Genomic DNA, 57,671 nt, shown 5'->3' on the forward strand with positions numbered 1-57,671 from the left:
AGTGGTATCCGCCTCTCATTGGGGCATTTTGCCACCTTGTGGCAAAATGCCCCAGCAAAACTGGCTTGCACGACGTAAAAACAGCAAGCTTGGCTGGCATAATGTTTGCTGCACAAAAATCATTTGCAGATGGGACGCAAAATAGTCCATTTTAAAGAAAGGCCCCCTATCTCTTTTAAGGGGATCTGTTTCTTGCTTTTAAAAGTTGAACCCTGACGTCGATTTTTTCTTTCAAATCGCTTAACGAATCATTGCTATGAAGATCCTTGTTCATTACATATTCTGGGGGATTCTCGGGCTGACACTCCTCACTCCGATCACCGTTGGACAACTCCAGCAACAGACCTCTCCCTTGTCTGATTCAACAAATAATGTTATCACCCGTCAAAGAATTGTTGCAGCGGTATTGGATGTTTCATCGGAGCCATTGGAATCTGAGAACCCAACCCGTTTCATCGCCGCTAAAATTCAAAACCCGCTTCTGCCTGCAGCACTGACGCTGGCCGTGCGACACAGCCCTGAAAAACTGAATCAATCTGCGGAAGCTGTAGGTCGTCAGGGTTTCTCACGCCCTCCCCCGATCCTGTTCCAACTGTCAATTATACCGACCAGCGTCATTGGTCGCTTCCCATGGGCAACACAGGATCATAGTCATCGCATCATAATGGCTTGATTTAAGAGCTTCAATTTCAACCTATTGTTAGAGGACTTCAGATTATGGAAACTGTACAACAACGCTTCCTGACCCTGGCCGAACGTCTTGGTCAGCAGGTGATCGGACAACCACAACTGATTGAGCGCCTACTGATCGCGTTATTAGCGGATGGTCACCTGTTGGTCGAAGGGGCCCCTGGATTGGCCAAGACCCGAGCAATTCGGCAGCTTGGCGATCACCTCCAAGGGAGTTTTCACCGCGTTCAATTTACCCCCGACCTCCTTCCAGCCGACCTCACCGGAACCGAAGTGTTCCGTCCTCAGGATGGCAGTTTCGTTTTTCATCAGGGCCCGCTGTTCCATAATCTGATTCTTGCAGATGAAATCAATCGAGCCCCAGCCAAGGTCCAATCAGCATTGTTGGAAGCGATGGCAGAGCGACAAATTACGGTGGGACAGACCAGCTACCAACTGAACGACCCTTTTCTGGTGATGGCGACCCAGAATCCGATCGAGCAGGAAGGCACCTATCCATTGCCCGAAGCTCAGCTTGATCGGTTTCTGTTGCATGTATATATCGATTATCCAGACGTTGATGTTGAACGCCAGATCCTGAAATTGGCCCGCGATGAAGCACGGATGGACACCAATCATGGCAAACAGGAGTCTCCGTCTTTTCCCCCCATTCGCAGTGACGAATTGCGTCAGGCACGAAGTCAAGTGCTTGACCTCTATCTGGCGGAGAACCTGCAGGAATACTTGCTACAACTGGTTCTGGCAACCCGTAACCCGGCCCCCTGGGGCGAAGACCTGGTTGGCTGGCTCAACTATGGTGCCAGCCCCCGGGCTACCATCGCCCTTGATCGCTGCGCTCGGGCTCGCGCTTGGTTAGTCGGCCGCGACTATGTCACTCCAGAAGACATCCAGCAGGTTGCTTTCGACGTGTTACGCCACCGACTCCTGCTTAGCTATACAGCGGAAGCCGAAGGGGTGACGACCAACAGAGTGATCAGCGAATTGATATCAAGGGTTCCAGTCCCCTAGAAAACCGACTTTAAATGCTGATTTCTGTCATTTATTTTTGCCCTTGCGGAGAGATTCGCCAACAACCATGGAGAAAGAACCAGCAGCATGAACATTCCAACTCCGTCACCTGTACAAATTAACCTACAGCGTCTCGTCGCCCTGAGAGCCGCCCCAGGACAAGGACTGCCTTCGCAGCGTCAAGTTCTGGCGGTGCAATCTGGCGGTCATCTCTCCCGCTTCCATGGTCGTGGGATGGAGTTTGCTGAAGTCCGTGCTTATCAACCGGGAGACGATGTCCGCAGCATTGACTGGCGAGTTACAGCACGCCGTGGCAAAGTCCACACCAAACTCTTTCACGAAGAACGGGAACGACCAGTGCTGCTGGCTCTCGATTATCGGCGGCCGATGTTTTTTGCCACCCGCGGCCGCTTCAAGTCCGTCCTCGCCTCCGAATTGACCGCTTTGCTTGCCTGGCGAGCTCAGGCACAGGGCGATCGGGTCGGCGGCTTTATTTTTTCTGATGAAGGGCAGATCGAGTCTCGTCCGGCGGGTGGCCGGCGTGGGGTTTTACGGCTGTTACAGCAGATGGTGACCAACCCTGCCTGGCAGCGCCCTCCCCATCTCCCTTTTGAACCCCAACAACGGCTTGCAAAAACGATTCAAGGGCTACGGCGTGTGACCCGTCCCGGCAGCTTGGTGTTGCTCCTCAGTGACTTTAATCAGTGGGATGACGAAGTCGAAAAACAGTTGGCACAGTTAGCCCGGCAAGCCCAGCTGGCGCTCTATTTCGTTTACGACTCCCTCGAAGCTGAACTGCCCCGTGCTGGCAGCTATCGCCTCAGCGATGGAGATACTGACCTGGCTATCGCCACCGACCAGGAATCACTCCGCAACAACTACCGAGCTCACTTTGCTGCCCATCAAGAGAGAATTGAATCTTTCTGTAAGCGTTATCGGTGCCAATTTTATGCCATATCCACAGTTCAGGACCCGCAACAGATGTTGCAAGCGGCAATGACGACCAGGGGGCAGCAGCATGCAACCCATTGAATCCGCACAGACGGCCCAAAAGTTGCCGCTGCGAGATATCCACCTGCCGCCAACTCCAAGCTGGTGGCCGTTAGCTCCGGGCTGGTATCTACTGATTGTCTTGCTGTTGCTGATATTGCTGCTACTGTGGTTTCTCTGGCAGCGGGCACAGCGGCTGCGTTATCGGCGCCAAGTCCTTCAGCAACTGGACCAACTCGCGAAGATGGATTCAGATCACACTTTGATCGCAGAGCTGTCGGTATTGCTGCGGCGCTCCGCCCTGCACGCCTTTCCCGATGAAAATTGTGCCGCTTTAAACGGTGAGGAGTGGCTCCAGTTTCTCGATCGCCACGCAGCAGAACCGTCCTTTACAACAGGTATCGGTCGTTGTCTGGCAGCGGGTCCCTATCAACCGACGAGCGAGGTTGACCGCGACGCCCTGCTCGCCCTCTGTCGCTGTTGGCTGAAGCGCTTGCCACCGACACTCCGAAGCAGGAGGAAGGGATGATTCATTTTGCCTGGCCCTGGGCGTTTGCCCTGCTACCACTCCCTTACCTGATTTATCGACTGGCACCACCAGCTCTGGCCGCCGAAGAGGCCGCCCTTTGGGTCCCACAGCTCGCCCCCTTTAGTGTCGCCCAGCATCAGCATGAGCAGAGGAAACACTCGCGCTTTGAATTATTCTTGGCGTTGTTCTGCTGGTTACTCCTGGTGATTGCCTGTGCCCGACCACAGTGGCTCGGAGAGCCGCTGGAGCTACCGGTCTCCGGCCGTGACCTACAACTGGCAGTTGACCTTTCCGGCAGTATGCAGACTGAAGATTTCGACCTGCACGGCTCTCAGGTCGACCGCTTGACAGCGCTCAAGGCCGTTGCTGAACCATTTATTGAGGCACGAGTCGGTGATCGTATCGGCCTAATTCTATTTGGCGAGCAAGCTTATGTCCAAGCACCATTGAGCTTTGACCGGGAGACGATCAAGAGCCTGCTCAATGAGGCAGCCATCGGTCTGGCCGGAGATCGGACTGCCATCGGTGACGCTATAGGTCTGGCTCTGAAACGGGCAACAGCAGATGAAGCTAAACATCAGGTCCTGATTCTGCTCACCGATGGGGTCAATAATGCCGGTCAGCTCTCCCCCCTTAAAGCCGCAGAGCTTGCAGCTCAACAAGGTCTAAAAATTTACACGATTGGTCTTGGGGCCGACACGATGAAGGTGCGCTCTTTCATCTTTTCTCAGACCATCAATCCATCGAGAGATCTGGACGAAAAGACCCTGCAAGCGATCGCTGAGACCACGGGAGGGCTTTATTTTCGCGCCCATGATAGCGCTGAGCTCAAAAAGATTTACTCTCTCCTCGACCAACTCGAACCAGTAGAACGGGAACAGGAGGTCTACCGACCTATCACCGCCCTCTTCCCTTGGCCGCTGGGGGCAGCACTATGCGGCGTTCTGTTGCTGGCAGGATTGCAGCTGCTGCCAACCTTACGGAGGAGTCGATGAATGATTTTCATTTTTTACGCGGGGAGTGGTTTCTGGTCCTCCCGGTGGCTCTTATCCTGCTCTGGCAACTGTGGAACCGAAGGTTGCGTAGCCGCAGCTGGCAAGAAATCTGTGACCCGGACTTGTTGCCGCACCTGTTGCTCAACCGCTCACAGCGCCGTGCAAACTGGCCACTGTGGCTGTTGTTCACCGGCCTGTTGCTGACCCTGATTGCCCTCGCCGGCCCCACTTGGAAAAAACAACCCCAACCGCTATTGCGTCAACAATCAGCCTTAATCGTTCTCCTGGATCTTTCCCGCTCGATGCATGCTGCAGATTTGCAGCCAAATCGACTGCAGCGGGCACGGCTAAAGGTGAAAGATATTCTCCGCCAGAGACGCGAAGGCCAGACCGCACTCATCGTCTTTGCTGGAGACGCTTTTGTGGTTACCCCGTTGACCGATGACACCCACACCATTGAATTGCTCCTCAATAGCCTCGACCCGGAACTGATGCCGGTACAAGGGAGCAATCCGGTACGGGCGATGGAGTTGGGAGCAGAACTACTCCAACGTGCCGGGCTAGATCAGGGAGTCCTGCTGCTGGTGACTGATGAGGATCATCCTGAAAAAAGCGAAGCCACAGCAGCTAAACTTAAGCAGCAGGGGTTAGAACTGGACGTTCTCGGCGTAGGAACCCCGGAGGGGGCACCCATCCCCATGGCCGATGGCGGATTTTACAAAAACTCACAGGGGGACATGGTCCTACCACAATTGAATCAGCCCGGACTGCGTCAGCTCGCCACTGCAGGGGGAGGTCAATATCGGCAACTCCAGACCGACGACAGTGATTTTCGGCAACTTTTAAGCACCATCGACAATCACCGTCTTGATCTCAACAAACAGGAAACGACGCGACAAGGAGACCGTTGGCAGGAGGCAGGCATCTGGTTACTCTGGCCTCTGGCTCTATTATCAGCGTGCGCTTTCCGGCGCGGCTGGTTAGCCGTATTCACCTTGTTGCTGTTGTTACCACCGACAGCCGAGGCTGCAAGTTGGCAAGATCTCTGGCAGCGCCCAGATCAACAGGCATTCAATGAGTTTAAAAGTAAAAATTACGATGCCGCCGCCAGTCGCTTTGAAGATCCACGTTGGAAAGCCAGCGCCCTCTATCGCTCCGATCATTACGAAGAGGCTCTTAAAGCCCTCCCTAAACCTAAGAATGCAGATGACTGGTACAATCGGGGAAATATTCAGGCGCAATCAGGGCGTCTCCCTGAAGCGCTAAAATCTTATGATCAAGCTCTGCAATTGAATTCCAACCATGAGGACGCCAAAATCAACCGAAAACTGGTCGAGGAGACCCTTCAGCAACAACAGCAACAACAGCAACAGCAACAGCAACAGCAGAATCAAAACCAACAAGACAAAAATCAACAAGGTCAGAATCAGCAGGACCAGAATGAACAACAATCACAAGATCAATCGGCGCAACAACAATCTTCAACTGCGCAACCACAGGGGCAACCGGACCCGTCTCCAGCAACAGACAAAGAGACTGAAAAGGGGCAACAACAGCCTCAGCAGAACGTCGCTGAACCGATCAAAGAAATCACAAGCGACAATCAAGAGAACCAAGAAGGACAACAACAACCTGCTGCGACAGCGACTGGCGATAAAACTGCTGAGCAGCGGGAATTACAGCAGTGGTTGCGTCGCATACCTGATGATCCCGGGGAGCTGATGCGGCGTAAATTTCTATATCAATACCGCCAACGCGGTCAACAATTGGAGAGTGATCGACCATGGTAAAACGGACTTTTTGCATTATTCTAATCCTGTTGTTGTCCCCACTGAGTCTGCTGGCGGCTCAGGTCTCAGCCGTTGCTGATCGTGACCGGATCGGCGCAGGAGAGAGCTTGCAACTTGAATTGCGCGTTCAAGGGAGCGCCGAAGACGATCCCGACCTGCGCCCCTTGGATGAAAACTGGGACATTCTCAACCGCTCCCAGAGCAAACAGATGCAAATTATCAACGGCAAGATCAGCCACTCACTGGTCATTAGTCTCGCCTTGATGCCCCGCCATACTGGAGAGTTGGAGATTCCTTCTATTTGTTTTGGCAGTGACTGCACCATCCCATTGCCGATTCAGGTCAGTGATGCTACGGCAACGCCAGAAACCGAAGCAGGAAAACTCCTGCTGGAAGCTGAGGTCACACCTCGTCAAGCCCTAGCTGGCTCCCAGCTGTTATTAACCGTTCGCGTTCTACACCGGGTCGACCTGGCACAAGCGAGTTTGAGCGACCCTCAACCGCAGGGAGTCGATGCGGAAATACAAAAACTCGGTGAAGACCATACTTATGAAACCCGCCGTAATGGCTACCGCTACCAAGCTGTCGAGCGTCGTTACGCACTCTTTGCCCACCAAGCTGGAACCCTTCAGATCCCGGCGTTGCAGCTCGATGCCAAGGTTGCGACAACTCGTTCCAGCTTCGACCCTTTCAGCAGATCAATCCAATCACTCCGGCGCTCGACTCAACCGATCGATATCGAGATCAGCCCGATTCCCGGAGATCTGGGCAGCCGTGAGTGGCTACCGACAAGCAATCTAACCCTGGAGGATGATTGGCAAACGCACCCACCGCAATTACGCGTTGGTGAACCCGCCACCAGAACATTAACGTTAAGCGCAGCGGGATTGCTATCCGCCCATTTACCAGAACTCAACATCGCCGTACCAACGGACTGGAAGAGCTATCCAGACCAACCGAATCGCAGCGATGCTGTCGATACAGATGGTGTGATTGGCACACTACAACAAAAAATCGCCCTGGTGCCGACGCAACCCGGAGAGGTCGAGCTGCCAGCGATCGACCTTGACTGGTACGATACCCGGGCTCAGCAGTGGCGACGCGCCCACATCGAACCGTTGCGAGTATCAGTCGCTCCTGCCGCTGCGGGAACGGCCCCGGTAAACCTTGCGCCGCAAACGGCTTCCTCGCCCGTCGCCCCAGATCCCCTCAAAAGTCATAATCTCCCCGCTTCACAACAACCACACTTGGAGACCACACAGACAACATCCTCAGCGCAATTCTGGCCTTGGTTGAGTCTGATACTTGCCCTTGGTTGGCTTCTCAGCCTGATATTTTTCTGGTGGCAGAGACGGCAGTTGCAGCCCCGAAAGATGTCAAAAAAACAAAATAATCAGTTAAAAATCACCCAAGAGAAGGATGCTTATAATGCAATTTTGACCGCTGCCAACCAGAATAATCCTAAGGCCGCTCGTGACGCTCTGTCTGCTTGGAGCCGTTTGCACTGGCCAGGGTCCGAACCCTGGGATCTGGATCTGATGGCCAAAAACTGCGGTGATCCCCTTGCCAGCGAATTAAGAAAGTTGGGGCAGGCGTTATACGCGAAAAATGCTCCTAGCTGGCGGGGAGAAGGATTAACGGAGGCACTACGTCACTCTCTGCAGTCGAGAACAAATCCGTCACAACAGGAGGATCTCCCCTCACTCTATCCGGCAACAAAGGGATCGACACCAAAATAAAAACAAAGCCCAGCAGTTGGTGCAACCGTTGGGCTTTCTTGCTTCAGTTTCGGCGACGCTTTGCTACTTAAAAAAGCAACAGCAAGAGACGATCTATACTTTGGGGGAAGTAATCACCAGTTCAATCTCTTCAATCCGCCGATCTTCCATCCGCCGCACCCGAAACTTGAGATTTCCCTCCTCGCAGGTATCACCTTCGACGGGGATTTTTCCCATAATCTGCAATAAGTGGCCAGCCAGGGTGGTTACATGTTCTTCCGGTAGATGTAAATTAAAGCGCCGGTTGACCTCGCGCAGAGGGAGAACGGCATCAAGCAGATAATGCCCTGGTCCCAGCTCCCTGAAACCAACTTCGGCAATATCGTATTCATCGTGAATTTCACCGACAATCTCCTCGACCACATCTTCGAGGGTGACAATCCCCTCCATCCCACCGTACTCATCAACAACAATGGCTAGATGCTCACGCTTCTTACGAAAACTTTGCAGTAACACGCCAATCCGCTTCGATTCCGGGACATAATAGGGACTACGACATAACTCTTTGAGAGAGAATTTTTCCACCGGGCCGACATAACCAAGGATATCTTTGGAATGGATGACTCCGATAATTGTATCGAGATTATCATTGAACACCGGAAAACGTGAATGGCGGGCGTCTCGGGCAATAGCGAGAACCTCTTTATATTGTGCGGAGATGTCGACACCGGTAACCTCAGTCCTCGGGATCATGATGTCGCGCACACGTGTTTCTGACAGATCAAAAATGCCGTACAACATCTTCCGTTGTTCCGCCGCGACAACACCGGATTCCTCTCCGACTTCAATCATCGCCCGGATCTCATCTTCAGAAACAGAAAAGCTTTCCGCATTTTTTTTGCGGATCATACTTGTCATCAACCGAGAAATTGAAGAGACCACAAAGATGAGCGGAGCGAGAACCCAGACCACAAAACGGATGGGATTCAGCACCAGAAAAGACATTTTCTCCGGATATTGCGCTGCATACGTCTTGGGACAGACTTCAGCAAATATCAGCACGATAGGGGTCAGGATCAACACTGTGAACAATTCACCTTGCTCACCAAAGTAGCTGACAAAAAGTCCGGTAGCAATAACCGATGCAGCAATATTCACCAGATTGTTGCCAATCAGGATTCCACTTAAGAGGCGGTCAGGGTTATCCAACAGTTTGGCGAGCTTGTCAGCATTGCGATGTTGTTTCTGTTGCAGAAAAAGCACTCTCAATTTATCGAGAGACAGTAGCGCAGTCTCCGAACCGGAAAAAAAACCAGAAAAGACCAGCAGTAGCAGCAAGACCAGCAAGCGCCACGTTATTTCGTCAGTCATTTATCCCCATGCTCCAAAGAGAATCTGATAGCTCAATTATTCAGCATAAAAGCCTTAAGCCGTGAATCTTAGCGCAAACTCTCCGAAAGGGAAAGGACTTGCTTTCCCTAAGGTGGCAATAAACCCGTCACTGTTACACAACATACAGGGTCGGTTTAGAAGGAGAGGAATTTCCAAGGACTTATACGCCAGACCGCTGCGGCTGAGAACCGGCGGCTGCATCTTCAATCCGTTACCTCCGGCGGCCACGTGATGCTGGTTTTGAACTTTTTGAGCGATCTTTCTTTTGCCAGTCACCTTCTTGTGGTTGTCCCCGTTTGGCTTTTATTTTTTTCGGCTTTTTCGGCTTTAGCTTGGTCGGACGTGTCAACGGCACTTTATGCGTCGGCACAAACCCTGCTTCAACCTCCCGGGTCAAAGTTCGGTTAAGCAATGATTCAATCACCGCGAGCTGATTAACCTCATCGGCACTCACCAATGAAATGCCCTGCCCTGTCAACCCAGCTCGACCAGTACGACCGACGCGATGAATATAATCCTCAGCAACCTTGGGCAGGTCAAAGTTGACGACCAAAGGAAGCCCATTGATATCTAATCCACGTGCAGCAATATCGGTCGCGACTAAGATACGCACCTTATTCTGTTTAAAAGCTGAAAGGACACGGGCACGGACCCCTTGACTTTTATCTCCATGAATAGCTGCCGCAGAAAGATTATCATTTTTAAGGTGATGAACTAACGCATCGGCACCCTTCTTGGTCTTGGTAAACACCAGGATTGAAGACCAGTCGTTACGAGAGATTAGATAGCTTAAAAGCTGGGCTTTCTTCTTCTTATCAACTTCGTAAACCCATTGTTGAACACCTATCGCCGTGGAATTCTTCGGGCTGACATCAATCAACTGTGGCTGGTTGAAAAATGTTTGCCCTAACGCCCTGATCTCAGCAGAAAAGGTCGCGGAAAAAAGGAGGTTCTGGCGCTGGTTCGGCAATAATTTCAGGATCGCCTTAAGCTGGTCACGAAACCCCATATCGAGCATACGATCCGCTTCATCTAAAACCAGCGTTTCGACAGCAGTCAAACGGAGCGCATTCTGGGCATGGAGATCGAGTAACCTTCCGGGCGTGGCCACCAACAGATCGACCCCTTTGCACATTCTCATCATTTGTGGATTGATCTTCACCCCGCCATAAACCACAGCGGTCTTAAGTGACATGAAGCAACTGTAAGCGGCAACATTATCTGCAACCTGTTGTGCCAGTTCTCGTGTCGGCGTCAGCACCAGCACCCGGACATGATTCGCTTTGGCTTTAGGCCCAGTGCTCAAACGTTGCAGCAGAGGAAGAATAAAGCCAGCGGTTTTACCGGTACCAGTGGAAGCCGTGGCCATCAAATCCCGCCCATGAAGAATAGTAGGTATTACTTTTTTTTGGATCGGAGTCGGCTCGACATAACCCTGTGCAGCAATAGCTTTAAGGATCGATTCGGAAAAACCAAAAGTAGAAAACATCTTAAACCCAAACTTGGAAAATTAAATCAAAGGAAAAGAAAACCATATCCGCCTGAGAGGGGATCGATCAACAATAACGGTCAGATCTGAAACAGGATACGCATCTTGGTACTGGAATGGAGCAACACCTTGTGCCATAATTGTTTCACCTCGTTGGCGATGGTTGCATTGTTCGCGCAAGCATTCTATCTCCCCAGCCTTGCTGGAATCAACGAGGTTGTTTATTTTTTGCCTGTTAGATTCAGGTTGCATTCTATTGATCAACCTGTCGCGACGACAATCTCAGAGAAAGACTAAAATCATGACCTCCGCTTCATTCAAATTAATCCGTCAGCAACACCAGAAATTATCCCAACAACTGCACCACCATAGCTATCGCTACCACACCCTTGACCAACCTGAGATTACCGATTCTGAGTACGATCAGTTATTAAAAAAACTTCTCGATATTGAAGCACAGCATCCAGAGCTGATCACCCCCGACTCTCCGTCACAACGGGTCGGCAGCACTCCATTGAGCGGGTTTAGCCCGGCAAAACACGTCACCCCCATGCTGTCGCTTGAGAATGCTTTCAATGGCTCGGATTTGCGCGATTTCGACACGCGGGTCAAACGCTTCCTCTCGCGCACGGAGGATCTGCAATACCTGTGCGAACCCAAGTTGGACGGGGTTGCGGTCGCCTTGACCTATCAGCAAGGAAAATTGATCCGCGGAGCAACCCGGGGAAACGGCTTAACCGGAGAAGATATTACTCAGAATGTCCGCACCATTGGTGCCATCCCGCTCCAGCTGCAAAATGATTATCCAGAGCAACTGGAAGTCCGTGGCGAAATATATATGGAACTGGAAGCCTTCCGGAAATTAAACTTGCAACGCCGTGAAGAGGGTGAAGCAACATTCGCAAATCCACGCAACTTGACAGCAGGGAGCCTACGGCAACTAGACCCGAAGTTGACTGCCAGCCGGACCTTGACAATCAGTTGCTATGGCATCGGTGCAATTTCCGGAGAAATGCCCGCAACCCACCAACAACTCCTCGAAGCGCTGAGTCACTGGGGTTTTAAAGTGAACCTTTCAATTATTCAAACCGCTGACAATATTGAAGCCGTTATCGACCGTTACGCAGAGCTGCAAGCCATCAGGGAAACACTCCCTTACGAGATTGACGGCATGGTCATCAAAGTCAACAGCATCGCCCTGCAACAAGAGCTGGGGGAAAAGAGCCGCACTCCACGCTGGGCCATCGCCGCCAAGTTTCCAGCTCGGCAGGAGCAGACCGTGCTCGAATCGGTGCGTTTACAAGTTGGCCGCACCGGAGCTGTTACCCCAGTCGCGAATCTGCGTCCGGTCAATGTCAGCGGGGTGACGGTCTCCAGCGCCAGCCTCCATAATTGGGACGAAATCTCCCGTCTTGATGTCCGCATCGGCGATACTATCGTCGTCGAAAGGGCTGGCGATGTCATTCCCGACATCGTCCGAGTGGTTCTGGAAAAACGTTCTGGAAATGAGACTTTAATCTCTGAACCTTCCCATTGCCCGAGTTGTGGTTCCAAATTGATTCGGGAACTGGACGAAGTTGTCCCACGTTGTCAGAACCTCGACTGTCCCGCGCGACTCAAGGAATCACTCAAACACTTCTGTTCCCGTGAAGCCATGGATATTGAGGGTCTGGGTGATCGGCAGATTGATCAACTCCTACGCCTGAAACTGGTCAACAGTATTGCTGACCTGTATCGACTGCGACGAGAAGACCTGTTTCAGTTTGAACGCATGGGCGATAAACTCGCAGATAAGTTGTTAAAGGCAATCGCTGCCAGCAAACAACGGCCGTTAGAAAATTTCATTTTTGCCCTAGGGATTCGCCACGTTGGCAAACACCTCGCCAAACTGATTGTTCATCATTTCGACAGTTTGGAAAAGCTGGCGGCCACGACCACCGAAGAACTTCTCGCATTACACGAAATAGGACCGCAGGTCAGCGCCAGTATTGTCCACTTCTTTAATGCTGAAACCAATCAAAAATTACTTCAGGATCTTCAGGAACTCGGAGTCAACCCGCACAAAGAAGAACGGATCAGCGGTGACCGATTTCAAGGAAAAACATTCGTCTTCACCGGAAGTCTTGAGCGCTTCAGCAGAAAAGAAGGAACTGCATTGGTTGAGGCCCAGGGGGGTCGCGTCAGTGGATCGGTGAGTAAAAAAACCGATTATGTCGTTGCCGGCGCAGAAGCCGGAAGCAAACTAACCAAAGCAGAGCAGTTGGGAATCCAAATCCTCAGTGAGGACGATTTCCTTCAGCTGATTGAGCAGGATATTGAAAAATGAGACACGTAAGAGCTGATGTCCGGGTAACCGGCAAGGTGCAGGGAGTCTGGTTCCGGCAAAGCACAAAAAACATGGCTGAACGATATGAAATCACCGGCTGGTGTCGCAACAACTCTGATGGCACTGTTACAGCTGTTTTTGAAGGGGAAAAGCCTGCCGTCGAAGCCGTGATTGAATGGTGTAAAAGTGGACCGGAGTTGGCACGGGTTGATGATTTAGAAGTTCAGTGGCGAGAAGCGACAGGAGATTTTAAGCAGTTTTTTATCCGCTGAGATCAGGACAAGACCATTCCCCGTTCAATTTAAGAGCCATGCTCTGATTGGGTCTGATACAACGGGTCTAATGTTTTCACTAACAATGCTTGGTTGAATGCCTTGGATGTTGTGAGCTCCTGTCGAAAACAGCACCAGGGACAAACCAACCCGATTTATTTAAAAATACCCTGTCAGTGCATCGTTCTTGACGCCAATGCTCCGGCAAAAATCGGAGGAAGTTCTTTGGGGGGCGCGGTGTCAACTTCGAGCATCTCAATGACAAAGGTCAGCTCTTTTCCTGCCAAAGGATGATTGGAATTTAGAGTAACGGCCTCGTCAGTGACTTTATCAATCATAAGCAGCAAGATACTGCCATCAGCCTGAGTAACCTCCAGTTGTCCACCTTCGATCAGTTCGAGGTTTTCAGGCAGATCCGCGCGGCAAATCTCTTCGATCAGGGCGGGGTTGGTCTCTCCGTACGCCTGCTCAGGGGCGATAACGACAGTTTTTGTCTCTCCCTGGAACATGCCAAGAACCGCCGTTTCAAACCCTTTAATCACCTCACCCCGACCAATAATGAATGACAGAGGGCTGTCTTCAGGAGACGCATCGAAAATTGTTCCATCAGCGAGTTTGCCGGTATATTTAACCGTCACAGTGTTGTTGTGAGCTGCACGAATCATGATGACCTCTTTCAATGGAGTATGTTGATTTTCCGGGGAGACACGGCCCAACCGGTTCATCCCGAAGCCGCTCTATGCATAACAAGCCAGGCTTAAGGGGTCAATGGTTTTTAACAATTCAACAGAATTCAGGACCGGATCATTCCCTGATCTGAGGATATGGAGAGCTATTGCAACAACGTTAAAATCCATAGGAGCGCCAAAACACAGGCGCTCCTATAAACTCAATGTGATCGCTAATTAAAGGAAATCTGAGGGGTATTTGTTGCGGTGATCCGTGATTCTTTGGCGCATCTGTGACTGGACCCATTGCTCTCAAGAATAAATTTATTCAGCATCTCCCGCAACTGAGACGCCTGGGAGGAGAGTTCTTCAGCCGCTGCTGCACTTTCTTCAGCGGTGGCAGTATTCTGCTGTGTCACCTGATCTATTTGGGCAAGGCCGGTTGTCACTTCACTAATCCCTTGAGCCTGTTCATTGGCAGCGGTTGAGATCTCTTTGAGAAGATCAGCGACCTTGGTGGTTCCATTGACAATCTCGTCCAACCCTGCGGCTGTCTGTTGTGCTGTCTGAGCACCACGATCGGTTAAGGCCACAGAACCTTCAATCAGCTCAGCTGTTTCCTCTGCCGCTTTAGCGCTCCGTGCCGCCAAGTTACGCACTTCTTCAGCAACGACAGCAAAGCCTTTACCATGCTGTCCGGCACGGGCGGCCTCAACCGCGGCATTCAATGCCAGGAGATTGGTCTGAAAAGCGATCTCATCGATGACTTTAATGATTTTAGATATATTCTGCCCGGCAGCATTAATTTCATCCATGGCATTCACCATCTCTGACATCTGTTGATTGCCTTTTTCTGCTGCCTGTTTCGATTCATTGGCCAACTGGTTCGCCACGGTTGCATTTTCTGCACTGGAACGAACTTGTCCCGTCATCTCATTCATTGAAGCCGAGACTTGTTCCAATGATGAAGCTGACTCAGTCGCCCCCTGTGAGAGAGCTTGACTGGCATCTGCGACCTGTCCTGATCCAGAGGCAATCTGCTCACCGGCAATCTGAATGCCACCAACCATTTCCCGTAATCCTGCCAACATGGTTTTCAACGCGTTACCAAGTTGATCCCGAGGTGATGCGACCCGAATCTCCTGTGACAGATCGCCTTCCGCAATAGCTTCAGCAACACATGCGGACTGGCTGAGACTATCGGCCATAGTGTCTAGAGCTCGACCTAGTTGACCAATTTCATCTTTCTGCTGCAGATTAAGTCGGTGGCTTAAATCACCCTGAGCAATCTCTTCAGTCAACCATAGACCTTTGCGGATCGGAATGGTAATGGCTCTGGTGATAAAAATAGCCACAGTAATACCAAGCAGCAGTGCCATCACTCCTATAGTGATAATCGCCGTTCTGGTTGACTCCGCAGAGGAGATCATTTGCTGATCCGACATGATATTTGCTTCTGTTGTCTTCGTCAGTTGATGCATCAATCCTTGCACCTGATGAAGAGCTTGTTGGGTCTCGGCTGAAAAAATCTTATTAGCTTCCCGCTGCCCCACCAACGCAGCTTTAGCTTCTGCTTGAGCCTGTTGAAACAAGACACTGATTTTAGTTAAAGTCGGCAACATTTCCTGTTTAAAGTAAACTGAAGCTGCGGGACCATCTCCCGCCGCTAAGAGTTGCCCGATATGTTCGCCCTGTTGGTGAAGATCTTCATGCGGTTTCTTTATCTGTTCCAGAATGCTTGCGATGACAGGGTTACCCGAAGCGGCATTTTTGCCACCTTCACCATAGAGAAATTTACCAAAACCGCAAAGTGTGTGGTCAAACTGGACATTCAAACTTTTATCATTATCAATAATGGCGCTCTGTACCGCACTCACCCAAGCAACATGATCGAGCTCTTTCTCGGTCAAGAATTGGGGTAAATGTGGATCAGCAGCGCGATAGACCGCTTTGATTTTACGGGCGGATTCATGCAGTTCCTTATGCGGATGTTCCAGCGCTTTGAGATCTCCAGCCAACGCCGGGACCAGAAGCTCTGCTTCCTTACGCCCCTCGCCATAAAGCCATTTTCCCAGGGCACATTGTGTGTGGTCCATCTGCACATCAAGCTTCGTGACATTGTCATCCGTCAAAAAAGCGGAAACATGCTTGACCCAATTGAGGTGATCAACTTCACGCGCGAGCAGTTCTCCACGCAGAACATTCCCAGCAGCCATTTCTTCACCATTATGGACAGTCCTTGTCAGCCCACTAATCCCCCACAACAGAATAACAAACATAAGAATCAGTATAGAGCCGGCCAAAACAGCCATCTTTGCGCCAATTTTTAAATTCTTCAACATATGTGGTCCTTGTGTACTGGGGAGTCACCCATCAAAAAGTTGACAGGAGACGGATGGGTTAAAAGATATATATGCGAGGTAATATTTACCATATGCCATTAATAAAAATTAACGGCAATTTAACGATTCTTCTCCTAGGTGTAAAGGATTTTATTGCTAAGCATATAAATAATTTAAGTTTTTGCTTTTAGCCCGCCAATACTTACATGACGATCAGATTGAACCGGTTCGAAGACAGGAGGGATGACAATGATAAACCCGATGGCAAACGTCTTGTGTCACATCTTCGGGGAGATAAATACAGGCGAGCGGGTTCTCTGAAAATTAAACCATAGATTGAATTGCGGCGTTGCGACAACAACGGCAGCACTGTCAAGCAGGATGACAATGCTGCCCCGAAGATCCGATCAAGTTTTTGCATCAGCAATTTAAACTTTCATTGCTAACACTGGCTGTTACAGAATACAAGATCTAGAAGAAGTGCGACAGGCCAAGATGAAAAGAGACATCTGGTGAACTATTGACAGCTAGGTCTTCTTCAACAGCCAAATCAAGAAATGTCTTTTGGGTGAGTGCAATGGTCCCTCCGATGGTCAGGATAAGTGCTGGGTCACCAAGCTCCTCCAGATCACTCTCATAGAGTGCCGTCTGGCCATCCATCTGCAGCTTCAAAGCCAACCAGTTATTCGGGCTCCAGCCGGCACCGAGCCAGGCATTGGCGGCCCAGTTCTCCGCTTGTTCTGCCAGGACGTCACCGTCCTCCAGCCAGCTCCCCCCGAGCCCTCCCCAGAAAGAGGCGCTAGCACCATCATCAAGAGTGATTCTGTAATCATGCGCCAGAGACAGGTTCACTCCCCAACCTTCATTACCAGTCATTTTATCGGCTGCACCTGTCGGCACTTTGACGGTAAGATGCAGGGCGCTCGCCATTGGCTGACTGGTTGCCAGTTGCCAGGAGAGCTGCAAACGCAGATCACCAAGACCATTGGCCGAATGGTCAATGTTAAAGAGTTCTTCACCGTTGCGCTGGTAGCGGTAAGAGAGGTCATCATCCGGCAGCTCGTCGCGATCACCTGCTGGCAGGCCGAAAAAGTCATGCCAGTCTTCAATAAATCCATCCAGAGAGCCTTTTTTATGGTTGACCCATGAGAGGTCAAAACCGATCTGGATATTTTCATTCATGCCATAGCGCATTCCGAGGGTTTCCTGCAAAGTTTCGCCATCAAGGTGAATCTGTGCAGCTGCGCTATTATTTGTTGTGGCAAGATTAGCCAGATCCAGATCAAAAGAAACTTTATATTCGCCGACAGCGACCAGACGCGCAGGATCAGCACTAGCTACGCTTCGCACCAAATCAGTCGGAAGCAGATTACGCACCCGATACGGGGCAAAATCAAAAGCGGTCGCATGAAGTGTCGATAACTGGAGAAGACAGGCCAGAAAAAGAATAACTTTCAACATCATGATATCTCCTGTAATTGTTTATGAGGGCACTGCCTTGAGCTAAAAATACATTCCGTATGAACCGCACCTCTTTATCCCTGCTCCCTGCAGGAGGATCTAAACCTTAATCAAACCCTCATTGGCCTTAGGACTGCAAATATTATTTTCTGTATCAATGTATTCTGGATATTGTTTTTTCAAACAGTCCGGGCAAATGCCATGACTAAAGGACGCGTCAGAATGATCTGAGATATACTGTTCCAGCTGGTTCCAGGTCTCTTTTTCATCTCTGATATTTTTGCAGTACATGCATATCGGGATGACACCTTCTAAGGTTTTTATCTGTTCGTTTGCTTTTTTTAGGTCAATAATCGTGGAATGAAGTTTTGACTCGGACTGGATATAATCTGCCGCAGAGCGCTGACTATTCATCATTAAAAAAATGACATTTTGACCTATTTCGCTAACCAGTCCAAACTCCAACTGAATTGTGGACCCGATCCCCGCACTAAAGACAGTCTGAAGGTTTTCTGGCTGCCAGGCAAAGGCTCGAGACAAGATAATTGCACCACGTAATGCAATAAAAATAGCAGCTGAATAGTAAAGCATTTTATTTTCAGGGGTCGAATGTTGAATCAGAACCCACGAAATTGAGATAGATAAGAGAAAGAGGACGGCGCTGACAATGCTCGTCCGAATGTCGATACGGTCAAAAACAAAATAGAAAATTGAGGAGGCCAGAACAACGAAGACGGGAATGGCATACAACGATTTATTTAGACTTTTCCCCTGAAGAAAGCGCTTAATAGCATCCAAACGGATCACGGCCGCCAGAGTAAAAAAACCACTTACAATAAAAATACTCAATTCTAATGGAATCGTTCCACGAGCGACGATGGCTAAAAAACCCAATGTCATGGTCAAAATACTAAAAGTCCACAATCTAAAACCGTTATAAGTTTTTTGCTCAAGGTCGTATACAAAAAATGCACTACAAAAAAAAGTACTAACAAAGATACTTGATAATATTAATATATTTACGTCGATCATTGGGCCCTTTAAAATAATTCGGAACACATGAAATTATGCGATTTTTTGGCGTATCGTTTCCTGTCACCCATCTTTGAAATGAGTATTTCCGATTAATCATCAGATTAGAGATCTGAAGTATTTATGATCATTCCAGGCCCAACGTCGAAGAAATCCCATCACTGCCTTCAATTCGAGCCTCAAAAACGTTAACCCTCAATATTTTTCTACACCTTGGTCAAAATTTCAGCACCCTCAGCGGTCACCAGCACAGTGTGTTCAAACTGTGCGCTGACGCTACCATCCGTTGTCGTAACCGTCCAGCCATCAACTTCGGAAGTTTCGACAGCAAAACTTTTCCCCAGATTGATCATCGGCTCAACCGTGAAGATCATCCCCTCTTGCAGTCGGATTCTGTTTTCAGGGCTGTAATGGTGCAGAACATGGGGATCTTCGTGGAATTTTTTGCCGATTCCATGACCACCGTAAGCTCTGACAATAGAATAATTGAATTTATCGATATACTTCTCGATAGCCTTCCCTACTTCGTATAGATATTTCCCCGGTTTAATCGCAGCAATTCCCCGATACATGGCTTTTTCGGTTCGATACACCAATTTTTGTATCTGCTCATCAACACCACCGATCTGAAACGTATAAGAAGTATCTCCATGATAACCATCGACGATAAGGGTAATATCGACATTGACAATATCGCCACTTTTGAGGATCTCTGTTTCTGACGGGATGCCGTGACAGACGACATTATTGATCGAGGTACAGATACTTTTTGGAAAGCCGTGATAATTCAACGGCGCGGAAATTGCCCCGTGTTTCTGGGTAAACTCTTCACAAAGATCGTTCAAATATTGGGTCGAAACGCCCTCCTTAACAAAGGGACCAATATAGGCCAATAATTCGGCAGCGAGTTTTCCCGCCCTGCGCATTTTCTCTATCTCTTCCTGAGTTTTAATAACAACCATCATTCTCTCCAGTCTTGTTGAAAAATTTACTCAATCCTCAAACATCGACAACTTGAATCGCCATCGATCTTTGCATGGTCTGAAATACCTGTCGCAATTGTCTATACTTCAGTCGAAATGAAGCACAGTGGTCTTTTTTACCTAATCGACAGGCATCATAATATTGTTTCCAGTAAAAATACAATTGATCGCCCCGTTGATATTTTTTTATTTCTCGACAGCGCTATTTCGAAACGGTCGATAGAGCGGATCACCAATCAAAATCATTTGCCATGACAAATAAGGGAGGCTTAAAAAATAGCTTTCAGCCAAAGTATAGTAACCATCGAGCAAAAAACCAAAAAATAATTCCGGTGGCGGGAACCCCTGGACATAGGGTTCCGCAACAGGGCCGATCGTTGCAGCAACACCATCCTCTATCATCCGCTTGCACCAGACCTGGCTCCCCGGTTTTTTCAAGGTTGTACATTCACTGCTGGCTATATGATAACCAACCGCCCCTGGTTGCCAGTCAAAAGCATCAACATATTTCCCCAAACTGTACCAACCACAATAAAGGGCTGCCTGAGAAGCCTCACCTGCTTGCAAGAGAGCCTCCTCCTGATTCAAATGGACAGGCAAAGAACTTAATTCTCTACTCACCTGTGCCGCGTTATGAATAGAGGCGTCATACCGGGCATATCCCTGCAAATTCTTCTTGTCGGGGAATGGCCACCGCGCATCAAAATAAGCATGCCCCGACAAGCCCTGTTTCTCCACTTCCAAGCTGTCATCTATTATCCTGCGGACCATTTCAGGGGTTGGCGCATCAAGCCGCGAGACAAACAAAACCTGATCCTTTTTGAAGGGGAGCTGATCGCGCTGTTTTTGAAAACCGACAAAAAAAGGGTTGGGCAACCAACCTTCCAATGGGTAGCTTCGATTGAGAGACAGGGCTATTTCCGAGTCAACCGCTGCACCCTGCTTTTGTCGTTGCGAATCAAGTTGCGTTTGAGGTTGCTGTAAATCCTGTCGCTCTCGCCATTGCTGCGAAGTCAACTCTGGAGCAGAAACACGTAAAGGAATCCCATAAAACAGCAATAAAGTACGGATCTTCGCCCCTTGCTGGTGAGCTAAAAACTTACGCAGAGGGACCAGTAAGTTGTGTTGATACTCTTCACGACTACATTCTTCCTGATCAGGCAGGTGGACAACAAGAAGGTTCGCCGTGGGAATCTGGCGTTTTTGACTGTAGTAGCGGGCAAGCTCAATGCTGGCAGGGACATTCTGATTCACAATCAGCAGGATCTCTTCCGGCTGCAGTGCCTGAACCGCTTCAGGCCTCCCCAGACAAAGAAAAAAAAAGAGGATAATCAGGGCAGATTTCACGACAGCTACCGCAACCCTAATGATTCTTTATAGACATCACTACCGGGAACCCCAAACTCTTTTGCAACCTGCTTGACAATCTCTTTCCAGCTCAGGTCGCTCTCTTGTCGTAAACGCGTCAAAGCGTCGATGACAGTCCCCTCTGGTGGACGTTCTGGAGCAGCACCAAGGAGCAGAACAATTTCACCTTTAACCGGGTTCTGAGAAAAGTAGTTCTGAGCTTCGCCAATGGTTCCGCTGAATAATTCTTCATGCCGCTTGGTCAGCTCTCGGGCAACCGCAATAGGTCGGTCAACACCACAGATCGTAGCCATATCGGCAAGACAGACGATGAGACGATGGGGGGCCTCATAACAAACGATGGTCTGTGGCTCCGCTTTGATCTGCTCGAGAAATTGGCAACGCCCGTGAGTTTTTGTCGGCAGAAAACCGACAAAACGGAAAGCATCAGTCGGTAATCCAGAAATTGAGAGGGCAGTAATCACCGCCGAAGGACCAGGGACCGCAGCGACCACAACCCCTTCCATCCTGCACCTGGACACCAGACGATAGCCGGGATCGGCAATACAGGGAGTTCCGGCATCACTGATCAATGCGACAGATTCACCGGCTTTAAGTTTCACAAGCAACTGGGTCGAACGAGATTCCTCATTATGTTCATGATAAGAGATAAGCGGAGTATTGATCCCATAATGGTTGAGTAGTTTCCGGCTATGACGAGTGTCTTCTGCCGCAACAAGGGAGACCTCCTCTAAAATTCGCACCGCCCGATAGGTTATATCTTCAAGATTACCGATCGGCGTCGCCACCACGTAGAGAGTTCCGCTCACTCTAACCCCTCCAGTTGTTCCAGCCAGAGGGTCACAGCGGCATCACTTGGCATACGCCAGTCACCTCGCGGCGACAGTGCCACGGTACCCACTTTGGGACCATCGGGAAGACAGGAACGCTTGAATTGTTGACTAAAAAAGCGGCGATAAAATTGACTTAACCATTTGCGCAGCTCAGGACGAGAATATTGATCAGCAAAAGCCTGCGCAGCCAACATCAACACCTTCTTCGGCGGAAAATGCATCCGCACCACTTGGAAGAGGAAGAAATCGTGTAACTCATAAGGGCCAACAACCTGCTCAGTCAATTGATCAATATTCCCATCAACGTCAGGGGGTAACAGTTCTGGTGAGACCGGAGTTGCACAGACATCTTCTAAAATCGTGGAGATACGACCACTGAACTCTTCCTTGGAGCACCAATCGACGAGATAGCGGACCAAAGTTTTTGGCACTCCACAATTGACGGCATACATCGACATGTGATCACCGTTATAGGTGCACCAGCCAAGGGCCAGCTCAGATAAATCTCCCGTACCGATAACTAAACCGCCAGCCTGATTCGCGACATCCATTAGAATCTGTGTCCGTTCTCGCGCCTGACTATTTTCATAGGTAATATCATGAACATTGGGGTCATGCTCAATGTCACGGAAGTGTTGCAGTACTGCTTGATCAATCGAAACAACCTTGAGGGTAACCGCCAGCTGCTGTGCCAACTCTTCAGCATTACCACGGGTGCGCTCTGTCGTCCCGAACCCCGGCATGGTCAACGCGATGATCCCCTTGCGGTCAAGCCCAAGACGATCAAAGGCCTTAACAGACACCAGCAATGCTAACGTGGAATCAAGGCCGCCGGACAGACCGATCACCACTTTCTGAGATCCGGTATGACGTAACCGTTTCATCAACCCACTCGTCTGCAACAGGAAGATCTCCTGACAACGAGCGGCCCTCTCAACATCATTGGGCGGGACAAAAGGGGTTCGGACAATTGGGCGACACAATCCAATCACCGCCAGAGGATGAATCTGAAACGGTTGCACCCGAAAGGACAGTTCGGGGTCTCCAGCAGCGAACGTATTATTACGCTGCCGTTCCCCCAGCAGACGATCAAGATCAATATCTGCCCAAGCGATCTGACTATCAAACTGGAAGCGTTCTGTCTCAGTCAGAATCTGTCCGTTTTCAGCAATAAGAGAATGGCCAGAGAAGACCAAATCCGTGCTGGACTCATTGGGTCCTGCAGAGGAGTATGCGTAAGCCGCGAGGCAACGGGCCGACTGCGATGCAACCAGGGTGCGGCGATAAGCGTGCTTACCGAGGATTTCAGGGCTAGCAGAAAGGTTCAATAACAACGTCGCCCCTGCCAAAGCCTGAGAACTGCTGGGGGGGACAACCGACCAAGCATCTTCACAAATCTCTATGCCGATCATTGCCGCAGGAAAATCATCGGCCTGAAACAGCAGATCCGGACCAAAAGGAACCGCTTCGGAATTAATCAGGATAGAATCAACGGACCTTTCACTGGCAGAAGAAAACCATCGTTGTTCATAAAATTCACCGCTGTTGGGTAAAAATGATTTCGGCACCAAGCCACAAATTTTTCCACCAGAAATGAACGCGGCACAGTTAAACAGACGCCCGGAAACAGAAACTGGAGCCCCAACCACCAGCGTTATCTGTTCACGCGCCGAAAATTGAGCTAATTGCGATAAGGATTCGACAACTTTGTGTTGCAACTGTTGCTGAAAAAAGAGATCCGCACAGGTATAACCCGTCAGGCACAATTCCGGGAACAGGACTATCTGACACTGCTGCTGCTGAGCTTGGCGGGCAACTTTAACAATTTCAGCGAGATTGAAGGCGACATCGGCAACCTTCATCTCTGGGGTCGCAACAGCGACCCGTAATAATCCATAATCGACGAGATTAATAGTCGCCTCTATACTTTGATCGAGCATGCTCACTCCCGTTCAATGACTTTGGTGATTTCAAGTAGATAACGAAAAGGCATCATCCAAATGGGTAATCTGCACATTACCGTTGCCCGCAGACAAAACCGCAACGACATCAAATCGTGGTTGTAACTTGCCACATTTATGCTCTTGCAGGTACCATTGGCAGGTCCGAATAATCTGCCGTTGTTTGCGGATGCCAACAGCTTCCTGAGGAGAGCCAAAAGTAACTCCACGGCGCGTTTTCACTTCAACAAAAAGGAGATATTTTTTATTCTGGGCAATAATATCAATTTCACCGACTGGCGTACGATAATTGCGCTTCAGAATTTTCATCCCCTGCAAGCGCAAATACTCTGCAGCCCGATCTTCCCCCCATGCGCCTAAAGCCAGTCGTGCTTGACTCACAAATCCCCCCACCCAAACAGGGTAAAATTTAAAAACTGCGGTTTCAAATCATTGCTTATAGTAGCATTGTTTAAATCCAATTTATATGTATTTTCAGGTCAAGAACTCGTGGATTATCGACAGCATTTTACGTATGATCCTGCATCAATCAAAGTGATAGCAAAACAAAACAGGAGTTGCTGATGAGACAGAAGTTGATTTGTGGGGTCGATGAGGTTGGCCGTGGGGCCGGCGCTGGTGAAATTTATTGTGCCGCAGTCATTCTGAATGGAGAAAACCCGATTTCGGGCATCACCGATTCGAAGAAACTCTCGGCAAAAAAAAGGACAACCCTCGCGCAGGAAATCAGGGCTAAGGCCACCGCATGGTGTATTGCAACCGCAAGCTTAGAAGAAATTGTTGAGCTTAATGTTCTGTATGCGACAATGCTGGCAATGCAAAGAGCCGTTAACGGACTACCGGTTAAACCAGATAAAACCTATATTGATGGCAACCGGGCACCGCAACTTGAAGGCGAGGTAGAAACTGTTATCAAGGGAGACCTTAAAATCATTGAGATAGGAGCGGCATCCATTATTGCCAAAGTTGCCCGGGATGAAAAGATGATTGAATTACATCAGAGCTACCCAGAATACGGTTTTGACCAACACAAAGGTTATCTGACTAAACAGCACCTAGATGCGTTACAAAAACACGGCCCTTGTGCAATCCACAGAGTGACCTATGCACCGATAAAAAGAGTTCTTAACAACCATTGAATGAAGTCAGGAGAGAGGTCCCAAGATATGGACACGTTAGACAAGGCAAGATGACTTAATGCAGTAAACGATAAAAAGGAAAAAAGTGAAGCATTCAATCAATTAAAACGACAAAACCCCGCCTGAGATGATCAGGCGGGGTTTCATTTTGCAAAAATCGAGATCAAACCATACGTTTTTCAGAAATCCGCGCAGCCTTACCACGAAGATTACGCAGGTAATATAATTTAGCCCGGCGTACTTGACCGACACGAACAACTTCGATCTTGTCAATACTTGGTGAATGTAGAGGGAAGATCCGCTCCACGCCAATAGCGCCAGACATTTTACGAACAGTGTAGGATGAACCAAGACCACGATTAACACGCTTGATACAAACACCTTGAAAAATCTGAATCCGTTGTTTTTCACCTTCAGTAATTTTTACATGGACCTTAAGGGTATCACCAGCTTTAAATTGTGGGATATCCTTTTTAATCTGTTCCATTTCCAGCATATCAATAATATTCATTGGTAATCCTCCTGAGTTTATCTCTCAAACCGTTTTATCTGTCTGTTAATTATGTGAAAATACGTTTTTAAATAATATTGTTACTCATCAGTTTTCAATTTATGACGCAACAAATCCAGAACCTTCTCATCCTGTTCCGTCAACAAAACCTTTTCCAAAAGTTCAGGTCGGCGTTGCAAAGTACGTAACAACTGTTGCTCTCTGCGCCAATTAGCAATCCTGCCATGGTCCCCAGAAAGGAGGACATCCGGAACTGCCATCCCGTTAAAAACGGCTGGACGGGTATATTGCGGATACTCCAAGAGACCATCAACAAACGAATCTGTCTCCGCGCTGCTGCTGCTACCAAGAACTCCCGGTAAATGACGGCAGATCGCATCGATCATGACCATTGCTGGAAGTTCACCACCAGTCAAGACAAAATCTCCAATTGAAAATTCTGCGTCGACCAGAGTCTGCCTGACCCTCTCATCAAACCCTTCATAACGGCCACAAAGAAAAATCAAGTTCTCTTCGTGGGCCAACTCACGCGCATGCTGCTGTCGAAAAGGAACCCCCTGAGGAGTCATCAACAACACCTTCGCTGTCGGAGCTTGCTGCTTTAATTCTGTAATTGCCTTTGCTATGGGCTCAGGCTTCATCACCATCCCATCGCCACCACCATAGGGGGTGTCATCGGTGGTCAGGTGTTTCCCTTCAGCCCAAGAACGTAAATTGTGCGCTCGGACTTCAAATAATCCCTGTTTGATCGCCCGCGCCAAAATACTTTCCTGCAATGGCGAAACAAACATCTCAGGAAAGAGGGTCAATACATCAAAGATCATAGTTGCTCTGGGAGCAACCCATCAGGAAGATCAACCTGCATAATTCCCGTTTCCAAATCGACAGCTAATACAAACTGACGAACAGCAGGGATTAAAATTTCTCCCAAATGGCCTCTGACAACATAAGTGTCATGAGCAGCGGTGCTAAGGAGGTCCCTAAGAGTACCAATCTCACCGCGGGTCTGGTCGACAACCTGCAAACCGTCTAACTGTCCCCAGTAATATTCACAGTCACCTAAACGAGGAAGGGAATCCTCTGCTAGCAAGACCTGGCTTCCCACAATCGGTTCAGCTAAATCAATCGACTCGTATCCTTGCAAACGCAAGAGAACCCGGCCCTTGTGTAAAACCTGCCGAGTGATGGCGACCCTCTGCAGATCCCCAGAGGGTAAACGCAAGAAAACCTGTTTCAATGTCATCAGGAGATCAGGATCTCCTGAGTTCAAATGAATCTTGAGATCTCCACGTAAACCATGAGTTCCAACAACGGCTCCAATTTCGAGCAGAGGTTCAGTCATTATATTCAAACCAGCCTAAAACAAAGTTGAACTGCACTTATTCCATAATCTGCAACAGGGCATGACGATTCTCACGCGTTGCCTTGGCATTCAACAATGTTCTCATTGCCTTAGCATTACGCCCTTGCTTACCGATAATCCGGCCCATGTCATCTGGTGCGGCGGCAAGTTTAATGAGAATATTACCGTCATCTGCAATTTCTTCAGAAACGACAATCTCATCAGGCTGCTCTACCAGTGACTTGGCAATATGCTCAATCATGTCTTTCATGGGTCATCCTCCGGGTTGCTATATTAAATTGGCACCGGATAGAGACCACGAACAAGCGATCAGGCTTCAGCAGTCGCCTTAGTCTTGAACTTGGCCCAGACTCCGGCATGCCGCAAGAGGCGTCGCACGGTATCAGTAGGTTGAGCTCCCTTATTCAGCCACTCAAGGGCACGTTCCTCTTTGAAGTTCAGGAGAAAATTTTCCTCACGTGGATTATATTGCCCCAAATCTTCAATAAAACGACCATCCCGAGGGAAACGCTCGTCGGCTACAACGACTTTATAGACCGGCTTCTTCTTTGCGCCACCACGGGCGAGTCTAATTTTTACTGACATACTGTCTTTCCTCCTGGTGTTTCTTTTTATTGCCTGTTTATCGAACAGGATATTTCAATGTATCACTATCCGCCGTTTTAGAATGGAAGCTGACCACCTTGGCCAAACATCCCCTTGAGCCCTTTTGGACCCATTTTCTGCATCTTCTTCATCATTTTTTGCGCTTCAACGAAACGCTTCAACAACTGATTCACATCTTGAACGCGCGTCCCGCTACCCTTGGCAATCCGTAACCGTCTGGAACCATTCAAGATTTTATGATTTAAGCGTTCACGAGGCGTCATTGAACGGATGATCGCCTCGATTTTTTTCATTTCATTTTCAGGAAGCTGCGCCCCTTGAGCTTTTTTAAGTGCTTTACCGGCCCCAGGAATCATTTTTAACAGCGAATCCATTGAGCCCATTTTCTTGACCATCTGCATCTGCTCAAGGAAGGTCTCAAGGGTAAAACCATCCTTGCGCAGTTGTTGCTCCATCGCAGCAGCATCATCAGCATTAACAGCGTCCTGAGCCTTTTCAATCAGACTAAGGACATCCCCCATACCGAGGATGCGTTGCGCCATCCGGTCAGGATAAAACTGCTCCAGAGCATCAAGCTTTTCCCCCATACCAACCAGCTTGATGGGTTTACCTGTCACTTCGCGAATGGATAAAGCTGCACCACCACGAGCATCACCATCAAGTTTGGTCAGGATTACTCCGGTCAGCGGTAACTGCTCATCAAAGCTAGCAGCAACGGTAACAGCATCCTGACCTGTCATCGCATCAGCGACGAACAAGATCTCTTGAGGTTGAACTTTATTGACGATCCGTTGAAGCTCGCCCATCAACTCGGTATCAACATGGAGTCGACCCGCAGTATCCAGAATGATCGTATCAAAGCCGTTGAGTTCTGCGTACCTTAATGCCTGATCACAAATATCAACCGGATCTTGCCCTGCCTGCGAGTCAAAGACTTCAACATCTAGCTGACGTCCTAAAGTTTTAAGCTGTGCAATGGCCGCGGGACGATAGACATCCGCTGGAACCAGCATTGGATTACGTTTTTCACGCCGTAGTTTCAGCGCCAACTTGCCACAGGTTGTCGTTTTACCAGCACCCTGTAACCCACAAAGCATTATTGGCACAGGAGGCTTCACCGACAAGTTAAGGGTGTTATCTTCCCCCTCACCCATCAACCGGGACAGCTCTTCACGAACAACTTTAATCACCTGCTGTGCAGGGGTCAAGCTCTTCAGAATCTCCTGGCTGGCAGCTCGCTCACTCACTTTAGCGATAAAGCTCTTAACCACACGAAAGTTGACATCAGCCTCAAGAAGCACCAAGCGGATCTCCCGCATTGTCTCCTTAATATGCTGTTCGGTCAGACGCCCATGTCCACGCAGTTTCTTAAAAACTGAGTCGAGTTTATCAGAAAGTGTATCAAACATACCGCTCTATCGTAGAATCCAAAAAAGAGTAAATATAAAAAACAGTGGTCCCTATTGTCAAGCAAAAAGCCCGACAATACAGGTTGTTCCACCCTAAAAATATGGCTGTTCACACTAGATCTGGCGCAAATATTTGCCATCCTGCCGCAACCAGACTTCTATTACATCAATCTTTGCCTCGGCCAAGGTTCGCAACACATCCGTTTGAATCTGACGAGGATACCTGACAACCATACCACAATCAGCGCTCAAAGACCGTGGCACGGGGACGAGCAAAACATCCAAATGTTGATCCTTAAGAACTTTCTCCGCCTTCATCACCCTATGTATTGAGTGAAATATTGCGACGCAATCCCCTTCATCAATCACCAGCCACCACCCCAGTCTAAGAGTCCAGCCGCGCATAATGACACGTTTACCAAGACCATGCAACCCCAATCACCTTGAATGGGAAATTGACAGAGATCCCCTCAAAGAGTAGAGTATCGGCTCTTTTCAACACTCCGCATAAAAGGACAAGACACTTGCTTCCAGATCAAACTTTGGCACTTGCCATCCTCCTGTTTTTTTCTTTTGGTAGCAACCTACTGCTAGGCTACTTTCGTGAAGTGAGTCGCAAATTCTCAATCCAGTGGTTCATCCTTGTGCATGCGTCGATTCCCTTCATTATTCTTTTGCGGGTGACCCTCGGGTTCAGTTGGCTCTGGATCCCTTTCACGCTTGGATGTGCTGTTGCAGGCCAAATCCTCGGCGGCCGATTTCGCAAAAAGGCACTGGAATGAAACGCAGCGATCGCCCCCCTATGAAGCATGCCGAAAAGGTGAGCTTCTTACTGAAGCGGATATTAGGGCAACCCGGTTTCGGTGAGCAACTTAACCGCCATCAAGCCTGGCTAGTGTGGGATCAACTGGTTGGCGAACAGATAGCTGCTCGGGCCAGGCCCTTCAAGCTGCGCCAAGGGGTCCTTGAGGTGCAGGTTGACCACCCAGTCTGGATGCAACAATTACAGATGATGAAACCACAAATTCTGGAAAAAATTGCCGCCAAAATCCCAAACGCCGGAATTACCGATATCTACCTACGGCAAACGCGAAAACCGCAGACATACTCCCCCAAAAAGCAAAAAACAACACCAGAGCCACAGCCTTGGGAAGGCATGGAATTGACGGAAGCCGAAAAGGACTCCATCGAAGAGAAAGTTTCCCCGATTGCCAACATGGAACTACGGCATGAACTGCGCAAACTTTTCACCCGGCAGAAACAATTGGATAAATGTCGGAAGGATTAATCAGAGGGCGAGCCGTACATCTGTAAAATTTCGGTTGAATAATTCCGGCCACTCCCACTAGCGGCGTAAACATACAGAGGTTCTTCAACTCGCAAGCCGGATCGTCCCCCCTTACACCCCTCGACCAAAACCATCCTGGCATCTTTTCCTTGCCGTGGATGCACCATCCTCAGGCGCTTTGGCTCCAGTCCGGCGGAGGTCATCTCAAACAGCAGCTCAGATAGACGTTCTGCGAGATAAATCACCGCAAAGCGGCCGCCATTCCTCAACAACCAACTCGCAGCAGCAATAAAATCCACGAGACCTCCGAAGACCTCGTGTCGCGCGGCAGTCCGTTCTTCTTTTGTTGAAACCCTGCCAGAACCTGGATGACGATAAGGGGGATTACTAACGACTAAATCTGCACCGCCCCCCGCAATCGTGCCCTTCAGATCCCTGATATCATGATGGAGAATGGTGATCCGTCCTTGATAACCATTAAGCTCGACATTCCTTACGGCACGCTCCGCCAAAGAAGTCTGTATTTCTATACCCACGAATTCTCGGGCCTCGCTCCGACATGCCAAGAGCAGTGGCAACACTCCCGAACCGGTGCCAAGATCAAAAACTGTTGCGCCCTTTTGAACAGATGCAAAAAATGTCAGAAGTACGGGATCAAGGGAATAACGGTAACCATCTTTGGCCTGTAGCAGCTGTAAATGACCAATTGACAGGGTATCCAGAGTCTCTCTCATAGCAACTCATCCACAAAAAAAAGGCCGGCCTGATATAAGTCAGGTCGGCCCTTCAACGAGATATCAAAGAAACTACTTAACGTGACACTCTTTACACTTGGTCGGACCTTTTTTCATCTCTTTATGACAGCCCTTACAGTTGTTATGAATGGCTGATTTATACTTGAGCTTTGCGCCATCATCTTTAGCACCATGACAGCTATCACAAGCTTCATAAGTACCAGTGTGATGACAGGCGGCACAATCAGAAGCAGTTTGATGCTTGGCATGATCAAAAGTAACAACACCAGTTTTTGCTTTGTCCATTTTGATGACAGCAGGACCTTTGTCAGCAGCAATGGCAGTGAATGCTGTGCAAACAAAAGCAACAATAGCCAGAAGTACGAGTAACTTTTTCATTGATAATTCCTCCCTTTTATTTAAATGTTAAGAAACCGTTAGCAAATTAAATCAAACATATCGCAGCTGTCAATTGAAAAGCGTATATTGTATACAATTTATAGCTGACTAAATCAGTCCATCTTCAGCCATCTTTTTTTGCACCAGAGCCGACTTTTTAATCACTCCGGCAGCCATATCTTTCTTGAATTGCAGCAGTTTTTTCTCCAGCTCGGGGTCTTCTGTTGCCAGCATTCTGGCAGCAAAGATTCCGGCGTTACGTGATCCGGCTAAACCAATGGCCATAGTCGCGACGGGAATCCCAGCGGGCATCTGGACCATGGCCAAAAGGGCATCGAGGCCACGCATTGAGGTTGCATCAATAGGCACTGCAATCACCGGCAACACAGTCTCTGCCGCGACGACTCCAGCAAGGTGGGCTGCGGCGCCAGCACCAGCAATCAGCACCTTAATCCCTTTATCTCGAGCGCCACGAACATACTCAATCGTCCGTTCTGGGGTACGGTGCGCACTGGAAACAATCATTTCGAAGGGGATATCGAACTGTTTTAAAACCTTGGCGGCCTCGACCATGATGTCATAATCGCTGTCACTTCCCATCAAGATACCCACCACAGCTGTCTGTTTACCCATGACTAAAACTCCTTTAATTAGCGGTTCAGTGCCTTGGCACCAATATCTCGGCGATAGTGTACCTGATCCCAAGAGATGAGAGCGACTCCAGCGTAGGCTGTTTTAATTGCATCGCTGACACTATCTCCCAGTCCGGTCACACCGAGGACCCGCCCCCCCTGATTGACAATTTTTCCTTGTTTCAACGTGGTCCCAGCATGAAATACCATCAAATCTTTGATTTCAGCCGCCTTGTCCAAACCACTTATAGGCAAGTCCTTTGCGTATGCTGCGGGATAGCCACCGCTGGCCATCACGACACACACCGCGGCCTTGTCATACCACTCGATACGATCTTGCGTTAACTCACCACGGGCGCAAGCAAGCAAGACGGGGACGATATCTGACTTCATCCGCATCAGCAGAGGTTGTGCTTCGGGATCACCAAAGCGGGCATTATATTCAACCACCCGTGGTTTCCCATCCTTGATCATCAAACCGACATAAAGAATCCCGCTGTATGGGCAGCCATCTTGCGCCATCCCCTGAATCGTCGGCTTGACAATCGTTTCAACAATAACCTGATAGAGAGCATCGGTGACGACTGGAGCGGGGGAATAGGCCCCCATGCCACCGGTATTAGGTCCTTCATCATTGTCATTGACACGCTTATGATCCTGCGATGAGGCCAGCGGAAGAATATTTTTGCCATCGGTGAAGGCAAAGAATGAGGCCTCTTCGCCATCCATAAATTCTTCAATGACAACGCTACTGCCAGCCGCGCCAAAAACCTGATCGAGCATGATATCATCAACAGCAGCAATCGCCTGTTCTGCTGTCTGGGCGACAACAACCCCCTTACCGGCGGCTAAACCGTCGGCCTTGACAACAATCGGAGCCCCCTGCTCCAGAATATATGAAACTGCAGCCGCATGATCAGTAAAACTCTGATACTTCGCTGTTGGAATATTATAGCGAGCCATAAGATCCTTGGAAAAGCCCTTGCTTCCTTCAATTTGAGCGGCGGCTTTATTGGGCCCGAAAACCAGCAAGCCAGCGGCCTGAAAAATGTCGACAATACCCATCGTCAACGGAACTTCAGGACCAACCACCGTCAGATCAATCTGCTCCGCCAAAGCAAAGTCACGCAAAACTTCTATCTCTTCAACACCGATATGAACACATTCTGCTAACTCAGCGATCCCCGGATTTCCAGGGGCACAATAAATATGTTCCACTAATGGCGACTGGGCAATTTTCCAGACCAAAGTGTGCTCACGACCACCCCCGCCGACAACCAGAACCTTCATAATTTCTTCCTTTGACATCCATAGGGGCGCCACTTTACGCCCGTAATAATCAGGGAGTGCAGAAAGCAACCCCCGTCAGCAGGCTAATTAATGCCGGAAATGACGCATCCCGGTAAATACCATGGCAATATTATGTTCATTTGCAGCAGCGATCACCTCTTCATCACGAATAGAGCCCCCCGGTTGAATAACCGCAGTAATACCAACAGCCGCAGCATTGTCAATCCCATCACGGAAAGGGAAAAACGCGTCTGAAGCCATCGCGGCACCAGTAACATCCAACCCGGCTTGCTCAGCCTTGATGGCAGCAATCCGGGCAGAATTAACCCGACTCATCTGACCGGCACCGACGCCAATTGTCATCCCATCCTTACAGTAGACGATAGCATTTGATTTAACAAACTTGGCGACTCGCCAGGCAAAGTCGAGGTCCTGACGTTCTTTGTCCGTCGGTGCCCGCTTGGTAACGACCTGCAAGTCCGCGCTCAGGAGCAAATCGGCTTCCTGGACCAGCAATCCGCCATTAACCCGCTTGTAATCAAAGCGTGGAGAAGGTTCAGCCGGCCACTCACCACATTCAAGGAGGCGGACATTCTTTTTCTTGGCGATAATATCGGCCACCGTAGCAGCAACTTTGGGGGCAATAATCACCTCAACAAATTGCCGATCGACAATTGCCTGAGCCGTTGCCGCATCCAGTTCCCGGTTAAAAGCGATAATCCCGCCAAAAGAGGATTCAGGGTCCGTTGAAAAGGCACGCTGATAAGCATCAAGAAGATTGCTCCCGGTAGCAACACCACAGGGATTGGCATGCTTGACGATGACGCAAGCCGGTGCCTCATTAAATTGCTTAATGCATTCAAGAGCAGCATCAGTATCTCCGATATTATTATAGGAAAGCTCCTTCCCTTGCAGTTGCTTTGCTGTAGCAATAGAAGCATCTTTAATATCTTTTTCAACGTAAAAAGCAGCCTTCTGATGTGGATTTTCGCCGTAACGCATCCCCTGGGATTTTTGAAATTGCAGGGTCAATGTTGGAGCAAAATCAGCGGTCTCTGCGTCGATCCGTTTTCCCAGCCAATTGGAAATGGCCCCATCATATGCAGCAGTATGCTGATAAACCTTAACCCCAAGCTTGAAATTGGTCGCCGTTGAAACCTCACCGCTACCCTGTTTCATTTCGGCAATGATGGGCTCATAATCTGCCGGATCAACAAGGACGGTGACAAACTTATTATTTTTAGCAGCGCTGCGAAGCATGGTCGGTCCGCCGATATCGATATTTTCGATAGCGTCCTCAAGACGACAATCGTCTTTTGCCACCGTCGCTTCAAAAGGATAGAGGTTCACTACCACCATATCTATCGGCTCAATACCGTGTTTCTTCATTGCCTCAATATGCTCTGGATTATCGCGCAGACCAAGCAAACCACCATGGACCTTAGGATGTAGTGTCTTTACCCGACCATCCATCATCTCTGGAAATCCGGTATATTCAGAAACATCCATTACTGGAATTCCAGCATCACGGATTAACTTTGCAGTTCCACCAGTTGACAATAACTCAACCCCAAAACTGTTTAATTCCCGAGCCAGATCAATAACTCCGGTTTTATCCGAAACCGAAATCAATGCACGTTTAATAGCAGCCATAGACCATCCTTTCTTAATTCCTAATCAATGAGACTGAGAAGACGACAAAACCCAGAGCGGCATTCGTAGCTCACCCTGTGAGATTTAGTCTGTCAATCTGTACGGTATTTATATATAAAAATGAAGTGGGCTTTAAGCCTTTAAAACAACGAGAAATTGAGGTTTTTTTAGCATGATTCCCCCCTGCTGACAACTGCTTTTAAAAACTATGGCACCGACTGATAGCGTCGGGGAATCCGGTTACCGATACGGCAAAAAACTTCGTAGGGAATTGTGTTCAACTGTTCTGCCCACCCATCACCGGTGATGGATATATCGTCCATAGAACCAAGTAAAGTGACACAATCGCCGATCTCAACCCCCGTGACATAACTGACATCCAGCATAATCCAATCCATACACACTTTGCCAACGACGGGAACCTTTTGTCCACGGAGTATCCCCTGCCCCCGATTACTAAAGAGACGGTTATAGCCATCAGCATAACCAATAGGCAGAACGGCGATCAGCATATTATCATGGGCGTGGTAGCTATGACCGTAAGAGATGCCGCTGCCAGCTGGCAAGCTGCGTAATTGGGCAATGCAACTCCGCAAATGCATCACCGGTTGCAAATCCAATCGCGTCGAAAAAGCAGGGCTTGGCAGACCGCCATAAAGGATAATTCCGGGGCGAGACAGAGTGCAGTCAGGACACCCCCAGGCACTTAAACCGGCACTATTGTTCAGGTGAACCTCACGAGGTTGAAGCCCAGCGTCGCGAACCATTTGCAACATCATCAGAAATTGGTCCTGCTGCGTATGGGTCACCACGGAGTCCAACTCATCGGCACAGGCAAGATGGGACATAAAACCTTCAATGATCAAACCATCCAGCTGCCGCAGTTGCGGCAAAAATTCCTGCAGCTGCGCGGGCAAGAAACCAACCCGCCCCATTCCACTGTCGACCTTTAGATGAACCTTTATTTGCCGTTTCCGTCGCAACGCCTCAGCATTAAGACGCGCAGCAGTCGCAGTGTCCATAAGGATTGGCATCAAGTTAAATTCTAAAAACACCGCTTCCTGTCCAGGGAAACAGCCCCCCAAAATCAGGAGATTATCACCAATTCCAGCTTGACGTAACTCTAAGGCCTCTTCAAGGGTCGCTACGGCAAAATCACGCACTCCAAACCGCTGCAAAGCCCGGGTCACTTGCACAGCACCATGGCCATAGGCATCAGCCTTAACCACCGCCAAAACACGCTGATTCGAGGAACACAAATTTAATGCCTGTTGCAAATTATGTTGTAACGCCGACAGATCAATATCGACCCACGTCGGACGAGCAGAATAGGTCATCACGCTATTTTCTCCAGAGGATAAAAAGGAGGGATTAACACCCAATTTCTCTGTGAATTTATCCCTCCTGAACCATTATGTAAAGGAACAATCAACCTAAAGATTAATTGACACCAAGATTTAATGCTGCTAGGATTATTTGATGATTGTATATTTCTCATTCTAATTTTTTCAGGATAATTCTTCAACACAGAGAATAACATCCACTACATCTATATAAGGGAGCTTGCCAATGCTTTCCGGTCTCTACCTGATCACGGATAACAACCTCGATGGTAAACTGCTGACAAAAGTCGAAGCAGCATTGAAGGGTGGAACAAAAACGGTTCAATACCGGGCTAAAGATATCCGTCCAGATAAGCGGCGGGAAATGGCAGAAAAACTTAAAGCTCTTTGCCACCGACACAAAGCACTATTCATCATAAATGATCTGCCTGAACTGGCTCATGAGATTGATGCTGATGGCGTCCACCTTGGCCAGGAGGACATGTCTATTGCCTCAGCCCGCCAAATCATCAGTCACAAAAAACTCATTGGTGTTTCTACCCATAGTGTCGATGAAGCCCTCAAAGCTGAAGCCCATGGTGCTGATTATATCGCCATCGGCAGCATCTTCCCCACTGACAGCAAGCAAGACATCACCCTCGTAGGGATTGACACCCTGAAAAAGGTGCGCAAAGCCGTCCGTATTCCCGTAGTTGCAATCGGCGGAATCACCCCTGCCCGCGCATTTGAAGCATTGTCCGCTGGAGCTGATGCTGTTGCCATCCTCTCAGGAATTATGGCAGATGCAGATCCCGCAAGGGCAGCAAAAGAATATTCTCTCCTTTTCAACCGCAATAACCCAGCCCCCAACGGTAACGTCTTAACCATCGCGGGTTCAGATTGCAGTGGTGGCGCCGGCATTCAAGCCGATATCAAAACCATCACCCTGCTTGGAAGCTATGCCAGCTCCGTCTTAACAGCCTTGACAGCACAGAACACTCTAGGGGTGAACGATACTTACATGGTTCACACTGACTTTGTCATGAAACAACTGGAAGCCGTTCTCGATGACATTGGAGCCGACACCGTCAAAACCGGGATGTTGAGTTGGGGTGGGATCGTCTCGCGGGTCGCAAAAGTCATTGAAGAGCGTTCACTCCTCGCCGTAGTTGATCCAGTCATGGTTGCCAAAGGGGGCGAATCTCTCCTCGATAAAGAGGCCCATGACAGTCTCATCTCACGCTTACTACCACAATCATATCTATTGACTCCGAACCTACCAGAAGTCGAAGTGATGACGGGAATTGAGCCCCGCACAATTGGAGAGATGATTGAAGCTGGTCGCACTCTACAGGAATTAGGGGCACGCAACGTTTTGATTAAAGGAGGTCACCTCCATGGTGATGCGACAGACATCCTGTTGTTGGGAGAGGAGGAATATCAACTGAACAATCAACGTTTTGATACCATCAACACCCATGGGACTGGCTGCACCCTTTCATCCGCAATAGCAACCTTTCTAGCCCAAGGATACCCGTTAAAACAAGCGGTAGAAAGAGGCAAACGCTTTGTTTCTCTTGCGATCGAGAAATCCACCCCCAATGGCCGGGGACACGGTCCAGTCAATCACATCCAAGCGGCAATGCAACTCTTGCACGAACAGGTGTCGGTACAAGACTAATGCCCATCCTCTTCAAACACCGTGGAGCTCTGCAAACATTGCTTTTCTCTATTGACTTTCGTGCGACCTAACTGGTAACTCTATCCATGTCTATTTGACACGCTAGGGGCGTCTTCGTTACTGAGAGTTCCAGTATTCTGGAACAACCCTTGGAACCTGATCCGGTTAATCCCGGCGTAGGGAAGCGGCTACTCAATACCGATATTATTTATCGATAGCCGCCTTTTGGCGGCTTTTTTGCTTTGTAGATTGGTGAACTATTTTTTTTGATCAGGATCTGCATCAGTTCATATCTTTCAACCACAGTGCATCCACTTTAACACTGTTTTTATCTGCTTGAGGTAACCCTTATGACTCAACTTGAAATGGCCCGTCAGGGACAGATCAGCGATTTAGTGCGCCAAGCTGCCGCTGCTGAAAATATCGAACCGGAAATTCTTCGTCAGAAGATTGCTGCAGGGACAGCCGTTATCTGTCGTAACAATAAGCACACAAACGGGCGCCCCCTAGCCGTTGGCGAAGGGCTACGCACCAAGACGAACGCCAACCTGGGCACAAGCCAGGACGATACCAGCATTGATAAAGAGCTTGAAAAAGCCAAGGTTGCAGCAGCTGCTGGAGCGGATGCCCTGATGGACCTGTCTACCGGAGGCCCAATAGATGAAATCCGCGCAGCAATCATCGCTGAAACCGATCTCTGTATCGGCAGTGTTCCCCTGTACCAAGCCGCTTGCGACGCAGTCATAACGCAAGGGAAACCTATTGTTGATATGACGGTCGAAGATATTTTTGCCGGCGTTAAAAAGCATCTCGAAGACGGCGTCGACTTTATCACCGTCCACTGTGGCGTGACCCGTGAGACGGTCTCAAGAATGGACCGTGAGGGACGACTGCTGGAGGTTGTCTCCCGTGGAGGTTCTTTTACTGTCGGCTGGATGGATTACAACAATGCTGAAAACCCCCTCTACGAATTCTATGACCGCTTACTGGAATTGGTGCGGCCCTACGATGCGGTTCTCTCTCTCGGCGATGGTTTCCGTCCTGGGTGCCTGGCAGATGCAACAGATCGGGCGCAAATTCAAGAATTGATTATCCTTGGTGAGTTGACCCAACGCGCTCAAGATGCCGGAATTCAGGTCATGATTGAAGGCCCTGGACATATGGCTCTTAACCAGATAGAGGCCAACATCAAACTACAAAAACGCCTCTGCCATGGCGCCCCATTTTATGTTCTTGGACCATTAGTGACAGATATCGCCCCCGGCTATGACCACATCACTTCGGCGATCGGAGGCACTGTAGCAGCCGCTGCTGGAGCCGATTTCCTCTGCTATGTCACCCCCAGCGAACACCTCCGCCTTCCGACCGTTCAAGATGTGCATGAAGGGGTCATGGCGGTACGAATTGCAGCCCATGCCGCTGATATCGTTAAAGGCATCCCTGGAGCTATAGACCAAGACAACGCCATGGCGGTTTATCGTAAAAAACTTGACTGGGAAGGACAATATTCCGTTTCCATTGATCCAGAAAAAGCAAAACATTGGCGGGACGAATCAGGGGTTGATGAATCTCATGGAGCCTGTACAATGTGTGGTTCCCTCTGCGCTTACAAGGTTATGGATGGCCGCGAGAAGAAAAAAGCAGTATAGAAAAATACTGCGCCTGGAATTAAATAGTATCCACTTATAGCACCGAATCGATGGATTCGGTGCTTTTTCAGGAATTATGCCGATGTGTGCAAAAAAGTTCACCCGCCCAAAGCGCAGACCCAAAATCAAACTGCGCGGCTTCAACAACTTGACGAAAAGTCTCTCCTTTAATATTTATGATATCTGCTATGCCAAACGTCCCCAGGCCCGCAAAGAATATCTTGAATACATAGACGAAGAGTACAACGCCGAACGTTTAACGATGATTCTCACCGAAGTTTCAGATATCATTGGTGCGAATATTCTGAATATTTCCAGCCAGGATTACGACCCGATGGGAGCATCGGTCACCATTCTGATTGCCGAAGAACCCATTGAACCAAAACCTGACCTTGTGGTTGCCCACTTGGATAAAAGCCATCTCTGTATCCACACCTATCCGGAAACCGATTCAAAATCAGGAATTTCAACCTTCCGGGTTGATGTCGATGTTTCAACCTGTGGTAGAATCAGCCCACTCAAAGCACTTAACCATCTGATTGCTTCATTTGAATCAGATATTGTGCTGATGGATTACAAGGTGCGCGGCTTTACCCGGGACACTAAGGGGCGCAAACATTACATTGATCACCGAATTCACAGTATTCAGCAATACATTCGTAAGGACATACGTGATCTTTATCAATGTGTCGATATCAACATTTATCAGGAAAATTTATTTCATACAAAAATGTTGCTCAAAGATTTCGATTTAAATAAATATCTCTTTGCAACAACGTATGAGGATTTGTCTGTCGAGGAGAGAAAAAGGATAAAAACGATCCTTGGACAAGAAATGACTGAAATTTTCCATGCTAAGAATATCTATTGAGAGGCAAAATATGAATATCAACTTTTTTTTCCCTCTATTGGTGCTTATGACTTCACTTATCGGCTGCCAGCCCGTCAGTCAATATTTGGGCGATCCAGAGATGCCTTACCCTCCAGACCGTGAGCCGGTTGTTGGAGATATACTCCATCTGCCAACAGGAATTTTCGTTGATCAGGAGGTGATGCTCGATCAGGCCAGTCGTACCCAGGTGGTTTTTGTCGGTGAAACCCATGACAATCCAGCATCCCATCGGCTGCAAAAAACGATTCTTCAGGCGTTAGCACAACACAACCCTGGCAAGATCACCTTGGCGATGGAGATGTTTACCCCCTCACAACAAACCGTTTTGGATCGGTGGATCAATGGGGATCTGACAGAGAAAGAATTTTTACAACAGGTCAATTGGTATCACAATTGGGGGATGAACTTTGCCTTCTATCGCTCCCTGCTAAACTACTGCCGGGATCACAAGATTCCCCTTTTGGCCCTTAACGTAGAACAAAATCTCAAGCAAAGTGTCGCCAGAACGCCCTTGGCAGAATTGTCGGTGGAAGAACAAGAACAATTGCCTGACATAGACAACAACGATCCCTATCAGCAAGCGATGGTTGAAGCTATTTTCAGTGACCACAAAATGGGTCGGGCCATGCTCGATGGCTTTCAACGAGTGCAAACCCTTTGGGACGAGACGATGGCACAGAATCTGGCTGAATATCTACAGCAACAGGGCAAAAATCGCCAAGTCCTCGTCATTGCAGGAGGAAACCACATCCGTTACGGATATGGCATTCCCCGTCGCATGTTCCGCCGTACCCCTTCCAGTTACCTTCTGATCGGCTCAGAAGAATTAAACATACCGGAAGACAAAAAAGACCGACTGATGAACGTCGTTAAACCAAACTACCCGATGCCCCCTTATCATTTTCTCACCTTTACCGAATATGAGGATCTACCGAATCCAGGGGTTAAACTGGGAATCATGCTGGACAAAACGGATAATGGACTCCTCATCAAAGGGGTCCTCCCGGGATCAATTGCGGAGCAACAAGGGTTAGAAAAGGGGGATATCCTGACCCGGCTTGACACCCAACCGTTAGTAGAGGTCTTTGACCTGATTTATGAATTACAACAGAAAAGCAGCAATGCCGAGGTCAAATTAACCCTGCAACGACAGCAACAGACCATCACCAAAACAATCAATTTCTCAACGCCCAGATAGACGCTAGCTATGCCCTTAAACACAAGTTCGGCACTGTTGATTTTCAGCAAGTATCCTGTCCTTGGAAAAGCGAAAACCAGACTTATTCCGGCCCTTGGAGCGGAAGGTGCGGCACAATTGCATCGACGCTTGGCAGAGCATACCCTCAAGACGGCTCGAACAACCTGCGCAGAAAGGTGCAACTGCAACCTTACCGTCCATTACACCGGAGCCCGGCTAAAAGATTTCCGTTCTTGGCTTGGGAGCGATCTGGAATATAAAGTCCAGCCTGATGGGGATCTTGGAGCGCGGATGCAAGCCGCCTTCAAAACATCTTTCGATCATCATCATAATTATGTCATAGGCCTTGGTACGGACGTTCCGGGGCTCACGCCCGAACTGATCCAACATGCTTATACATGTTTAGGGGATTATGATATCGTCATTGGCCCCGCCCTTGATGGTGGTTATTATCTTCTGGGGATGAAGTCCCCCCGTCCCGAACTCTTCGCCCATATCGACTGGGGAACTGATCAAGTTTATCGGCAGACACGGGAAATCTGTACCCGCCTGGAACTGAGCGTTTATGAACTCCCCCACCTGAGCGATATTGATCTTCCCGAAGATTTGCCTCTCTTCAGCGACAATCCACAATTCAACGCCATCATTGACAATGAATCGCCACTTTCCATCATCATTCCAACTCTCAACGAAGCAGCGGTGATCGCAACAACCATTGAATCATTACAACAAACGGATGCGGCTATTGAAATTATCGTTGTTGATGCCGCTAGCGAAGACGATACCGCTGCCATTGCCGCCCAATGTGGGGCCAAAGTTTTCACCGTCACCACTGGACGGGCAGATCAACTCAACGCCGGGGTCAAAAACAGCAACGGCCGCCACCTGTTATTTCTCCATGCTGACACCTTACTGGTGCCAAACTACAGGCAGCTGGTCCGCTCAACCCTGGATAACCCGAGCACCGTTGCCGGGGCGTTCCGTTTCAAAACCGACGCCTCTGGGCTGGCCATGCGAACAGTTGAATGGGGGACAAATTTTCGCTCCACAGTATTCAAGTGGCCGTATGGAGATCAGGGCTTGTTCATGGAACGGCGAATCTTTGATGAGATGGGTGGATTTTCTCCCCTCACTATTATGGAGGATTTTGATCTTGTCCGCCGTCTGCGTCAGCGTGGACCTGTCGTCACCCTTAAAGAAGAAGCGCTTACATCTGCACGCCGGTGGAAGAATCTTGGAGTCATCCGCACCACGATAATAAATCAATTGATGATTGCTGGTTTTTTTACCGGTGTTTCAACAAAAAAACTGCGCAACTTCTACCGCCACAAGTAAACCAAAGCTTAACTTGCATTGCAGAGATCGCGAAAGGAAGCATATTATGAGTATCGTCTCAGTCCTTAAAAATATACAAACATCCTTTTTCCTCCCCGTACTGATCGTCTCGTTACTGTTGATCTCCACACCAATCAACGCAGGACAAAGCAGTGCTGCAACCGAGATTCAAGTTGGTCGTTTCTCTGCAGGGGATCTTAAGGGTTGGCAAGAGAAAGAGTTTCTCAACCAAACCAACTATCAATTAATCAAACAAGGTGATCGAACGGTGCTCCAGGCTGAAGCAAATGCTTCAGCCTCTGGACTATTCAAAGAGGTCAACATCGACCTGACGACCCATCCCTATATTAATTGGCAGTGGAAAATTGAAAAAGGACACCCGCCACTAGCTGAAAGAACTAAAGATGGCGACGATTATGCGGCACGCGTCTATATTGTTGTGAAAGGTGGATTGGCATTCTGGAAAACCAAAGCGATCAACTATGTCTGGTCCTCATCAGAAACAAAAGGGGCGAGTTGGCCCAACGCATTTGCCGGAAAAAATGCGACCCTTATGGCGGTTCGTACTGCTGCAGACAAGAAAAACACTTGGTATCAGGAAAAACGTAACGTCCTTGAAGACTTCAAAAAAATCTTCGGTGAAGAGATAACGTCAATTGATGCCGTGGCGATCATGACAGACAGTGACAACACTGCTGGATTGGTCAGTGCGAGTTATGGTGATATCACTTTTACCGCCGAATGAATCAACCTGCCAGTCGGGAAAAAACAAGGTTATCTGGCGATTCTCAACACCAGATAACCGACCAATCCCGAAACAAAGGACCCAACAAGGACTGCCAACTTGTCGGCATAAAGGAACATCTGCGTATCATCATAAGCCAGGGTATCGACAAACAGACTCATAGTGAAACCGATACCAGTAAGAATAGAGACGCCATAGAGTTGTTTCCAGCTACTATCGGTCGGCAGGCTGGCGAACCCGGATTTGATCGCCAGCCAACTAAAACCAAATACTCCCAACTGCTTGCCTAAAAACAATCCGAGCATAATTCCTATGGGGACAGGATTAATCATTTCTGCCAATGAAATGCCCCTCAAATCCACTCCAGCATTGACAAAGGCAAAAAGGGGCAATATCAAAAATACGACCCAGTTGTGCAGATCATGCTCCATTTCTTGGTTCATTGAGAAACGCCTCCCCTTTCTACTGGTACAATGCAAAGGGATCATAAATGCCAGCGCCACCCCAGCCAACGTGGCATGGACGCCTGACTTCAAGACGCTGACCCACAACAGGACACCGACCAGAATATACGCCCCTTTAAGAGCAACTCCTATCCGGTTCATGACAAATAAAATAGACAGTGCTATGGAAGCGATAATAATGGATAAGGTTGAAAGATCATTCGTATAAAATAGAGCAATAATAATGATAGCGCCTAAATCATCAATGATCGCCAGAGCAAGTAAAAATACCTTGAGAGACAACGGCACCCTCGTCCCTAACAGCGACAAAACCCCTAAAGCGAAAGCGATATCGGTAGCCGTAGGGATAGCCCAACCTTTCATGGCAAACGAGTTCCCATGATTAAAAGCAATGAAGACCAAGGCAGGAACAATCATGCCACCCATAGCAGCAACCCCCGGCAGGACAACTTGGCGGACTGAAGACAGGTGACCTTCTAAAACCTCCCTTTTGACCTCTAAACCAATGAGAAAGAAAAAAATCGCCATGAGACCATCATTCACCCAAAGCAATAGCGGTTTGGCGATCTGTAAATCACCGACACGAACCTCAACATGAGTGTGGAGGAAACCGCTATAGATCTCTGAGAAAACACTATTTTTTAACAGCAGTGCACAAATGGTAGCCAGAACCAGCAAGATGCCTGCTGAAGATTCTTTTTTGATAAAAGCATTAATGGACTCAATCATTGTTCTTCCTTACCTAATCCCCCCCCCAAAAAGATGACAAGTGGCACATTCAACGACGATGAAGAAACCGCTGGTTCCAGACAACCAAAGTGAATTGGTGGTCGAATCGCTGCTACGAAAATGAAGAACCAGACAATAATAGAATTCAAACCTGTAGGCTAGTCATTATGATAGGATAAAATCTTATCCAGATAAAAGAGGGCATTCAATTTTTTTCCACAGCGAACAAACGACAAAAAAAGGAGCTTGTCATGGCAAAAGTTCTCATATGGTTGGCGTCAGGTGACCTTGACAAACTACAACCGGGAATAATCTACGGGACCAATGCAAGAAAGAACGGTTGGGTCGATGATGTGCAATTCGTCGTCTTTGGTGAAAGTGAAAAGGTGATGTTAGAACATCCAGAAACGTTCGCCATCCTCCAGGAGAACAATACCGCCTACTGCAAGTTTGTAGCGGATGACCTGGGGATCACCTCATCACTCACAAAAAAAGGGGCCAATATCATTTACGTTGGTGACTATATTTCAAACTTCATCAAAGAGGGATATCAGGTTATTACTTTTTAGAAGCTACAGGTTGAAGGCTCCATAGGCCTTCAACCTGTAATAGATACAGAAGAGTTCTCAAGCTTTTCCAGCACTTCCCAAAACCGTCTCGTTCTTGTGTTTAATCAGACGGATCAACTCGGTGCGGGCAGCACCCAGATATTTACGCGGGTCAAACTCACTGGGGTTATTCTGCAGATACTCACGCACCTTGGCGGTGACGGCCAAACGACCATCTGAATCAATATTGATCTTACAAACAGCACTGGCTGCCGCTTTGCGAAGCTGGTCTTCCGGCACCCCAACAGCACCATCCATCTTGCCACCATACTGGTTGATCAGTGCAACATATTCGGGGAGAACACTGGAGGCACCATGGAGCACAATCGGAAAACCGGGAATCCGCTTTTGACATTCGGCCAGGATATCGAACCGCAACGGTGGCACCGATTCCCCCTCTTTGAGCTTAAACTTGTAGGCACCATGGCTAGTTCCTATCGATATCGCGAGGGAATCTACCCCGGTCTTCTTGACAAAATCTTCAACTTCATCAGGCTGAGTGTAGGTGGATTTTTCAGCAACCACCTCATCCTCGATCCCGGCAAGAACTCCAAGTTCACCTTCAACTGTGACATCATGCGCATGGGCATAGTCAACCACCTGACGGGTCAAGGCAACATTATCAGCATAAGAGAGATGCGAACCGTCAATCATGACGGATGAGAATCCAGACTCAATACAACTCTGGCAAAGTTCAAAGGAATCACCATGATCCAGATGGAGAACAATCGGGATTTCTACCCCCATCTCTTTTGCCATCTGCACTGCACCCGTGGCCATATAACGGAGCATCGTTTCATTAGCATAGTTCCGTGCACCTTTACTGATCTGCAGAATGACCGGCGACCTTGTTTCTACACAGGCCGTAATGATTGCCTGCAGTTGTTCAAGATTATTAAAATTATAGGCAGGGATAGCATAACCACCATCGACCGCTTTTCGAAATATTTCCCGCGAATTTACCAAACCCAGATCTTTGTAACTCACGACGTCAGCCATTATTTATTCCTCCATGGAGATTGCGGATAAAGTGTAATGCCAAAACGAATTTATCTCTCGACGATTAACTCTAACAATTTTTATCAACCAACCTAACTAATTGTCCAGTGACTGCCGGATAAAAGGCAACGACGATCCCTGTAAAGGGAGTTGCAAAAGCAGTACAGTTAAATTAGTATACGCAGATTTAAAGGGCACGGAAAGATAAAATCTGAATCGAGCGCCTCAGTCGGCTATCCTGTAGAGATCGATTGGTTCAGATTCAATCCTCTTTATATTATAGACACTAACACACAATGAAAGGGTTTGCTGGATATGGTTGACACAAAAACAGATGAGTATTTTAAAGAGTGGAAAGAGCGCGAGACAATTGCCGAAGCCATGACACCGCTACTCGGAAAGCTTTATCGTGATCAGGAGGTGATCTGTACCGTCTATGGTCGCGCCCTTGTCAACCAATCGACAATTGAAGTTCTCCGGGCCCACCGTTTTGCCCGGCAGATTATCAATCGAGAGATCTGGGTCTCGGACACTTACCCCATCCTCCTGGCCATGACAGAGATGGATCTCGCCCCTGGAAAAGTTGATCTCGGGAAGATGGCGATCCTCTTTCAGGAACAAGGTGGTGGGGATATTAAAGCTTTTGTCGCCGAGCAGTTAAAAGGTCTGGATACTGGCAAAGGACATCAACTCAACGAACCCCGTGACGTCGTCCTTTACGGTTTCGGTCGTATCGGTCGCCTGTTGGCAAGAATCCTGATCGAACAGACCGGTGGCGGCAACAAGCTGCGCCTAAGAGCGGCTGTTGTTCGTAAAGGGAGTGAAGATGACCTGACCAAACGCGCCAGCCTCCTTCGCCGCGATTCTGTTCACGGCCACTTCAAAGGGACTATCAGAGTCGATGAGGCCGAAAATGCCATTATCGCCAATGGCAATATGATCCGCATCATTTACGCCAACTCTCCTGAAGATGTTGACTATACAAAGTATGGAATCAACAACGCTCTGATTATCGACAACACCGGTAAATGGCGTGACCGCGAAGGCTTAGGACGACACATTCATTGCAAAGGGGCCTCCCAGGTTATACTGACAGCGCCGGGCAAGGGAGATATCCCCAATGTCGTTTATGGTGTCAACAATGCGTTACTTGAGACAGATGAAAAAATTCTCTCCGCAGCCAGTTGTACAACCAATGCGATTGTCCCGGTCCTTAAAGCTATCAATGAGAAATTCGGTATCGAAGCAGGACATATTGAGACCTGTCACAGCTATACGAATGATCAAAACCTGATAGACAATTATCACAACAAAGAGCGTCGGGGTCGTAGTGCGCCGTTAAATATGGTCATCACAGAAACCGGAGCAGCAAACGCCGTTGCCAAAACATTGCCAGAGCTTGCGGGAAAATTGACCGGCAATGCCATTCGGGTTCCGACCCCCAATGTTTCTCTGGCGATTTTGAACCTTACCTTAAACCAAGAAACCAGCGTTGAAGAACTGAATCGCTATCTGCGGGGGGTCTCACTCGATTCACCGTTACAAGATCAAATCGACTTCACCAATTCACCCGAGGCGGTCTCTAGCGACATGGTTGGCTCAACATATGCTGGAATTATTGATTCATTGGCAACTATTGTTCAAGGCAATCGCTGCGTCCTCTACATCTGGTACGACAATGAATATGGCTACAGCTACCAAGTAGTGCGGATTGCTGAAAAAGTGTCAGGAATGAGCTTAAATCACTGGCCCAGATAAAGAGTTAGACGCCGGGGGTTAAAAAAAGGAAACCGGGCTATTCGCATGAAATAGTCCGGTTTTTTTCAGTTTTTATGTAATTCAGATAATTGCATTGCAACGCTTAAACAATGACGCCAAAGAACACCGATCATAAAAAAACAAAAAGCCGACATCTTTGCAGATTCGGCTTTTTGTCATATAGAAACAGAAGGAGTTTAGTTAAACCGCTTCATAGCACGTTGCTTCTTACGCAAACGGCGCTGGGCTTCTTTCTCTTTGCGTTTACGCTTAATGCTTGGCTTTTCGTAAAATTTACGTTGCTTCATTTCACGGAAAAGTCCCTCTTGCTGTAACTTACGCTTGAGAACCTTAATCGCTTTTTCGACGTTACCATCAATAACTGTGATTTCCACGAACAATCACCCCACTTTCTCTACCATCTTTGCAGAGTCACCTCCACAAGAGCTGGAACATATACCTTTTGGTCCCAATGAAGTCAAGCTTTTTTCAACAAAGAGACCTTGATTCCACCGTTGGTAAAACGGAGCAACGGCTCAAAAGAGAGGCCCGTCGCCTTGAGCAATTCAGATTCAGGACAGATAACCGCGCCGTCCCAATCAGTGAAAATGGAACCATAGAGCTGGCCCAAATCATGATAGAGAGATTGCAAGCTGGCATTCCGGCCCAGCCTTTCACCGTAAGGGGGATTACAGATTAACAACCCCTTGGGGAACTGTGGTTGGAGTTTCTGCATCTGTCCGCAAGAGAGTTGAATGGCCCCTTCCAACCCAATAGATTCTATATTTGCCTGCGCTGCCTGTATCGCTTTGGGATTATTATCAACTGCATAAATAGGGACTGGAAGAGTCGCCTTTTCGGCTCTCTGCGCTTCAATCAACAACTGCTGCCACAACCCTGGCCGAAATTTCGGCCAGTTCATAAAAGCAAAGTCCCGCCCTTTTCCCGGAGCCCTGTGGAGCGCAATCAAAGCCGCCTCGATAGCAAAAGTTCCTGAACCGGTCATCACATCAACGAGTGGCAATGACCCGTCATAACCGCAAGCCAATAAGCACCCTGCAGCCAACGTCTCCCGCAATGGCGCAGCAACACGAGCATGTCGGTAGCCACGTCGATGGAGAAGTTCTCCAGAGCTATCAACCGACACCTCACAGTGATTATCATTGATCCGGATAAAAACCTTCTGCACTGGCCCCGTGGTCCCATTCTTCTCACCCAGAGCTTTGACCATCGCATCCTCGCAGGCAGCGGCAATACGCCCGGTATGGTTTAAGCGGGAACCATGACTTACCGCCCTAATTTCACAGGCACGTCCTGGTTTGATAAAACGTCCCCAGGGGAGACGAGACAAACGTTGAAATAAAGTGGGAAAATCCCGAGCGACAACAGTCCCCAAACGAACTAAAATTCGAGTGGCACTACGTAACCACAGATTTGCAAGGTAGAGTTCGTGCAGCCCCCCTTCAAACTCTACTCCCCCACGAATAATGTGAAGCGGTTGAATCCCAAGACGATTCAGTTCGTTGGCGCAAATATTTTCAAGACCCAGCGTCGTCACAACAAAATAGCGATAAGTTTGTGCTTGCATCAAAGACCCCATGCGGAGAAAAATCAAAATAGCGTTAAATCATTAAATTTCTTAAAATTATCTGAGAATATATATTTATTTCTGCCGTTACACAATTATTGGTTTGTTCTTATCTACGAAAAAATATAGAATAGAGAGCCTAGTCGTATATCAACAACAGAGGCGGTGAATGTAACATGAATTACCAACGCTATTTCAAAACAGATCAACAACTACTGCTACAAGTTCAAAATACTGCCGGGAATGGTGAGCGGACTGAGCTTATGTCTGTGCGGGTTGTTTCTCTGGACGATGACTTGCTCCTCCTTTCTCTCCCTTATGGCGCAGATGCCGTTGAAAAATATCCTTTTAGTGAAGGATTGACCTTTGAAATTACATCCGAGTCTATGGGTTTGGGCATTCGTGCTACCGCTCGTTTTGAGAAAAAAATTGACAAAAACAAGTTTACCATCAGGCTCAACTCAGACCTGGAAATGTTCCAACGACGGATCAGTAAACGTTTTGATTGCCAACTGGGTATCCGCTTCAGTCGTGCCGCCAAAACACTGCATACCATGCGTGAAATCTGGGAAAAAAACATAAAAGTGCTTCACAGCCCGGAAGCTCCTCTCGTTTATGAGGGGTTTAAGTCTTATCGGGTTAACATCAGTTCCGGGGGTATCCGGTTCTCCATCAAACCACCGGCCGATCAAGGGGAGCTGTGTCTGGTTCTTATCAATCTGGAAGATGGGAAACCACCAGTCTGTGCTATTGCTGAGATCGTGTGGGTGTGCATGCAAGATGAATCAGCGGTCACGGCGGGTCTCCGCTTTATCAATATTCTCAGTGAGGATCAACAAAGAATCGATACCTTCATCAACTCAAAAAGATAAGACGGGCAATAAATCATCAACAACACAACAGCTCCCTGAAGAGTCTCAGCGCTAAAGAAACAGAACTTGACGCCGGTTCTGGATATCGCTCATCGTCATTAAAGGCAATTTGTGGCTTCACCGACAACTGTGCCTTGTCACCGACAATATTCTAGGCTATAAAAAACAAGTGTCATGATTGGCATTGAGATAACTTCAGCCGTCAGGAAACAAACACCTCATGCAACAAGTGACAGAAACAGAAGTTTTCCATGCTTGTCGAACCTTATTCGGCTCTGGTCTGCAGCTAAATAGAGATTTTTTATCCTATTTACAGCCAGCAGGAGTGCGCTCAGCTTATAGGCAAAAGGCCAAAATCACCCATCCTGACCGTTTTGCAGTGTCTGCTCCGATAATCCGCAGCAAGCAACACCGGCTATTCCAGGATTTAAATCAAGCGCATCAAACTGTTCTGGCCTATCTTAAACAACGAAAACACGTTTCCAGCGGAAACTTTTCGCGCCAGTATTCTGCCCCCACGCGACCCAGACAGCGACAAAATGATCCGTTCGAGCGGCAGTCACGACACAGGTCGCTCCCTCCGCGACCACTCCAATTTGGACTGTTCCTCTATTATTCAGGCATCATTCCATTCCATGCCGTGATCTCAGCGGTGACCTGGCAACGGCGGCAACGGCCAGTGCTGGGTGAAATTGCGCGGCGTTGGGGTTGGCTGAATGAAAGTAATATTCAAGACATTATCAACTACCGCAACGGCATCCTTAAATTTGGTGAACGGGCAGAACAACTGGGATTTCTCAACCAACGACAGATCCGCACCCTCCTCTATCACCAACAAAGCCAACAACAACAAATGGGACATTATTTTATTGAACAAGGATATTTTGATGCAGCAACCCTGAATCAATTGTTGTTACAACTTGCTGAACATAATCAGACCTACCGAAACAGATGTAGTGGTCAGTTTTATTACTTCCACCGCAAGTAAGCTGAGAGACTATCCCACTTAATCAATCACGACCTATGAAGGAGATCATATGGGCTTTTTAGCCACATCTGCCAGTATTTGTTATTTTCAAGTCACCGGCACTCTCGATCCACAAACTAAACTTCAAGAACTCGCAGACAAGCTTACAGCAGAAGGGTTCCGTTCGATTGAACAATCGGCCGATGAACTCGCAACAGGATGGGTTGAGCTAGACAACTATGACAGCAGCGAATTCAGCTCTTCACAACAGTGCTGGCGCGATCACTACCTGTGCTTCAGCTTACGCCAAGACCGCCGCCGCATCCCAGCTGCGCTGCTGAAACGACAGATTGTCCGCTTATGCGACAAATTTCTTGAGGAGAACCCGACGCTGAACTACGTCCCTAAAGGGGAAAAAGAACAAATCCGCGATCAAGCACGCACATCACTGCTTGCTCGCACTCTGCCGACACCATCTTTTTATGATGTGGTATGGGATACCGACCAGCAATTACTGCGCTTTTGTTCTCTGGGACAGAACACCATTGATAGCTTCCAAGGGTTATTTCATCAAACCTTTCCCGGACTGCGTCTACAAATATTTCACCCTCTCGCGCGTGCCATACAGGTTCTCCCAGAGCAATTACGCGACTCTCTACAACAGGCTAACAAGTCACAAACGGAAAACGTTTTGGAGCAAATTGAAGCTAATCGTTGGCTGGGAACTGATTTTCTCCAATGGTTATTCTATCGTACCTTGAATTCTGATTCACGCTACCAGGTCACAACCGAGGGACCGCTATTAGAGAAACAACCCTTCACAGCCTTTTTAGACAACCGCTTGGTGCTCGTCGGTGGTGGTCAAGAAGGGGTGCAAAAAATTGTTGTCGCCGGCCCACAAGATCAATATCGCGAAGTTCGAGCAGCCTTACAGCAAGGAAAACAAATCGAAGAAGCGACTATCCACTTACAACAGAATGAAGATGACTGTTGGAAGCTAACATTGAAAGGGGAACGGTTTCAATTTGGCAGCTACCGCACCCCTATGATTCGTCCGGATAAAGATCCAAATGACGACCCTCAGGCAGAAGCAGAAGCTGCATTTTTCACCAAGATTGCCAGCATTGAGGAAGGGGAGCAGATGTTCAATAGCCTGTTAAAATCATTTTTAGAGCTCCGCCTTGGTGAACAATGGGCAGCAGAACAAGCGGCGATATTAACCTGGCTCAATGAATAAGAATAACGTGCTATCGCCTCTGCTGAGGGAAAATTGTTATACTATGAGGACAAGTCAAGAGAACCGGCCTGCGTTACTGCAGAGATAGAGACGCTATGCGATTCCGGACAAAGTTTTTGATTCTGCTGCTGTTCGTCACCTTGTTGCCGCTGGGAATGAGTTTCCTGCTGCAACGTGCCTCAATGCTCCACTTTGGCAACAAGTTGACGGATGACACGCGAACCCTGCTGAATAACGATGCCCAGAGCCTGCTCCACTCATTAGTTAATGATTATGGTTTGATCCTCAAACGGGATAAAGCGATCGCTTTGTTGACGCTACAGAGTCAAGCCGAAGCCGTTGCAAGCCGCCTATCCGCTCCGCCACCCAAAACGCCACAACCAATCTTTTATTCTGCTGATTACGCCTCCGCACATAAGCGGCCAATAGATCTGACCTCGACATCGAAATATCAACGCCTCTCTGCAACCGGAGAGCTGGTCCCGATTCCTATCTCCTACTCCCAACAGGTCATTTTTCTTGCTGGAAAAAACCAGGGTTCAGAGCTGACTGATGATCTGAACCGCATCAGTCGAATGACAGACGTCTACAAAGCCCTGCATGCGATTCAACCAGACCTGTTTCTCTGGCAGTATACCTCGCTGGAATCAGGCATTCATTCCAGTTATCCGGGCAAAGGGGGATATCCCGCTGATTACGATCCCAGGCAACGACAATGGTATCAGGAGGCGGCAAAAAAAAGGGGGCAAACGCAACAGATAGTCACCGACTTAACCACCGGAACCTTGATCCTCACAATGGCGCAACCGATCTATACACCGGCAGGAAAACTCGCCGGGGTCACGGCTTTAGATATTGATTATCGACAATTTTTCAGCGACTGGAAGATCCCTGAACAATGGGGTAGTGAAGCACAGAGTATGGTTCTTGTTTATCATGAAGACGCTGCGGATCCGAACAAAAAGTTGCAGATTCTCCTCCGCAATCGCAATGAGAATCATTCATTAAATTGGCGTGTTCCGGTTAAACCTGAATATCTGGAAATAACAGATCCACAGCTCAAAGAGCTACAACAGGATTGGATCGCTGGAAACTCTGCCGTCAGAAAAGTGACCTATCAAGGCAGGGAAGCACTCTGGGCCTATGGCCCACGAAATAAAGAGGAACCCTTCCCGCTGGTGATTGTCCCCTATCAACAGATCATTTCACAAGCGGTCAACGCTGAACAATTTGCCAAACAACAAATCTCACAAAGTCTGACTATCAGTGCCGCGTTGACCATTGTTGTTGTCGCGATCGCTGTCCTGCTAGCAATCAGCCGTTCACGAAAGGTGACTCTTCCAATCTTGGAATTGGCGACTGCAGCAAATCAACTCTCAGCGGGAAACTTTGACGCTAGAGTTCAGATCCGCACCGGTGATGAATTAGAAGAACTGGGCAACACTTTTAACAGCATGGGAGCCAGACTCAAAGAACGGGACAAAATGATGCAATCTCTGGCACTGGCGAAAAAGATTCAACAACAATTACTGCCCGATTCAGCACCAGACTGTCCCTATTTTGATCTCGCCGGAAGAAGCATCTATTGCGATGGAACAGGCGGTGATTATTTCGACTTTATAGCACTGCAAATTTCAGGTCAGCAGCAGTTCGGACTTGCAGTTGGCGATGTCTCTGGCCACGGGATAGGTCCCGCACTGGTAATGGCAACTACCCGTGCAGCTCTTCACTCGTTGGTAAATCGTTACAAAATTCAACTTGTCGCCCTTGCCAACGAACTTAACAATCAACTATGTCGGGACACCGCCGAGGCATACTTCATGACCTTGTTTTATGGTGTTCTTGATCCGGCAGCACAATCTTTACGTTGGATCTCAGCTGGTCATGCTCCCTTGTTTCTCTACCGCGCTGACGGCCCCATTGAAGAACTGAGCAGCTCCGGGATTCCCCTCGGGATTATTGAAGACACTCCCTATGAAATGGCAACCACAATCCAGTTTATGCCCGGAGATATCTTGCTGATTGGGACTGATGGTATCTGGGAAGCCCAGAACAGTGAAGAAGAGATGTTCGGGACTCAAAGGGTCCATGAACTGTTAATTCGCCATGCAGAGGACAGCGCCGATACCATTGCCGAAAAATTTATCGCCGCACTGAACCGGTTCCGGGGAGGACATTCTCAGGACGACGATATCACGTTGATGGTCGTTAAAGCGCGTTGACAAACACCACGATTAAAAAAGAGAAAAACGGGGTAAAGTCTTCCAGATAAAAAGCCCATCATTCAGGAGAAGTATGGATAATCCATCTGCCTTGCAATTTCGATGCGGATCTCTTTTCCAGCGATGCGCTCCACCAGGTAAAGACCCAGATCAATTGCTGAAGTCACTCCACGGGCGGTAATAACATCACCGGCGTCGACCACCCGCTGCTGACTCACCTCCCCGCAGTATCGTGCCAACTCATCGTAGGCATTGGGATGCGTTGTCGCCCGCTTCCCGGACAGAAAGCCTGCGGCTCCCAACAGTAAAGAACCGGTACAGACAGACGCTTTCAGTGGTACTTCCTTCGCCGTTTTCAACCATGAGATAAAGCCTTCATTGTGTTGAAGAGAACGACTCCCATAACCACCAGGGACAACCAGAAGGTCAAAATCTCCCAGAGGTTGTTGCGACGAATCGGGATTAAAGCGAAGGTCTTGATTGTCGGCGACATCCGTACAGAATGAGCAGATCTGCCAATGAAATTTCGGCATAAAATCCATTGTCTTAAGACGCGTCAATGGATCATAGACCCCGACAAAATCCAACGCCGTCATCTGATCAAAGATAATAAATGCAGCCTTCATAAACCACCTCTAAATCACCCATCTAAAGAGACTTCTCAGTACACACAGTTGCCGATTTACCCCCTACAAAGACAGATATTCGGCAACAAAGTCCGCATCCTTGTCCCCACGACCAGAGAGGTTGACCAAAATAGTTTTCTCTTTTGGCAGTTTTTTAGCTAACTTCATCGCGTAGGCGACGGCATGAGCACTCTCTAAAGCGGGAATAATCCCTTCTAATCGAGACAACTGCATAAACGCATCCAGACACTCTTTGTCATCGATGGTTTCATATTTTACCCTCTCGATATCTTTCAGATAGCAATGTTGGGGACCGACCCCGGGATAATCCAACCCTGAAGCGATGGAATACACCGGGAGTGGCATACCATCCTGATCTTGTAAATTGTAACATTCAAAACCATGGATACTCCCCTTACTCCCCAACGTCAACGTTGCGGCGTTATCTGGGGTATCCAACCCCTTGCCCGCCGGTTCAATACCAATCATTTCAACATTCTCATCGTCTAAAAAAGCAGAGAATAAGCCGATAGAATTTGAACCTCCACCAACACAAGCAAGCAGGTAATCAGGCAGACAACCCTCTTTTTGTTGAAATTGTTCACGCGCTTCAATCCCGACAATGGACTGGAAATCACGCACCATTTTTGGAAAGGGGTGCGGCCCGACAACTGAGCCGATCGCGTAGAAAAAGTTAACCGGATCTTGCAGATACTCTTCGAAGGCACTGTCAACAGCATCCTTCAAGGTTTTGGTTCCTCGACTGACAGAAATCAGCTTACAACCGAGTATCTTCATCTTAGTGACATTCGGATGTTCCTTTTTAATGTCAATTTCTCCCATATGGATTTCACAATCAATCCCCACCAGCGCGCAGGCTGTTGCCAAGGCAACGCCATGTTGTCCCGCACCTGTTTCAGCTAAGACTTTGGTTTTCCCCATATGTTTCGCCAACAGAGCTTCCCCAAGGCAATGATTGATTTTATGTGCACCGGTATGATTCAAATCTTCTCGCTTGAGAAAAATTCGTGCGCCATTCTGCTGCGCGGTCAACCGCTTAGCAAAGAAAATTGGACTTGGACGACCAACATAATCAGCATAAAGGTCATGCAATTCTGTCTGAAACGCTTCGGTTTGACTGACCTTTTCATAGGCATCATTAATATCATCCATGACGGCCTTGAGTTCCGGCGGGATAATCTGGCCGCCGTATTCACCAAAATAACCATCTTTATCGGGCATCTCTAAAAACTGCTTTGTCATAAATATTCCCCTTCCTGGAGATAAGTTTAATCGAATCTGGATACAAAAAATATTGCGGACGCGGCTGCCTTCTCAAGACATGCCCTCTTTGGTTAAAAAATATACGAGAGTGCGACCTCTGGATCTAGAATGAAGATTCATCAGCCAAATTAGGGGAAGAGAAGATATCTGTCAAGAATAGACCATTACCGGTCAATGACCAGGCCTCTGTCGACTACAGGGAATTAACTACCAATCATCACGTCCCATTGGAATTATTCTCGCCACATGGAGACCTGATTCTTATAACTTGTTATATCGTCACAATAACGTCCCTTCCCTCCCGGTATGGCTAGACATTTAGAATAACCATGATTTTTTTAATCAATCGGATGCTTCCACATTTAATCCACATTTGATTCATAATTGTCACTCAATTCCATTATATATATTTGCATACAGATTACGAATTTCCACAATCCGATTGATAGATCGATCAGTGTTCAGGAGATAAAAATGTTCTTAAAAAACGTATTATTTGGGTTCCTCATTCTCGCAATCACCTTGCCTGCTTACGCTCAAAACACTGTAGAATTGAAAAAACAGCTCGTTCTCGGCCAGAAAAAATTAAATGTCATGGAAAACATGTCTCTTTCCGAAAGCGAT

The 57,671-nt window shown here is 48.3% G+C and carries 55 protein-coding genes and 1 riboswitch (1 of these 56 only partly in view); of the genes, 25 read left to right on the forward strand and 30 right to left on the reverse strand.

The window, feature by feature from the left end; translation table 11 throughout:
- The first annotated feature begins 256 nt into the window (after positions 1 to 256).
- The 7 genes from BLU87_RS07630 to BLU87_RS07660 all read left to right on the forward strand — a co-directional run bounded on the left by BLU87_RS07630 (position 257) and on the right by BLU87_RS07660 (position 7,741).
- Positions 257 to 673 (forward strand): hypothetical protein, encoded by a 417-nt coding sequence (locus BLU87_RS07630; protein WP_092346358.1) that lies wholly within the window; start codon positions 257 to 259, stop codon positions 671 to 673.
- A 44-nt stretch (positions 674 to 717) separates the two neighbouring features.
- Positions 718 to 1,698, forward strand: a complete 981-nt coding sequence (locus BLU87_RS07635) for an AAA family ATPase (RefSeq protein WP_092346360.1) — start codon at positions 718 to 720, stop codon at positions 1,696 to 1,698.
- 87 nt (positions 1,699 to 1,785) lie between these two features.
- Entirely contained in the window at positions 1,786 to 2,730 is a 945-nt protein-coding gene (locus tag BLU87_RS07640) for a DUF58 domain-containing protein (RefSeq protein ID WP_092346362.1), read from the forward strand.
- Complete coding sequence (locus BLU87_RS07645) at positions 2,717 to 3,217, forward strand: DUF4381 domain-containing protein (RefSeq protein WP_092346364.1); 501 nt, start codon at positions 2,717 to 2,719, stop codon at positions 3,215 to 3,217. The genes BLU87_RS07640 and BLU87_RS07645 overlap by 14 nt, the downstream gene beginning before the upstream one ends.
- Positions 3,214 to 4,212: a vWA domain-containing protein gene (locus BLU87_RS07650; RefSeq protein WP_092346366.1), complete on the forward strand. Its 999-nt coding sequence runs from the start codon at positions 3,214 to 3,216 to the stop codon at positions 4,210 to 4,212. Before BLU87_RS07645 ends, BLU87_RS07650 begins: the two co-directional genes overlap by 4 nt.
- Positions 4,152 to 6,002: a VWA domain-containing protein gene (locus BLU87_RS07655; protein WP_092346368.1), complete on the forward strand. Its 1,851-nt coding sequence runs from the start codon at positions 4,152 to 4,154 to the stop codon at positions 6,000 to 6,002. Before BLU87_RS07650 ends, BLU87_RS07655 begins: the two co-directional genes overlap by 61 nt.
- Positions 5,996 to 7,741 (forward strand): BatD family protein, encoded by a 1,746-nt coding sequence (locus tag BLU87_RS07660; protein ID WP_092346370.1) that lies wholly within the window; start codon positions 5,996 to 5,998, stop codon positions 7,739 to 7,741. Before BLU87_RS07655 ends, BLU87_RS07660 begins: the two co-directional genes overlap by 7 nt.
- A 93-nt stretch (positions 7,742 to 7,834) precedes the next feature.
- Here BLU87_RS07660 and BLU87_RS07665 read toward each other — a convergent pair whose 3' ends face one another.
- Together BLU87_RS07665 and BLU87_RS07670 are read right to left on the reverse strand one after the other, a co-directional pair.
- On the reverse strand, positions 7,835 to 9,091 hold the full coding sequence (locus BLU87_RS07665; RefSeq protein WP_092346372.1) for an HlyC/CorC family transporter: 1,257 nt from the start codon (positions 9,089 to 9,091) through the stop codon (positions 7,835 to 7,837).
- Positions 9,092 to 9,323: 232 nt separating this feature from the next.
- Positions 9,324 to 10,601: a DEAD/DEAH box helicase gene (locus BLU87_RS07670; protein ID WP_092346374.1), complete on the reverse strand. Its 1,278-nt coding sequence runs from the start codon at positions 10,599 to 10,601 to the stop codon at positions 9,324 to 9,326.
- Between the two features lie 301 nt (positions 10,602 to 10,902).
- On the opposite strand from BLU87_RS07670, the gene ligA reads away from it, so the two are divergent.
- Positions 10,903 to 12,927 (forward strand): NAD-dependent DNA ligase LigA, encoded by a 2,025-nt coding sequence (ligA, locus tag BLU87_RS07675; RefSeq protein WP_092346376.1) that lies wholly within the window; start codon positions 10,903 to 10,905, stop codon positions 12,925 to 12,927.
- Positions 12,924 to 13,199 carry an acylphosphatase gene (locus BLU87_RS07680; protein ID WP_092346378.1) on the forward strand — a complete coding sequence of 92 codons (276 nt, stop codon included), beginning with the start codon at positions 12,924 to 12,926 and terminating at the stop codon, positions 13,197 to 13,199. Before ligA ends, BLU87_RS07680 begins: the two co-directional genes overlap by 4 nt.
- Before the next feature lie 173 nt (positions 13,200 to 13,372).
- Here the strand turns inward: BLU87_RS07680 and BLU87_RS07685 are convergent, their stop codons facing one another.
- From BLU87_RS07685 to BLU87_RS07725, 9 genes are all read right to left on the reverse strand, one after another.
- Positions 13,373 to 13,864 carry an FKBP-type peptidyl-prolyl cis-trans isomerase gene (locus tag BLU87_RS07685; protein WP_092347034.1) on the reverse strand — a complete coding sequence of 164 codons (492 nt, stop codon included), beginning with the start codon at positions 13,862 to 13,864 and terminating at the stop codon, positions 13,373 to 13,375.
- A gap of 236 nt (positions 13,865 to 14,100) precedes the next feature.
- Positions 14,101 to 16,209, reverse strand: a complete 2,109-nt coding sequence (locus BLU87_RS07690) for a methyl-accepting chemotaxis protein (RefSeq protein ID WP_092346380.1) — start codon at positions 16,207 to 16,209, stop codon at positions 14,101 to 14,103.
- 471 nt (positions 16,210 to 16,680) lie between these two features.
- Complete coding sequence (locus tag BLU87_RS07695; protein WP_092346382.1) at positions 16,681 to 17,673, reverse strand: DUF3187 family protein; 993 nt, start codon at positions 17,671 to 17,673, stop codon at positions 16,681 to 16,683.
- Between the two features lie 96 nt (positions 17,674 to 17,769).
- Positions 17,770 to 18,702, reverse strand: a complete 933-nt coding sequence (locus BLU87_RS07700; protein WP_139167494.1) for a hypothetical protein — start codon at positions 18,700 to 18,702, stop codon at positions 17,770 to 17,772.
- Positions 18,703 to 18,908: 206 nt separating this feature from the next.
- Positions 18,909 to 19,664 carry a type I methionyl aminopeptidase gene (gene map / locus BLU87_RS07705; RefSeq protein ID WP_092346386.1) on the reverse strand — a complete coding sequence of 252 codons (756 nt, stop codon included), beginning with the start codon at positions 19,662 to 19,664 and terminating at the stop codon, positions 18,909 to 18,911.
- A 207-nt stretch (positions 19,665 to 19,871) separates the two neighbouring features.
- Positions 19,872 to 21,032: a TIGR03790 family protein gene (locus BLU87_RS07710; protein WP_175498298.1), complete on the reverse strand. Its 1,161-nt coding sequence runs from the start codon at positions 21,030 to 21,032 to the stop codon at positions 19,872 to 19,874.
- Positions 21,033 to 21,037: 5 nt separating this feature from the next.
- Positions 21,038 to 21,862, reverse strand: coding sequence for a 16S rRNA (cytidine(1402)-2'-O)-methyltransferase (gene rsmI, locus BLU87_RS07715; protein ID WP_092346390.1), 825 nt, complete (start codon positions 21,860 to 21,862; stop codon positions 21,038 to 21,040).
- Complete coding sequence (locus BLU87_RS07720; protein WP_092346392.1) at positions 21,859 to 23,826, reverse strand: NAD(+) synthase; 1,968 nt, start codon at positions 23,824 to 23,826, stop codon at positions 21,859 to 21,861. Before BLU87_RS07720 ends, rsmI begins: the two co-directional genes overlap by 4 nt.
- Before the next feature lie 30 nt (positions 23,827 to 23,856).
- On the reverse strand, positions 23,857 to 24,228 hold the full coding sequence (locus BLU87_RS07725; RefSeq protein ID WP_092346394.1) for a YraN family protein: 372 nt from the start codon (positions 24,226 to 24,228) through the stop codon (positions 23,857 to 23,859).
- 182 nt (positions 24,229 to 24,410) lie between these two features.
- On the opposite strand from BLU87_RS07725, the gene rnhB reads away from it, so the two are divergent.
- Entirely contained in the window at positions 24,411 to 24,986 is a 576-nt protein-coding gene (gene rnhB, locus BLU87_RS07730) for a ribonuclease HII (RefSeq protein ID WP_092346396.1), read from the forward strand.
- Positions 24,987 to 25,149: 163 nt separating this feature from the next.
- Here the strand turns inward: rnhB and rplS are convergent, their stop codons facing one another.
- The 7 genes from rplS to BLU87_RS07765 form a co-directional block, all read right to left on the reverse strand.
- Entirely contained in the window at positions 25,150 to 25,497 is a 348-nt protein-coding gene (gene rplS, locus BLU87_RS07735; RefSeq protein ID WP_092346398.1) for a 50S ribosomal protein L19, read from the reverse strand.
- 80 nt (positions 25,498 to 25,577) lie between these two features.
- Positions 25,578 to 26,321 (reverse strand): tRNA (guanosine(37)-N1)-methyltransferase TrmD, encoded by a 744-nt coding sequence (gene trmD, locus BLU87_RS07740; RefSeq protein WP_092346400.1) that lies wholly within the window; start codon positions 26,319 to 26,321, stop codon positions 25,578 to 25,580.
- Complete coding sequence (gene rimM, locus BLU87_RS07745) at positions 26,318 to 26,839, reverse strand: ribosome maturation factor RimM (RefSeq protein ID WP_092346402.1); 522 nt, start codon at positions 26,837 to 26,839, stop codon at positions 26,318 to 26,320. Before rimM ends, trmD begins: the two co-directional genes overlap by 4 nt.
- Before the next feature lie 37 nt (positions 26,840 to 26,876).
- Complete coding sequence (locus BLU87_RS07750) at positions 26,877 to 27,110, reverse strand: KH domain-containing protein (protein WP_092346404.1); 234 nt, start codon at positions 27,108 to 27,110, stop codon at positions 26,877 to 26,879.
- 59 nt (positions 27,111 to 27,169) lie between these two features.
- Entirely contained in the window at positions 27,170 to 27,445 is a 276-nt protein-coding gene (gene rpsP / locus BLU87_RS07755) for a 30S ribosomal protein S16 (RefSeq protein WP_092346406.1), read from the reverse strand.
- 77 nt (positions 27,446 to 27,522) lie between these two features.
- Complete coding sequence (gene ffh / locus BLU87_RS07760) at positions 27,523 to 28,875, reverse strand: signal recognition particle protein (RefSeq protein ID WP_092346408.1); 1,353 nt, start codon at positions 28,873 to 28,875, stop codon at positions 27,523 to 27,525.
- A gap of 114 nt (positions 28,876 to 28,989) precedes the next feature.
- Complete coding sequence (locus BLU87_RS07765) at positions 28,990 to 29,307, reverse strand: putative Se/S carrier protein (protein ID WP_245706417.1); 318 nt, start codon at positions 29,305 to 29,307, stop codon at positions 28,990 to 28,992.
- A 92-nt stretch (positions 29,308 to 29,399) separates the two neighbouring features.
- Here BLU87_RS07765 and BLU87_RS07770 point away from each other — a divergent pair, with 92 nt between their 5' ends.
- Together BLU87_RS07770 and BLU87_RS07775 are read left to right on the forward strand one after the other, a co-directional pair.
- Complete coding sequence (locus tag BLU87_RS07770) at positions 29,400 to 29,657, forward strand: hypothetical protein (protein ID WP_092346410.1); 258 nt, start codon at positions 29,400 to 29,402, stop codon at positions 29,655 to 29,657.
- Entirely contained in the window at positions 29,654 to 30,163 is a 510-nt protein-coding gene (locus BLU87_RS07775) for a DciA family protein (protein WP_175498299.1), read from the forward strand. The genes BLU87_RS07770 and BLU87_RS07775 overlap by 4 nt, the downstream gene beginning before the upstream one ends.
- Here the strand turns inward: BLU87_RS07775 and BLU87_RS07780 are convergent.
- The 6 genes from BLU87_RS07780 to alr form a co-directional block, all read right to left on the reverse strand.
- The gene (locus tag BLU87_RS07780; RefSeq protein ID WP_092346414.1) at positions 30,160 to 30,897 is read right to left on the reverse strand and encodes a tRNA1(Val) (adenine(37)-N6)-methyltransferase; all 738 of its coding nucleotides are present in this window, start codon (positions 30,895 to 30,897) and stop codon (positions 30,160 to 30,162) included. The genes BLU87_RS07775 and BLU87_RS07780 overlap by 4 nt on opposite strands.
- A gap of 72 nt (positions 30,898 to 30,969) precedes the next feature.
- A complete protein-coding gene (locus tag BLU87_RS07785; protein WP_092346416.1) occupies positions 30,970 to 31,296 on the reverse strand; it encodes a cytochrome c3 family protein in 327 nt (108 codons plus the stop codon).
- 108 nt (positions 31,297 to 31,404) lie between these two features.
- Positions 31,405 to 31,929, reverse strand: a complete 525-nt coding sequence (gene purE, locus BLU87_RS07790) for a 5-(carboxyamino)imidazole ribonucleotide mutase (RefSeq protein WP_092346418.1) — start codon at positions 31,927 to 31,929, stop codon at positions 31,405 to 31,407.
- Positions 31,930 to 31,946: 17 nt separating this feature from the next.
- Positions 31,947 to 33,218, reverse strand: a complete 1,272-nt coding sequence (purD, locus tag BLU87_RS07795; protein ID WP_092346420.1) for a phosphoribosylamine--glycine ligase — start codon at positions 33,216 to 33,218, stop codon at positions 31,947 to 31,949.
- Between the two features lie 87 nt (positions 33,219 to 33,305).
- Positions 33,306 to 34,871: a bifunctional phosphoribosylaminoimidazolecarboxamide formyltransferase/IMP cyclohydrolase gene (gene purH / locus BLU87_RS07800; RefSeq protein ID WP_092346422.1), complete on the reverse strand. Its 1,566-nt coding sequence runs from the start codon at positions 34,869 to 34,871 to the stop codon at positions 33,306 to 33,308.
- 206 nt (positions 34,872 to 35,077) lie between these two features.
- Positions 35,078 to 36,208 (reverse strand): alanine racemase, encoded by a 1,131-nt coding sequence (alr, locus tag BLU87_RS07805; protein WP_092346424.1) that lies wholly within the window; start codon positions 36,206 to 36,208, stop codon positions 35,078 to 35,080.
- A gap of 232 nt (positions 36,209 to 36,440) precedes the next feature.
- Between alr and thiD the strand changes: the two genes are divergently transcribed.
- From thiD to BLU87_RS07835, 6 genes are all read left to right on the forward strand, one after another.
- Complete coding sequence (thiD, locus tag BLU87_RS07810) at positions 36,441 to 37,874, forward strand: bifunctional hydroxymethylpyrimidine kinase/phosphomethylpyrimidine kinase (protein WP_092346426.1); 1,434 nt, start codon at positions 36,441 to 36,443, stop codon at positions 37,872 to 37,874.
- 94 nt (positions 37,875 to 37,968) lie between these two features.
- Positions 37,969 to 38,074: riboswitch (TPP riboswitch) on the forward strand.
- Between the two features lie 150 nt (positions 38,075 to 38,224).
- Positions 38,225 to 39,523 carry a phosphomethylpyrimidine synthase ThiC gene (gene thiC / locus BLU87_RS07815; RefSeq protein WP_092346428.1) on the forward strand — a complete coding sequence of 433 codons (1,299 nt, stop codon included), beginning with the start codon at positions 38,225 to 38,227 and terminating at the stop codon, positions 39,521 to 39,523.
- Positions 39,524 to 39,605: 82 nt separating this feature from the next.
- Entirely contained in the window at positions 39,606 to 40,394 is a 789-nt protein-coding gene (gene speD / locus BLU87_RS07820) for an adenosylmethionine decarboxylase (RefSeq protein ID WP_092346430.1), read from the forward strand.
- A 10-nt stretch (positions 40,395 to 40,404) separates the two neighbouring features.
- On the forward strand, positions 40,405 to 41,613 hold the full coding sequence (locus BLU87_RS07825; RefSeq protein WP_175498300.1) for a ChaN family lipoprotein: 1,209 nt from the start codon (positions 40,405 to 40,407) through the stop codon (positions 41,611 to 41,613).
- A 9-nt stretch (positions 41,614 to 41,622) separates the two neighbouring features.
- Positions 41,623 to 42,948, forward strand: coding sequence for a TIGR04283 family arsenosugar biosynthesis glycosyltransferase (locus BLU87_RS07830; protein ID WP_092346434.1), 1,326 nt, complete (start codon positions 41,623 to 41,625; stop codon positions 42,946 to 42,948).
- A gap of 46 nt (positions 42,949 to 42,994) precedes the next feature.
- On the forward strand, positions 42,995 to 43,693 hold the full coding sequence (locus BLU87_RS07835) for a DUF3047 domain-containing protein (protein WP_092346436.1): 699 nt from the start codon (positions 42,995 to 42,997) through the stop codon (positions 43,691 to 43,693).
- Positions 43,694 to 43,722: 29 nt separating this feature from the next.
- Here BLU87_RS07835 and nhaA read toward each other — a convergent pair whose 3' ends face one another.
- Positions 43,723 to 44,886: a Na+/H+ antiporter NhaA gene (gene nhaA, locus BLU87_RS07840; RefSeq protein WP_217637458.1), complete on the reverse strand. Its 1,164-nt coding sequence runs from the start codon at positions 44,884 to 44,886 to the stop codon at positions 43,723 to 43,725.
- A 251-nt stretch (positions 44,887 to 45,137) separates the two neighbouring features.
- Between nhaA and BLU87_RS07845 the strand changes: the two genes are divergently transcribed.
- Positions 45,138 to 45,455: a hypothetical protein gene (locus tag BLU87_RS07845; protein WP_092346438.1), complete on the forward strand. Its 318-nt coding sequence runs from the start codon at positions 45,138 to 45,140 to the stop codon at positions 45,453 to 45,455.
- Between the two features lie 57 nt (positions 45,456 to 45,512).
- Here BLU87_RS07845 and BLU87_RS07850 read toward each other — a convergent pair whose 3' ends face one another.
- A complete protein-coding gene (locus tag BLU87_RS07850) occupies positions 45,513 to 46,493 on the reverse strand; it encodes a class II fructose-bisphosphate aldolase (protein ID WP_092346440.1) in 981 nt (326 codons plus the stop codon).
- Between the two features lie 315 nt (positions 46,494 to 46,808).
- Here BLU87_RS07850 and BLU87_RS07855 point away from each other — a divergent pair, with 315 nt between their 5' ends.
- Positions 46,809 to 48,251, forward strand: a complete 1,443-nt coding sequence (locus BLU87_RS07855; protein WP_092346442.1) for a glyceraldehyde-3-phosphate dehydrogenase — start codon at positions 46,809 to 46,811, stop codon at positions 48,249 to 48,251.
- A gap of 197 nt (positions 48,252 to 48,448) precedes the next feature.
- Here BLU87_RS07855 and rpsU read toward each other — a convergent pair whose 3' ends face one another.
- Positions 48,449 to 48,646 (reverse strand): 30S ribosomal protein S21, encoded by a 198-nt coding sequence (rpsU, locus tag BLU87_RS07860; RefSeq protein ID WP_092346444.1) that lies wholly within the window; start codon positions 48,644 to 48,646, stop codon positions 48,449 to 48,451.
- Positions 48,647 to 48,729: 83 nt separating this feature from the next.
- A complete protein-coding gene (locus BLU87_RS07865) occupies positions 48,730 to 49,839 on the reverse strand; it encodes a THUMP domain-containing class I SAM-dependent RNA methyltransferase (protein WP_175498301.1) in 1,110 nt (369 codons plus the stop codon).
- Positions 49,840 to 50,015: 176 nt separating this feature from the next.
- Here BLU87_RS07865 and BLU87_RS07870 point away from each other — a divergent pair, with 176 nt between their 5' ends.
- The 4 genes from BLU87_RS07870 to BLU87_RS07885 all read left to right on the forward strand — a co-directional run bounded on the left by BLU87_RS07870 (position 50,016) and on the right by BLU87_RS07885 (position 55,137).
- Positions 50,016 to 50,711: a PilZ domain-containing protein gene (locus BLU87_RS07870; protein WP_092346448.1), complete on the forward strand. Its 696-nt coding sequence runs from the start codon at positions 50,016 to 50,018 to the stop codon at positions 50,709 to 50,711.
- 220 nt (positions 50,712 to 50,931) lie between these two features.
- Positions 50,932 to 51,699 (forward strand): J domain-containing protein, encoded by a 768-nt coding sequence (locus tag BLU87_RS07875; protein WP_092346450.1) that lies wholly within the window; start codon positions 50,932 to 50,934, stop codon positions 51,697 to 51,699.
- Positions 51,700 to 51,748: 49 nt separating this feature from the next.
- Positions 51,749 to 52,915, forward strand: a complete 1,167-nt coding sequence (rdgC, locus tag BLU87_RS07880; protein WP_092346452.1) for a recombination-associated protein RdgC — start codon at positions 51,749 to 51,751, stop codon at positions 52,913 to 52,915.
- Between the two features lie 95 nt (positions 52,916 to 53,010).
- Positions 53,011 to 55,137: a SpoIIE family protein phosphatase gene (locus BLU87_RS07885; RefSeq protein ID WP_092346454.1), complete on the forward strand. Its 2,127-nt coding sequence runs from the start codon at positions 53,011 to 53,013 to the stop codon at positions 55,135 to 55,137.
- A gap of 62 nt (positions 55,138 to 55,199) precedes the next feature.
- Here BLU87_RS07885 and BLU87_RS07890 read toward each other — a convergent pair whose 3' ends face one another.
- Both BLU87_RS07890 and trpB read right to left on the reverse strand, forming a co-directional pair.
- The gene (locus BLU87_RS07890; protein WP_092346456.1) at positions 55,200 to 55,763 is read right to left on the reverse strand and encodes a DJ-1/PfpI family protein; all 564 of its coding nucleotides are present in this window, start codon (positions 55,761 to 55,763) and stop codon (positions 55,200 to 55,202) included.
- A gap of 63 nt (positions 55,764 to 55,826) precedes the next feature.
- Positions 55,827 to 57,026 carry a tryptophan synthase subunit beta gene (gene trpB / locus BLU87_RS07895; RefSeq protein ID WP_092346458.1) on the reverse strand — a complete coding sequence of 400 codons (1,200 nt, stop codon included), beginning with the start codon at positions 57,024 to 57,026 and terminating at the stop codon, positions 55,827 to 55,829.
- A 495-nt stretch (positions 57,027 to 57,521) separates the two neighbouring features.
- Between trpB and BLU87_RS07900 the strand changes: the two genes are divergently transcribed.
- Positions 57,522 to 57,671, forward strand: the 5' portion of a protein-coding gene (locus BLU87_RS07900; protein WP_092346460.1) for a hypothetical protein. 306 nt of this gene lie beyond the right edge of the window; only the first 150 of its 456 coding nucleotides appear in the window; its start codon is at positions 57,522 to 57,524; the stop codon falls past the right edge of the window.

The organism is Desulfuromusa kysingii (assembly GCF_900107645.1).
GTDB classification, from domain to species: Bacteria; Desulfobacterota; Desulfuromonadia; order Desulfuromonadales; family Geopsychrobacteraceae; genus Desulfuromusa; species Desulfuromusa kysingii.

Coding starts and splice junctions, on each gene's coding strand:
- purD (WP_092346420.1), bottom strand. CDS start 33,218: ATGAAGGTTCTGGTTGTCGGCGGGGGTGGTCGTGAGCACACTTTGGTC.
- BLU87_RS07750 (WP_092346404.1), bottom strand. CDS start 27,110: ATGAAAGACATGATTGAGCATATTGCCAAGTCACTGGTAGAGCAGCCT.
- trmD (WP_092346400.1), bottom strand. CDS start 26,321: ATGATCTTTGATGTATTGACCCTCTTTCCTGAGATGTTTGTTTCGCCA.
- BLU87_RS07890 (WP_092346456.1), bottom strand. CDS start 55,763: ATGAAGGCTGCATTTATTATCTTTGATCAGATGACGGCGTTGGATTTT.
- BLU87_RS07870 (WP_092346448.1), top strand. CDS start 50,016: ATGAATTACCAACGCTATTTCAAAACAGATCAACAACTACTGCTACAA.
- BLU87_RS07850 (WP_092346440.1), bottom strand. CDS start 46,493: ATGGCTGACGTCGTGAGTTACAAAGATCTGGGTTTGGTAAATTCGCGG.
- rimM (WP_092346402.1), bottom strand. CDS start 26,839: ATGACTGAACCTCTGCTCGAAATTGGAGCCGTTGTTGGAACTCATGGT.
- BLU87_RS07685 (WP_092347034.1), bottom strand. CDS start 13,864: ATGATTCGTGCAGCTCACAACAACACTGTGACGGTTAAATATACCGGC.
- BLU87_RS07630 (WP_092346358.1), top strand. CDS start 257: ATGAAGATCCTTGTTCATTACATATTCTGGGGGATTCTCGGGCTGACA.
- nhaA (WP_217637458.1), bottom strand. CDS start 44,886: ATGATTGAGTCCATTAATGCTTTTATCAAAAAAGAATCTTCAGCAGGC.
- purE (WP_092346418.1), bottom strand. CDS start 31,929: ATGGGTAAACAGACAGCTGTGGTGGGTATCTTGATGGGAAGTGACAGC.
- BLU87_RS07700 (WP_139167494.1), bottom strand. CDS start 18,702: ATGATCGACGTAAATATATTAATATTATCAAGTATCTTTGTTAGTACT.
- trpB (WP_092346458.1), bottom strand. CDS start 57,026: ATGACAAAGCAGTTTTTAGAGATGCCCGATAAAGATGGTTATTTTGGT.
- speD (WP_092346430.1), top strand. CDS start 39,606: ATGTGTGCAAAAAAGTTCACCCGCCCAAAGCGCAGACCCAAAATCAAA.
- BLU87_RS07830 (WP_092346434.1), top strand. CDS start 41,623: ATGCCCTTAAACACAAGTTCGGCACTGTTGATTTTCAGCAAGTATCCT.
- BLU87_RS07780 (WP_092346414.1), bottom strand. CDS start 30,897: ATGAGAGAGACTCTGGATACCCTGTCAATTGGTCATTTACAGCTGCTA.
- rnhB (WP_092346396.1), top strand. CDS start 24,411: ATGAGACAGAAGTTGATTTGTGGGGTCGATGAGGTTGGCCGTGGGGCC.
- BLU87_RS07885 (WP_092346454.1), top strand. CDS start 53,011: ATGCGATTCCGGACAAAGTTTTTGATTCTGCTGCTGTTCGTCACCTTG.
- purH (WP_092346422.1), bottom strand. CDS start 34,871: ATGGCTGCTATTAAACGTGCATTGATTTCGGTTTCGGATAAAACCGGA.
- BLU87_RS07845 (WP_092346438.1), top strand. CDS start 45,138: ATGGCAAAAGTTCTCATATGGTTGGCGTCAGGTGACCTTGACAAACTA.
- BLU87_RS07660 (WP_092346370.1), top strand. CDS start 5,996: ATGGTAAAACGGACTTTTTGCATTATTCTAATCCTGTTGTTGTCCCCA.
- BLU87_RS07635 (WP_092346360.1), top strand. CDS start 718: ATGGAAACTGTACAACAACGCTTCCTGACCCTGGCCGAACGTCTTGGT.
- BLU87_RS07690 (WP_092346380.1), bottom strand. CDS start 16,209: ATGTTGAAGAATTTAAAAATTGGCGCAAAGATGGCTGTTTTGGCCGGC.
- rpsP (WP_092346406.1), bottom strand. CDS start 27,445: ATGTCAGTAAAAATTAGACTCGCCCGTGGTGGCGCAAAGAAGAAGCCG.
- BLU87_RS07775 (WP_175498299.1), top strand. CDS start 29,654: ATGAAACGCAGCGATCGCCCCCCTATGAAGCATGCCGAAAAGGTGAGC.
- map (WP_092346386.1), bottom strand. CDS start 19,664: ATGGTTGTTATTAAAACTCAGGAAGAGATAGAGAAAATGCGCAGGGCG.
- BLU87_RS07680 (WP_092346378.1), top strand. CDS start 12,924: ATGAGACACGTAAGAGCTGATGTCCGGGTAACCGGCAAGGTGCAGGGA.
- thiD (WP_092346426.1), top strand. CDS start 36,441: ATGCTTTCCGGTCTCTACCTGATCACGGATAACAACCTCGATGGTAAA.
- BLU87_RS07665 (WP_092346372.1), bottom strand. CDS start 9,091: ATGACTGACGAAATAACGTGGCGCTTGCTGGTCTTGCTGCTACTGCTG.
- BLU87_RS07655 (WP_092346368.1), top strand. CDS start 4,152: ATGCGGCGTTCTGTTGCTGGCAGGATTGCAGCTGCTGCCAACCTTACG.
- BLU87_RS07835 (WP_092346436.1), top strand. CDS start 42,995: ATGAGTATCGTCTCAGTCCTTAAAAATATACAAACATCCTTTTTCCTC.
- BLU87_RS07785 (WP_092346416.1), bottom strand. CDS start 31,296: ATGAAAAAGTTACTCGTACTTCTGGCTATTGTTGCTTTTGTTTGCACA.
- BLU87_RS07645 (WP_092346364.1), top strand. CDS start 2,717: ATGCAACCCATTGAATCCGCACAGACGGCCCAAAAGTTGCCGCTGCGA.
- BLU87_RS07720 (WP_092346392.1), bottom strand. CDS start 23,826: ATGCTCGATCAAAGTATAGAGGCGACTATTAATCTCGTCGATTATGGA.
- alr (WP_092346424.1), bottom strand. CDS start 36,208: ATGACCTATTCTGCTCGTCCGACGTGGGTCGATATTGATCTGTCGGCG.
- BLU87_RS07640 (WP_092346362.1), top strand. CDS start 1,786: ATGAACATTCCAACTCCGTCACCTGTACAAATTAACCTACAGCGTCTC.
- BLU87_RS07695 (WP_092346382.1), bottom strand. CDS start 17,673: ATGATGTTGAAAGTTATTCTTTTTCTGGCCTGTCTTCTCCAGTTATCG.
- BLU87_RS07825 (WP_175498300.1), top strand. CDS start 40,405: ATGAATATCAACTTTTTTTTCCCTCTATTGGTGCTTATGACTTCACTT.
- BLU87_RS07670 (WP_092346374.1), bottom strand. CDS start 10,601: ATGTTTTCTACTTTTGGTTTTTCCGAATCGATCCTTAAAGCTATTGCT.
- rdgC (WP_092346452.1), top strand. CDS start 51,749: ATGGGCTTTTTAGCCACATCTGCCAGTATTTGTTATTTTCAAGTCACC.
- ligA (WP_092346376.1), top strand. CDS start 10,903: ATGACCTCCGCTTCATTCAAATTAATCCGTCAGCAACACCAGAAATTA.
- BLU87_RS07650 (WP_092346366.1), top strand. CDS start 3,214: ATGATTCATTTTGCCTGGCCCTGGGCGTTTGCCCTGCTACCACTCCCT.
- ffh (WP_092346408.1), bottom strand. CDS start 28,875: ATGTTTGATACACTTTCTGATAAACTCGACTCAGTTTTTAAGAAACTG.
- BLU87_RS07855 (WP_092346442.1), top strand. CDS start 46,809: ATGGTTGACACAAAAACAGATGAGTATTTTAAAGAGTGGAAAGAGCGC.
- rplS (WP_092346398.1), bottom strand. CDS start 25,497: ATGAATATTATTGATATGCTGGAAATGGAACAGATTAAAAAGGATATC.
- BLU87_RS07865 (WP_175498301.1), bottom strand. CDS start 49,839: ATGCAAGCACAAACTTATCGCTATTTTGTTGTGACGACGCTGGGTCTT.
- thiC (WP_092346428.1), top strand. CDS start 38,225: ATGACTCAACTTGAAATGGCCCGTCAGGGACAGATCAGCGATTTAGTG.
- BLU87_RS07875 (WP_092346450.1), top strand. CDS start 50,932: ATGCAACAAGTGACAGAAACAGAAGTTTTCCATGCTTGTCGAACCTTA.